The sequence below is a fragment of the Rhizobium sp. SJZ105 genome, from assembly GCF_007828365.1.
Taxonomy (GTDB): Bacteria; Pseudomonadota; Alphaproteobacteria; order Rhizobiales; family Rhizobiaceae; genus Agrobacterium; species Agrobacterium tumefaciens.
On sequence record NZ_VIUP01000002.1, the window covers coordinates 459,957 to 515,268 of the forward strand.

Here is a 55,312-nt window from a genome sequence, read left to right on the forward strand (position 1 = left end):
GCCCGCCACCTTTTGTTCGGCCATGCCGAAATCCACCGCCCGGTGGGTAACGTACATGTCGTACTCTTCGAAGGAACCTTCATCCAGCAACACATCGATGCGCTCGCGCGCCGTCAGCTTGCCCTTGGCATGCTGCGCCTCAATGCGCTTGACGCCGCCGCCGAGCCGCGCTTCGTCGCGGCGCGTCTGCAATTGCTCCAGAATGCTGGGCATGTTTCCTCCATGCGTTTCCTCAAAATCAATAGCTTAGAAAACATTCGCCTAGAAGCCTTGATCGTGCGCGTATGCGTGGCATAAATATTTGCAATATTTACTTTTGCAAAGTTGCAACATGGCTATGGAAAAGCTCTTCATCGGCCGCAAGGTCCGCGGCCTTCGCGAAAACGCCCGCGCCACGCAGGCGCAGTTTGCCGAACGGCTCGGCATTTCGGCCAGTTATCTGAACCAAATCGAAAACAATCAGCGACCCGTTTCCGCCAGCGTTCTGGTGACGCTGGTGGAAAAATTCCAGCTCGACGTAACGGAGCTGGCAACCGGCGAAAACGACCGGCTGGTTTCCGCTGTGCGCGAGGCCCTGAAAGACCCGCTGTTCCTGAATTACGAGCCCGGGCTGCAGGAGCTGAAGCTGATTGCGCAGAACGCACCGGGTTTTGCCCATGCGCTTTTGCGCGCCCACCAGGCCTACCGGCAAAACAGCGAGCAGCTGGTGCAGCTGGATGACAGGCTGGGGCGGGGAACCGCGCAGGTGGAGAGAACACCTTACGAAGAGGTCCGCGATTTCTTTCACTTCGTCGACAATTACGTTGCCGAGATCGATCTTCTGGCGGAAGAACTTGCATACGAACTGGAGATAGAGGGCGGCGAGACCTACGGCATTCTCGCGGCCCATCTACGCAGCCGCTTCGGTGTCCATATCACCAGAACGGAGGCGGCGGGCGGATTGATCCGGCATTTCGATCCGGCCGGCAAAACGCTGGCGCTCAGTTCCTACATGGCAGCACCGACCCGCTGTTTTCAGCTTGCGCTTCAGATCGCCCAGCTTCATGCGGGAGCAACCGTGGACAGAGTGCTAGCCGGCGCCGGTTTCCGTAGCGCCGAAGCCGCGGAAATCTGTCGCATCGGACTTCACAACTATTTCGCCGCCGCGCTGATCCTGCCATATAGGCAATTTCACCGGGCCGCGCAGGAATTGCGCCACGATCTGGAACTTCTGGCCGTGCGCTTCGGCGCGAGCCTTGAACAGGTGGCCCACAGGCTCAGCACTTTGCAACGCCCTGGTCAGAAAGGCGTACCGATCTTTTTCGCCAAGATCGACCGGGCTGGCAACATCACCAAACGCCACAGCGCCACAAGGCTGCAATTTGCCCGTTTCGGCGCGGCCTGTCCGCTCTGGAACATTCATCAGGCCTTCGAAAGCTCCGACAGGATAGTACGCCAGCTGGCGGAAACACCTGACGGCGTGCGCTATCTTTCCATCGCCACACAGATCGAAAAAGCCGGCGCCGGTTTCAACACGGACAGGCCACGCTATGCCATCGCGCTCGGCTGCGAAATTTCCCATGCGCAGAATTTCGTCTATGCCGATACACTCGATCTCGCCAATACCGCCTCCTTCAAGCCCATCGGCGTTTCCTGCCGGGTCTGCGAAAGGGTCGATTGCGTGCAGCGCGCCGTACCGCCGCTAAAACGCAAACTACATGTCGATCATCTCTCACGCGGGGCCTTGCCCTACCGGATCGCAGACTTCTAGCGCCGCGCGGCCATGTCAGGGCAGCGGCACCATCGCGCGCCGCATGATATTTGCATAGTAGCCCCAGAACAGCCGGGCGGCGACGGAGCGCCAGGGCGTCCAGAGTTCCGCCCGCGCCGCCAGCCATTTCGCATCCGGCCGTGCCTCGAGCGAAAGCGCGTGGCCCACCGCAGCCCGCAGCGCCACATCGCCAACCGGAAAAATATCGGGGTGGCCGCCGCAGAACATCAGATATACTTCCGCCGTCCACGGACCAATGCCGCGAAGCGCCACCAGCTCCGAAAGGGCCACATCTGCTTCCTTGCGACTGACGGCATCAAGATCGATGCGGCCATCCGCAACCGCGTGCGCCAACCCTTCCAGCGTTGTTGCCTTGGCCCGGGAAAGGCCGAAAGTGGCGCGCAATTCTTCCGGCACCGCCAGATAGTTTTCCGCCGTCACCGCCCCGCCCGTGCCGGCAAGGATACGCACCCATATGGCGTTGGCGCTGGCGCGCGACACCATCTGCGACACGACGATATGGGCAAGGCCCGCAAAGCCGGGCTCGTGAATACGCAACTCCAGCGGACCGGCTTTTTCGATAATAAGGCTAAGAGCCGGATCGAGGCGGGCAAGATCCGCCAGACCTTCGCTGATATCGTCGAGGCCCCTGATGATTTTCATGTCTGCACAGCCCATATTCACGTTGGCCCGGCACCGGGTGGCGAGGCGCTTCAAAACATGTCAGAAGAAACCATGCCTTCGCCCGTCCGTCAAAAACCGGTTTATCGTTTTGCGCCCAGCCCCAATGGCGCCCTGCATCTGGGCCATGCGCTTTCCGCTTTTCTGAACCACGACATGGTGCGGGAAAACAGTGGCCATTTTCTGCTGCGCATCGAAGATATCGACCAGACGCGCTGCACTCCGGAGCTGGAGCAGGCGATCTATGATGATCTTGGCTGGCTGGGACTGGAATGGGAAAAGCCGGTGCGGCGGCAATCGGAGCACTTCGATGAGTATCGCACAGCACTCGACAGGCTGGTCGAGGCCGACCTCGCCTATCCCGCCTTCTTAAGCCGGGGTGAGACGAAAGCCATTGTCAGGGCCTTTGAGGCAGAGGGAAGGCTCTGGCCGCGCGATCCCGACGGCGCGCCGCTTTACCCCGCAATAGATCGGCAAAGGCCGCAGGCGGAACGGGCCGAACTTCTGGCATCAGGCAGGCAACACGCCTGGCGGCTCGACATGGAAAAGGCGGTCCGCACCTTGCACAGCAAGCTGTTCTGGCGCGAGAGCGGCGACGGGCAGACCGGGGAAATCGAAGCTTTGCCGGCGCTCTGGGGCGATGTGGTGCTGTCGCGCTCCGACGCCCCCTCCAGCTATCATCTGTCCGTTGTGGTGGATGACGCGCTGCAAGGCATCACCCATGTGGTGCGCGGCATGGATCTGTTTAACGCAACCGCCATTCACCGGCTGCTGCAACAATTGCTGGACCTGCCGCCACCCGCCTATCACCACCACCGACTGATTTTGGGTGCTGATGGACGCAAGCTCTCGAAAAGCGAAGGCAGCACCGGCCTTGCAGCGCTTCGGGCGGAAGGAAAAACGCCGTCAGATATCCGCCGGCTTGTCGGGCTCCTCTAGCACCTGCTCGCGGCGCGCACTGTTGCCGGCGATATTGCGGCGGATGATCTGCCGGACCTTGTATTTCATCAGAGCGGCATTCACTTCCGCGCCCAGCATGAAGATGACACCCACCATGTAAAGAAACACCAGAACCACCATCACCGAGGCCAGACCGGCGTAGGTGGCGGCATAATTGGCGAAGGTGGAGAGGTAATAGGCAAAGATCGCCGCGCCGATGACCCAGAAGATCATTGTCAGCAGAATGCCGGGCCAGACATCCCAGATGCGGCGTTTGCCGGCCGGAAGCCACAGATGCGCCGCCACCAGCCCGACCGTCAGCACGACGATGGTGCCGTAAAGTCCGAGGCTGGAAACCGTGTTCAGCGCATCCGTCAGCCAGGGAAACCGCTGCTCGGCAAAGGACGTTGCGACCGGCACCGCAACAAGCACGATGCTGATGCCGGTAAAGACCACCACTGCGATCAACACATACAGCAGACTGAGAAGACGGGTGATGTACCACCAGCGCGTTTCCGTGACGCGATAGGCGCGGTTGAGCGAGATTCGGAGCGCCTCGACGCCGTTGGAGGCAAAATATGCGGCCGCCAGCACCGAAATCGTCAGCAGTCCGCCGCGCGGAATGGTCAGGACCTGCTGCACCTGCGCGGCAAGCGGACCTGCGATCGCTTCCGGCCAGGTGTCAAAAATCAGATGCACCGCCGTCTCGGAAAACTGGTCAGCCCCCAGAAAACCGGCCAAAGCCGTGCCGAAAATCAGGAACGGGAACAGCGCCAGCAGGATGGAAAGCGCCATGTGGCTCGCCATCGCCCAGCCGTCATCCTCGGCAAAATGAGAATAGGCATCGAAGGCAACCTTGCCTGCCAGGCGCACTGCGGCAACCATGTCGCCTCCATTCATCGGCATTTCATTTGTAACTTCGCCCCGAATATGGGAAGTCAGCTCTACTTTGTACAGCGCACAAGCCCGCCTTTCGGTTCCCGCAGGCATACAGATTTTGCGCAATACAATTTTCACAGGCCGGACCATCGGGCCAGCGCAACATTCGGCTTTCCGGAGCGGCATAGATGCCTGAAAAACCCGTCATCATAATTACCGGATGTTCCTCGGGCATCGGAGCCCATTGTGCCGGCGCGCTTCACCGCGACGGCTGGAGGGTGTTTGCCACCGTGCGTCGCATCGTCGATATGGCCGCGCTCGAAAATCAGGGCATAGAAACCCTGATCATGGACTATACCAAGCCCGAAACCATCGCGGCTCTCGTGGATACGGTTGCGGCCAGAACCGGAGGCCGCATCGATGCGCTGTTCAACAACGGCGCCTATGGACAGCCGGGTGCTGTGGAGGATCTGCCGGTGGAAGCACTGCGGCAGCAATTCGAAACCAACGTCTTCGGCTGGCACGATCTGACGCGGCGGGTCATTCCCTTCATGCGCCAGCGCGGTTCAGGGCGCATCGTGCATTGCTCCTCCATTCTCGGCCTCGTTCCCTATCGTTATCGCGGCGCCTATACCGCATCGAAATTCGCCATCGAGGGCCTTGGCGTCACGCTGCGCATGGAACTTCAGGACAGCGGCATCCATGTGAGCATGATCGAACCGGGGCCGATCACGTCGAAATTCACCACGACGGCGCTTGCCCACGTCAGGGACAAGATCGATCTGGAAAACTCGGCCCATGCTGTGGAATACAAGCGTCAGCTGGCGAGGATGGATGGGTCCGGCCCGGTCAACCGCCACAAGCTTGGCCCCGATGCCGTTTACGCCGTGCTGAAACACGCCCTGACCGCCGCAAAGCCAAAACCGCATTATCCCGTCACCGTTCCCGCCAAACAGGGGCTGTTGCTGAAACGGCTCTTGCCTGCCGGACTGTTCTATCGTCTGCTGCGCAGATTCGATTGAGGAGGAGTACCCCCTAAATGTCCGGCTTCACCACTGTTCTGGCCCTTATCGTCATGGGCCTCGTTGTCATCGTGCTGATACGAGGCCTTTTCAACATGCTGAAGGGCCAAGACGCCAACCGTTCCAACAAGTTGATGCAGCTTCGCCTTCTGTTGCAGGCCATCGCCATCGTGCTCATCATGCTGACCCTTTGGCTCACCGGCGGCGGACGCTGACATGGTGAAACTGAACAAGATCTACACCCGCACCGGCGACAAGGGCACGACGGCGCTGGTGTCCGGTCCCCGCCGCCTGAAGCACGATCTTCGCGTCGAGGCCTATGGCACGGTGGACGAAACGAATTCGGCGATCGGCGTGGCGCGGCTGCATACCGCCAATACTGATATTGCCAGCATGGAAAAGCTGGATGCCATGCTGTTCCGCATCCAGAACGACATGTTCGACCTCGGCGCGGATCTCGCGACCCCGGAAACCGGCGAGCCGCCGGCCTACGAACCGCTGCGCATTGTCGAGAGCCAGGTCACGCGGCTGGAAAACGAAATCGACGACCTCAACTCCGCAATTGACCCCCTGACCTCCTTCGTGCTGCCGGGCGGCAATGCGGCGGCGGCCAATCTGCATCTGGCGCGCACGATCTGCCGACGCGCGGAACGGCTCATGGTGGAGCTCTCGGTTGCTGAAAACGAGATCGTCAGCCCGGAAGCGCTGAAATATGTCAATCGCCTGTCCGACTTCCTGTTCGTTGCCGCCCGTTTTGCCAATGACATGGGCAAGGCTGACATATTGTGGATTCCCGGCAAGAACCGCTAAAGCCTATCTCTCGCACAAACGAAGGGCGTTCGATGTTCATACCGCTGCACGATGCGAATTCCCTCAAACATATCCGGCTGCAATATGTCACGATCGGCCTGATCGTGGTCAACGTGCTGGTATGGCTATTTACCGGCGTGCTTGCCAGTGACGTCCAGGCCAATGCCGCAGCGCTCGGCCTCGGTTTCATCCCGGCTGTGGTGTTCGACTACGCTTACCTGGAGCCGGCCTTACAGGTGGTGCCGGATAACCTGACCGTCGTCACCTATGCGTTCCTGCATCTGGATTTCTTGCACATGGCAGGCAACATGCTGTTTCTGTGGGTCTTCGGCGACAACGTTGAGGACGCGCTCGGCCACTTCCGTTTCCTTATCTTTTACATCGCCTGCGCCATAGCCGGCGCGCTGTTGCACGGCTTTGTCGCACCCATGTCGGAAGGGCCGCTTATCGGTGCATCAGGCGCTGTTTCCGGCGTCGTCGCGGCCTATTTTCTCCTGCATCCCAAGGTGCGCGTCTGGGTTCTGGTGTTCATGCGCATTCCGTTGCCCTTGCCTGCCTTCATTCCGCTGGCGTTATGGATCGGACAGCAATTTCTGATGCTGGCACTTGGCCTTGAGGAAAATGTTTCCTGGGGGGCACATGTGGGCGGCATATTGGCCGGGGCTGTGATGGTAATTTTCATGCGCCGGCCGGACGTTCCCCTGTTCGACCGCACGATTGTTCCGCCAAGGGCGGCGCAGTTCAAGAATCCGTCGCAAACGGCGGGGTTGTCGCAAATCGAACGGGGCTATGACGGGAGCAGATGAGCCGTTGACGAAGAGATAAATTATTTACGTTAACGTCAACGTAAGGTATGCCTTGCGTGCATGTGATAATGAACATTGCTCCGTTGTATTTGCGGGAAAAATGCTTATCCATGTCGCCAACCTGTTTTTGGAGGTCCGCGCGGTCTTGTCGCCTCGCGGACAGGAGTTTGAGGAAAACCGCCGATGAAGATCCTTGTCCCTGTCAAACGAGTTGTTGATTACAACGTCAAGATCCGCGTGAAGTCGGATGGTTCGGGCGTTGAACTCGCGAATGTGAAGATGTCGATGAACCCGTTCGACGAAATCTCGGTGGAAGAGGCTCTGCGGCTGAAAGAAGCCGGCAAGGCTGAAGAAGTCGTGGTCGTGTCGATCGGGCCTGCCAAGGCGGAAGAGACGCTGCGCACGGCGCTCGCCATGGGTGCCGACCGCGCCATCCTGATCGAGACCGACGAGACGGTCGAACCGCTAGCCGTCGCCAAGCTTTTGAAGGGCGTGGCGGAAGCCGAGCAGCCCGGCCTCGTCATCGTCGGCAAGCAGGCGATCGACGACGACAGTAACCAGACCGGTCAGATGCTGGCCGCCCTTCTCGGCTGGGGCCAGGGCACCTTCGCCTCCAAGGTCGTACCGTCTGATGGCAAGGTCGCTGTGACGCGTGAAGTCGATGGCGGCCTGCAGACGGTCGAACTGAAACTTCCCGCTGTCGTGACCACCGATCTTCGTCTGAACGAGCCGCGTTATGCCTCGCTGCCGAACATCATGAAGGCAAAGAAGAAGCCGCTCGACAAGAAGACCCCGGCCGATTTCGGCGTCGATGTCACGCCGCGTCTGAAGGTGTTGAAGACCGAGGAGCCCGCAGGCCGCAAGGCCGGCATCAGGGTCGGCTCGGTGGCTGAGCTGGTCGAAAAGCTCAAAGCCGACGGCGTCCTCTAAGGTTTCGGAAAAGGGAGATTACAACATGGCCATTCTTCTTCTGGCAGAACACGACAACGCAACCCTTTCCGACCTGACGGCGAAGACGCTGACGGCGGCAACGCAGATTGGCGGCGACGTCCACGTGCTCGTTGCCGGCTCCGGTGCGAAGGGTGCCGCCGACGCGGCGGCGAAACTGTCCGGCGTTGCCAAGGTACTGCTTGCCGACGACGCATCCTATGCCAACGCGCTCGCCGAGCCGCTGGCGGCGCTGATCGTCTCGCTGAGCCCTTCCTATGACGTCATCATCGCACCGGCGACCGCTTCGGCCAAGAATGTCGCCCCGCGCGTCGCAGCCCTTCTCGATGTGGCCCAGGTCTCTGAAATCATCGAGGTCGTCAGCCCGGATACTTTCAAACGTCCGATCTATGCCGGCAACGCCATCCAGACGGTGCAGGCAAGCGACGCCAAGAAGGTCATTACCGTGCGCCCCACCGCGTTTGCGGCAGCCGCTGAAGGCGGTTCGGCACCGGTGGAAACCATCGGCGCTGCCGAGAACCCCGGCGTTTCTGTCTTTGTGTCCGACGCGCTCGCCTCTTCCGATCGTCCGGAACTGACCTCTGCGAAGATCATCATCTCGGGCGGTCGCGCACTCGGCTCCTCGGAAAAGTTCCGCGAAGTGATCCTGCCGGTTGCCGACAAGCTCGGTGCAGCCGTCGGCGCATCGCGCGCAGCCGTCGATGCGGGTTATGCACCGAACGACTGGCAGGTCGGTCAGACCGGCAAGGTCGTGGCACCGCAGCTTTACATCGCTGCCGGCATTTCGGGCGCCATCCAGCATCTGGCCGGCATGAAGGACTCGAAGGTCATCGTAGCCATCAACAAGGACGAGGAAGCGCCGATCTTCCAGGTTGCCGATTACGGCCTCGTCGCAGACCTGTTCGAGGCTCTGCCGGAACTCCAGAAGGCTCTGTGATTTTAAGCCTTTAGCCAAAGGCGGCGCGTTTTTTGAACGCGCCGCCTTCTCTTTTTCGGCGATATGCGTAACATCGCCGCAAATGACGCAGATGAAATCCCATGAGGAGACCAGCATATGACCGCCCCCTTTAAAAACATCGGTATCATCGGAGCCGGTCAAATGGGTTGCGGCATCGCGCATGTTTCCGCCTTGGCCGGTTACAAGGTGCACATTTACGATCTTTCCAAGGACGGCATCGAAGCCGGCCTTGCAACGATCAACGGCAATCTTGCCCGTCAGGTCACCAACGGCAAGCTCTCCGACGACGCCCGCAAAGATGCGCTCGCGCTCATCAGCGGTTCGACTGACGTCAACGATCTGGCGCCCATGGATCTGGTCATTGAGGCTGCTACCGAAAACGAGGAAATCAAACGCAAGATCTATGCGCAGATCTGCCCGGTACTGAAGCCCGAAGCGCTTTTGGCCACCAACACGTCTTCGCTCTCCATCACTCGCCTTGCGTCCGCGACCGATCGCCCCGAACAGTTCATGGGCATCCACTTCATGAACCCGGTGCCTGTGATGAAGCTGGTGGAGCTGGTGCGCGGTATCGCCACCAACGAAAAGACCTTCGATGCGGCGAAGGACTATGTGCGGACGCTGGAAAAGGCGATCACCGTCGCCGAGGATTTCCCCGCCTTCATCGTCAACCGCATCCTGCTGCCGATGATCAACGAGGCGATCTACACGCTCTATGAGGGCGTCGGTTCGGTGGAAGCAATCGACACCGCCATGCGGCTCGGCGCCAACCATCCGATGGGACCGTTGCAGCTTGCCGACTTCATCGGTCTCGACACCTGTTTGTCGATCATGCAGGTGCTGCATGACGGGCTGGCCGACAGCAAATACCGCCCCTGCCCGCTGCTGGTGAAATATGTCGAGGCCGGCTGGCTCGGCCGCAAATCTGGTCGCGGTTTTTACGATTACCGTGGCGAGACACCTGTTCCGACGCGCTAAGGCGCAAGAGATATTCCTCGGATATCATTCGAGGTGACGGGAGGAAAATCCCTCCCGCACTGGACAATTATTTAGCCTTCACTGCCGATACCAACGCCTTGGCATCTTCGCTGTCCCAGGCTGCCGGACCGTTCATGGCGGCAATCAGGCAGCCTTTTTCGTCCAGAAGAAGCGTGGCGGGAAGGCCGAAAGCCAGCCCTTCCTTTTTCAGAACATTGAAGACGCCCATGGAGCTGTCGCGGTAAAGTTTCAGCGCGTCGATCTTGTATTCGTCAATGAAGGCTTTCGGTTTTTCGTCCGCGCCGGTGTCGATATTGACCGCAACAACCTCAAAGCCATCGCTGCCCTTTTCCTTCTCCAGTGCGTTTAGCGCAGGCATTTCCTCCCGGCATGGCACGCACCAGGTGGCCCACAGATTGAGGAGAACCGCCTTGCCCTTGAGATCGGCAAGCGACATGTCCGACCCTTGCGGACCCTTGAAAGACAGCGGGATGACGCGCGGCGTATCCGTGGCCGACATGGCCGCCACCTGGCCCTTCAGAAGGGGTTTCAGCGAGGCGATGCGGTTTGCCGCACCTTCACATAAACCGGCCTCGGCAACCGCTGCCCCTTGAACCGGGCTCTCAGACCCAATATGCCTGAACCAGACCGCACCCGCGCCGAACACGACACCGGCAACGGCAGCAATTGCAACCAATCTGGCGGAAGGAAGCCTGAACGGCCTTTTTTCTGTCATCGAATACTCCAGGGCACGCAGAACATGGCTGACGGCACAGATCAGAAATCCTCCAACCAGATGTGGGGCGGACGTTTCGCTTCCGGGCCATCAGCCATCATGGAAGAGATAAATGCCTCCATCGGCTTCGACAAGAAGCTTTATGCCCAGGACATCCGCGGCTCTATAGCGCATGCCACCATGCTGGCGGAAAAAGGCATTATTTCGCAGGAAGATAAAGACAAGATCGTTCACGGCCTGAACACGATCCTGTCAGAAATCGAGGCCGGCAGCTTCGAATTCTCGCGCAAGCTCGAAGACATTCACATGAACATCGAGGCGCGACTTGCCACCCTCATCGGCACGGCGGCAGGGCGGCTGCACACCGCCCGCTCGCGCAACGACCAGGTGGCGCTTGATTTCCGCCTCTGGGTCAAGGAAGAGCTGCAGAAGACGGAAGGCATGCTGACCGCGCTCATCTCCGCCTTCCTCGACCGCGCCGAGGAAAATGCCGATACGGTCATGCCCGGCTTCACCCATCTGCAGACGGCCCAGCCCGTCACCTTCGGCCATCATTGCATGGCCTATGTGGAAATGTTCGGCCGTGACCGCGCCCGCGTGCGTCACGCGATCGAACATCTGGATGAAAGCCCGATCGGTGCAGCAGCGCTGGCCGGCACCGGTTATCCTATCGACCGCCACATGACGGCAAAGGCGCTCGGCTTCCGCGAGCCGACCCGCAACTCCATCGACACCGTTTCCGACCGCGATTTCGCACTGGAGTTCCTGTCGATCGCCTCAATCTGCGCCACGCACCTGTCGCGCCTCGCCGAAGAAATCGTCATCTGGTCGACGCCGCAATTCGGCTTTATCCGCCTGTCCGATGCCTTTTCCACCGGCTCGTCGATCATGCCGCAGAAGAAGAACCCCGACGCCGCCGAACTGGTGCGCGCCAAGACCGGCCGCATCAACGGCTCGCTGGTGGCGCTTCTGACTGTGATGAAGGGCCTGCCACTCGCCTATTCCAAGGACATGCAGGAAGACAAGGAACAGGTTTTCGATGCCGCCGAAAGCCTGGAACTGGCCATCGCCGCCATGACCGGCATGATCCGCGACCTTGAGGTGCGCAAGGACCGCATGCGTGCGGCCGCCGGTTCGGGCTATTCCACCGCCACCGATCTTGCTGACTGGCTGGTGCGCGAGGCAGGCCTGCCCTTCCGCGACGCCCACCATGTGACCGGAAATGCGGTGGCACTGGCGGAAAAGAAAGGCTGCGATCTGGCCGATCTTTCGCTGGAAGACCTGCAGGCGATCCATCCGGCCATTACAAGCGGCGTTTTCGACGTCCTTTCAGTCGAGGCATCGGTTGCCAGCCGCACCAGCTTCGGCGGCACGGCTCCTTCCGAGGTCAAGAAGCAGATCGCCTGGTGGCGTGGACGCAACTAACGCATCGGACCGAAAAGTGTGAAGCGGTTTTCGGAAAATCCGATGCGCAGACAAATTAAAATGGGCGGCGGAAACGATTCCATTTTTCTCCGCCGCCCTCATAAATCTGCGTTACGCTGCGATCACAAGAAACAGGGTGCACAAGCGCCCTGTTTTTCGTTATCAGAGAAGCACATATTTCCTTTGGACAGGCTCATGCTTTCAAAAACCGCGCGCAATCTCATCGTTCCCATCAGCATGACGCTCGCCGTCAGTCTTGCTCTCAGTGCCTGCGGGCGAAAAGGCGATATCGATCCGCCGAGCACGCCGGTCGAAATGCGCAACAAGCGCAATGCCGACGGAACCGAGACGAAGCCGGCAACGGCGGAGCGGCCGTTCATCCTCGACAAGCTTCTCTGACGGGAAAAAGCCTGTGAACCATTTTGGCTATATCGACGGCGTGCTTCACGCCGAAAACGTGCCCGTGCCTCAGATCGCCAAGGCGGTCGGCACGCCGTTCTATGTCTATTCGACCGCGACGCTGGAGCGCCACTACAAGGTGTTCTCAGGCGCTTTCGCCGATGTGGACGCCATGGTCTGTTACGCCATGAAGGCCAATTCCAACCAGGCCGTTCTGAAGACGCTGGCAAAGCTTGGCGCGGGTATCGACGTGGTATCCGGCGGCGAATTGCGCCGCGCGCTTGGCGCCGGTGTACCGGCAAACCGCATCATGTTCTCCGGCGTCGGCAAGACGGTGGCGGAAATGGATTACGCGCTGGAAGCCGGCATCTACTGCTTCAACATCGAATCCGAGCCGGAGCTTGAGGTCCTCAACCTGCGCGCCGTCAAAGCCGGAAAAAGGGCGCATGTGTCCTTCCGCATCAATCCGGATGTGGATGCGCGCACTCATGCCAAGATTTCCACCGGCAAAAAAGAGAACAAGTTCGGCATTTCCTATGAGCGGGCGCGTGCGGTCTATGCCCATGCCGCCACGCTGCCCGGCATCGAAGTCACCGGCATCGACATGCATATCGGCAGCCAGATCACAGAATTGCAGCCCTTCGAGGATGCGTTCCGTTTGCTGCGCGAACTGGTGGAATCCCTGCGCACGGACGGGCACACGATCAGCCACGTCGATATCGGCGGCGGTCTCGGCATTCCCTACCGCGAGGACAATAATCCGCCGCCGCTGCCGGATGCCTATGCGCATATCGTCAAGAACGAGCTGAAGAGCCTCAACTGCAAGATCATCACCGAACCGGGACGCCTGATCGTCGGCAATGCCGGCATTCTGGTGACGGAAGTGATCTATGTAAAGGATGGCGGCGAAAAGAACTTCGTGATTGTCGATGGCGCGATGAACGACCTCATCCGCCCGACGCTTTACGAGGCCTATCACGGCATCCGCCCGGTCGTGCAGCCCGCGGTAGACGCCCCTCGCATCAAGGCCGATATCGTTGGCCCCGTCTGCGAAACGGGTGACTATCTGGCGCTGGACCGCGAGATGGCCGCACCGCAGCCGGGTGATCTGATTGCCGTCAGCTCCGCCGGTGCTTACGGCGCCGTGCAGGCAGGCACCTATAATTCGCGCCTGCTGGTGCCGGAAGTGCTGGTAAAGGGTGACAAGTTCCACGTCATCCGCCCGCGCGGAACCTATGAGGAGCTGATCGCTCTCGATTCAGTACCCGCCTGGCTCGATTGATCCGCCATATATCCGGCTTGGTCGATCACAATTGAGCGAAGCTGCCTAAAAAATGGGGGTGAGCATCCGCTTGCCCTCGTCTTCGCCACAAAGAATGTTATCCTTGCTTCTCATAATACAAGCAGCTCGCCGTTCCGGGAATGGCGTTTGACGTGGCCAGAACCGGGAGGACGGATTGATGACCACAGCCGGAGAGGACAGGACAGGCAGGAAGCGCCCAACCGGCGCATTCGCGCAGCGGCCGGATCTTGCCCGCCGGGTTGCGGCTAAACGCTTCTTCGCAAAAATCGTGTTGTTTTCGGAAAGAGTAGCACCGAAGACGCTGTGGCCGCTTTCCATCGCCGCCGCGTTTCTGGCGCTCGCATGGTTCGGACTTTACCGTCAGATGCCTGATTTCGTGCGGCTGGGCATCGTTTTCCTGCTGGTTTTCGGTTTCATCAGCACCATCCTGCCAATCGTCCGGCTGAAATGGCCGACAGACAACGACGCGTCCCGCCTTCTGGAAGAACGCAATGGTCTCGCTCACCAGCCAGTCGGCGTGCAGGAAGACGAACCGGCGTTGGACACCCCCATTTCCCGCGCCTTGTGGAAAGAACACCAGATCCGTATGGCGGAACGCATCGCCGCGCTGAATGCCGGCCTGCCGAAACCCGATATCGCCCGTTACGACCGCTCGGCACTACGCGCCATTCCCGCCCTTTTTCTGGTTGTCGCCTTCGGTTTTTCCTATTCCAATGGTGCAGGCACGATTGCAGATGCCTTCCGTAGCCGACCGGCAGCCGGTCCGCTCAATCCCGATATCCGTCTCGACGCCTGGGTCACGCCGCCCGCCTATACCGGCCGCGCCCCGATTTTTCTGACAGGGCGCGATGCGACAGGCCACGACGCGGTGTCCGTGCCACAATCCTCCAAACTGACGATCCGTATGACCGGTGGCGATGGCGGCGAGGAAGTGACCTTCGAGCCTGAGACCGCCGGCGCCCTGCAGAAGCTTGCCCCCGAAGCGGCACGCGCCGACAGCGCAAGTGGCGATGTGGCGGCACAGACAGAAAAACGCGCGCCGGATCAACCTGTTACGCCGCGCACCTTTGCGATGGATGTGACCGAAAGCGGCATGATCACCGCCAATGGCGAACAATGGGTGTTCAACGTCATTCCTGACCAGCCACCGACCATCGGCTTCGACAACATGCCGCGCCGCGCCGTCAATGGTGCGCTGGAGGTGGGTTTCACCGCCAAGGACGACTATGGCATCAAGGAAGCCCACGCCATCATCGAGCCGCTTGGCGTTGCGGAGGGTGCAACAGCACTTTACCCGCCGCCGGAATTCAAGCTCGACCTGCCGCGGCAGAACAACCGCGAGATCAAGGGGCTGACCAGCCGCAACCTGACCGAACATCCCATGGCAGGTAAGCGCGTGCGCATCACGCTGGTGGCAACAGACGGTGCCGGCCAGACCGGCCGCAGCCCCGCGCATGAAATGGTGCTGCCGGGCCGCAATTTCTCTGAACCGCTGGCGGCTTCGGTTGCGGAACAGCGGCAGATATTCTCGCTCGACACGCGCCAGATGCCAAAGGCGATCGCCTATAACGAGGCGGTTGGTCTGCGTCCGGAAGAAACCATTCCCAACACCACGCACTATCTCCTGCTGCAATCGGCGCAGACCCGGATGCGGCTCGCCTATAATGAGGAGATGCTGAAGAACACCGCCGATTATCTCTGGGAGATCGCGCTCGGCATCGAGGATGGTGATCTTTCGCAGGCGGAAAAACGCCTGCGTGATGCGCAGACAGCGCTTTCCGAGGCGCTTCAGCGCAATGCCTCCGATGAGGAAATCGCCAAGCTGATGCAGGAACTGCGTGAGGCGATGCAGCAGTTCATGAGCGAGCTTGCACAGCGCATGCAGAATGCGCCGCAAGCCAACATGAACCAGCAGGCACAAAACGTGTTGCGGCAGCGCGATCTGGAAAACATGATGAACCAGATCGAAAACCTCGCGCGCTCCGGCAACCGTGACGCAGCACAGGAAATGCTCTCGCAGCTGCAACGCATGATGAACAACCTGCAGGCGGGACGGCCGCAACGTCAGGGCCAGCAGGGGCAGCAGCAAAGCAGCAAGATGCGCCAGCAGATCGACAAGCTGGGTGAAATTCTGCAACAGCAGCAGAAGCTGATGGACGAGACCTTCAAGCTCGATCAGGCGCTGCGTGACCGCATGCAGCGCGGCGACCCGCAGGATGGCGGCGAAGGTCAGGACCCGCAGACGGGTGAAAACGGTGAATCACCGCAACAGGGCCAGCAGGGCCAGCAGGGCGAGAACGGCCAGCAAGGCGGACAGCCGAGCGAGCAGATGACGGCCGAACAATTGCGCGAGGCGCTGAAAAATCTGAGGGCGCAGCAGGACGCGCTCGGCAAGCAGCTGGGCGAATTGCAGCAGGGCCTTCGTGATCTCGGCATGGAGCCGGGCGAAAACTTCGGCAAGGCGCAGCAGGAAATGGAAGGCGCCGGCGAAGCACTCGGCAAAAGCCAGGGCGAACAGGCGGTCGAGGGTCAGGGCAATGCGCTGAACGCGCTGCGACAGGGCGCGCAGGATATGATGGGCCAGATCATGCAGGCCATGCGCCAGCAGGGACAGCAGCCCGGACAAGGGCAGGAAGGCATGGCGGGCCAAGGCGGACAGAACGGCCGCGATCCACTCGGCCGTCCGCGCAGCACAACCGGCCCCGATTTCGGCGACCAGGTGAAGGTGCCTGATGAGATCGACGTGCAGCGCGCCCGCGAAATTCTCGAGGCTATCCGCGAAAAGCTAGGCAACAACCCGCCGGGTGAAATCGAGCGGCGTTATCTGGAGCGGTTGCTGGATATACGGTGAGGATGGAGGCCGCCATTCCTAGCGATCGGGCCTGTTTAACCTCGCGCATTTTTGAGGAAAGGCCAGCTTATCAAACACTCAACGTCATCCTCGGCCTTGTCCCGAGCATGACGGCGGAGAGAGTTGACAACTCCGCAACAAAAAAGGCGGCCCAAAGGGCCGCCCTTTCTCAAATCTCTGTAGCCTTATCGCTCAGGCCGCAAGCGCCCGCGCAACGGCCTTGCGGATATCCGGAAGCGCAAAAGGTTTTGAAACCACGTCCACGATCTTTTCTGCCAGATCATCAGCACGTTCGCGCTGTTCGGCATAACCCGTCATCAACAGGATGCGCATGGCCGGGAAGCGTTCGGCGGCGCGGTGCGCCAGCTCGATGCCATCCATGACCGGCATGCGGATATCCGAAAGAAGGAGATCGAAATTGGTTTCCTGAAGCTTCTCCAGCCCCTGCTCGCCGTCTGCCGCCTCGTGGGTCTCGTGACCGTCGAGACGCAGCGCACGGGCAACGAAAGCCCGCAATGCATCCTCATCTTCGGTAATCAGAATCTTCGCCATTAATCATTGCTCCTGGGCATCATTTCCAGCCGTGAGCAACATCGCAGGCTCCTCTTTTCAAGAGGTAAACACCCAGGGTTTCGCTGGGTGAATGGTTAATGAGGCGTCTCCGGCATGTCCCATCCCGGCACGGCAGAAATCGTCAGGCGTCGCCCGTGACGACGCCTACGAAGGGTAGTTCGCGGAAGGCGTAAGCCACATCCATGCCGTAACCGACAACGAAATAATCGGGACATTCGAAACCGACATAGTCGGCCTCCAGATCTTCCTTGCGCTTGACCTTCTTGTCGAGCAGCACGGCGATGGTGACGTGACGGGCGCCGCGTTCGTAAAGCAGTTCCTTGGCGAAACGCAGCGTGCGGCCGGATTCGAGAATATCGTCGATCAGAAGAACATCGCGGTCCTTCACGTCGCTGTCGATATCCTTGACGATCTTCACCCCTTGCGAAACGGTGCCGGCACCGTAGCTCGAAAGCGTGATGAATTCGACTTCGGGGGCAAGGCCGCTGTCATGCAGCGCGCGGATGAGATCGGCCGCGAAAATGAACGATCCCTTGAGCACGGCGATGACCAGCAAATCCTTGGTCGGGCCGCTCGCTATATGCTTGGCCATGTCGCGATTGCGCTCGGCAATCTGCTCGGCGATGTAAAGCGGCTCAATGTTTTTTCCACGGACAACGGGCATTCTTTCTCCTGTGCTGCGCCTTGCCGATTTTACCTTTCAGTAAAAATACGAAGACCACGCGTTAGCACAGTCAACGTTCGGAAGCACCCGCTTCGACGAAGGAAAGCTTGATCTCAGGCGTTTTTCCACCGGGATGGCGCAACTTTGCCGAAAATCCGTGGCTGAAACCGGGCTGCATCTGCCTGACCGGCGGTTCGATGACCATGCTGGCGACCAGTTGCCCCTTGGCAACAAAGAGGTCGGCGCGAAGTGCCGGCACCTCTTCCAGAGCGGTACCGTTGTTCTCCACAATACCGTTGATGAGCAGGACATCCATGCCGCCAGCCTCCTGCGGCGTGATGGTGACATGGGAAATGGCAAGCGGGTTTGCGGCCGCAACGACCGGCTTTTCCGGCACGACCACCGACAGGCCGCCTGAGCAGATGAAAACAAAAATGACGAGCGCCGCAACCAGCGCCGAATAGGCATCCACAGACAGGCGCGACAATTTGCGGTCCACCCAGCCGATGAACGCGTAACCAAGAGCACTGGCGGTGACGGGCGGTTTTTCCATCTGCCGGCGCATCGCGCCGCGATTATCGTTTCCGGGCTGACGGACACGGTTTTCCTTGATGGTGACAAATTCCGCGTCTACCACATCGGGGCCGGTGTGGGTTGCCCGCGCCGTCCGGCGCACTGGCGCTTCCGGCATCAGGAGGTCGAAATCGAATGCCGCTTGCCGGCGAGATGAACGGAACATAGCCATAGAATTCCTTGGGTGAGGTTTTCCGGCCCGCAAAACTGGGCATTGCAACGAATCCTGCCAAGTTTTAAATTTAATTGGTTAATGCTTCGCAAAAACGGCTCGCATAGGCCATCGGAACCGGGTTAAACGGCGCATCCGGGCCTCACGCGCCAGCGGTTTGCGAACCACCACGAAACGAAGAGACTGGAAGTCCGTTGATCCATTTCGAAAATGTCGGGTTGCGTTACGGCATGGGCCCCGAAATCCTGAGGGACATGACCTTCGACATTCCCAAGGGTTCGTTCCAGTTTCTGACCGGCCCTTCCGGTGCCGGCAAAACCACGTTCCTGCGCCTGCTGCTGATGTCGCTGCAGCCCACACGCGGCAATATCCGCATGTTCAACCGCGATGTGTCGCGCATTCCGCGCAGCGAGTTACCCATGCTGCGCCGCCGCGTCGGGATCGTCTTTCAGGATTTCCGGCTGCTCGATCATCTGACGACCTATGAGAATGTCGCCCTGCCGCTGCGTGTGCGCGGCAAGGAAGAAAGCGCCTACCGCAACGACGTCATCGAGCTTCTGAAATGGGTCGGGCTTGGCGAGCGCATCAATGTGCTTCCGGCCATCCTCTCCGGTGGAGAAAAGCAACGCGCCGCCATTGCCCGTGCATTGATGGACCAGCCGGAAATCTTGCTGGCCGACGAGCCGACCGGCAACGTCGACCCGCCGATGGCCAAGCGCCTTCTCAACCTCTTTCTGGAGCTCAACCGGCTGGGTACCGCTGTGGTCATCGCCACCCATGATTTCGGCCTGATGGACCAGATCGACGCACGCCGGATGATCCTCACCGAAGGGCGGCTCGACATCTATGAATGAGATCAACCGCAAACAGTTAAGACCAGAGGCGACCGCACCGAAGCGGCCGCCGATGCGTATCCGCCCGATGGCACCCATTCTGCCGCCCTCTAACATTCAGGGCAATGCGCTGATGGTGGTGATCGCCATCATGGCCTTTCTCGCCTGCCTGACGCTTGGTGCCGTTTCCATGGTGCGTGCCACCGCCGCCACCTGGCAGAGCCAGATTTCCCGCGAAATCACCATTCAGATCAAACCCGAGGACGGGCTGGACATGAATGCAGCGCTCACCAAGGCACGTTCTCTGGCGCTCACCTTCGTCGGCACGCGGGATGGCACGATCCTCGATGATGCCGCCACCGCGCGTCTTCTGGAGCCGTGGCTCGGCAGTGGCCTCGATCTTTCCGAACTGCCGGTGCCGCGCCTCGTCGTGATTACCATCGATGAAAACCACCCGCCCGATTTTCAGGCCATGCGCGATATGCTGAAAGCTGAAATTCCACAGGCGTTTCTGGATGACCACCGTACATGGGTCGACAGGCTCGTCTCCATGGCCAGGACCACTGTCATGATCGGCGTCGGGGTCCTGATCCTCGTCTTCACCGCCATGGTGCTGACGGTGGTGTTTGCAACGCGCGGCGCGCTTTCCGGCAACCGGCACATCGTCGAGGTGCTGCATTTCGTCGGCGCCGAAAGCAGCTTCGTCGCGCGGGAATTCCAGAAGCACTTCCTGAAGATCAGCCTGAAAGGTGCGGCAGCGGGCAGCGCCCTCGCCGCGGCAGTTTTCCTTGCCGCCGGTTTCTGGCAATCGAGCACGGTTGCAACGCCGCAAAGCGATCAGGCAAGTGCGCTTTTCGGCTCCTTTTCCGTTGGCCTCAGTGGTTATATCGGCATCGCCACGACGATGATCATCATCGCGCTGCTCACCACGATCACCGCGCGTGTGACCGTCATCCGCACGATCGACGATATCGACCGCGTCCGTTCCGATCCGTCTAAAAGCGACGGTGTCGCATCGTGACGACGTCTCCCGGATCTCGCGAGGAAACTGCACCCTTCACACGCCGGATGTAACTTGCGGACGGTGGACAAAAATGCCTGTTCCTTGCCTTAATCGGCGAGTATTCAGGAGGAATGTTTGTGAGTCGGACGGACCATGATCAGGAGCAGACGACCACGCGACAGGCAAAAAAGGGCCTGTTGTCGCGGCGAAGTCGCCTGCGCCGTTTTATTCGCGGTCTCATCCTTCTTTGCGTCATTACTCTCGGGGCTTTTTCCGGCGGTTTTTTGTGGTTCGCAGATTCGGTCGCCTCCATGCGCCCGCCCGAAGGCGCCAAGGGCGACGCGATCATCGTTCTGACCGGTGGTTATCAGCGCATCGAACAGGCGGTCGGCCTGCTGCGGGACGGCGTTGGCAAGCGCCTTCTGATTTCCGGCGTCAATCCGGCCACCACCCGCACGCAAATCCGCAAGATGACGCAAGGCTCTTCGGACATGTTTTCCTGCTGCGTGGACATGGGCTACAAGGCCATAGACACCATCGGCAATGCCAACGAGGCGGCGAGCTGGATACGCGACCACGGTTATTCCTCCATCGTCGTCGTTACGAACAATTACCATATGCATCGCAGCCTGCATGAACTGCACAATGCCAGCCCGCAGACCCAATTCATCGCCTATCCCGTTATCAGCGCCGACCTTGCCCGCACCAACTGGTTCGCGGAGCCAGATGTGGTCCGGACCATGCTCTACGAATACATGAAATTCGTGATTGCAGCAGGACGCGACCTGACCGGGCTCGGCAAGGGCGACGGGTTGCGCAAGGCGGGCGCCGATCACCCCACGATCAAGGCGGCAACCTCCTCCCCGTGAATGGAAAGAACGGAGAGAACACGCTTGCTGCGGAGCCTTGTTTTCGTGTAGGCGTCTGGCATCGGCATCCGGCATCGAGGCGCGCCTGAGCTTCGGAACGGCTGCAACCCGGGAAGTCTGTCGATGCTCAAGCTGCGCTCTTTTCTTTTCAATACGCTGTTTTATCTCAATCTGATTGTCCGCATGATCGTGCTCACGCCGATCTATTTCATCCTGCCGCGCAGAATAGCCTATGAAATCCCCAAGAACTGGGCGCGATCCAACCATTGGCTGATGAAGACCATTGTCGGCACCACCTTCGAGATCGAGGGGCTGGAAAACATTCCCGAAACCGGCTGTATCTTCGCCCCCAAACACCAGTCCTTCTGGGACACCTATGCGCTGCTGCCCAACCTTCCCGATCCGGTCTATATTCTGAAGCGCGAGCTTTTGTGGATCCCGCTGTTCGGCTGGTATGCGATGAAGCAGCGCATGATCCCGGTCAACCGCGCCGCGCGCGGCAAGGTGATGCTGAAGGTCATGGAGCGGGCGAGAGAGGAGATGGCGGCTGGCCGCGAACTCATAATCTATCCCGAAGGCACGCGCCGGCCACCGGGCGCTGAGCCCGAATATCGTTATGGCATCGCACGTCTTTACCGCGAGCTCAAAGTCCCCGTCATTCCGGTCGCCATGCATCCCGGCCTCTTCTGGCCACGCCGCTCGACAATGCGTTATCCCGGCCATTTCAAGGTGCGGATCTTGCCGGCCATCGAGCCGGGACTGGACCCGGACGTGTTTTTCAAGACATTGATCGAGGTGACGGAAAAGGCGAGCGACGAGTTGCTGTTGGAGACCGCGCGCAACAATCCGCACCTGCCGCTGCCACCGACCGCCGTGAAGCGTATCGCAGAACTTCAGGGGCAAGACACTCCCGCCGGCTAAACCGCGATCGTGCCGACACTGGCGGCAATGCTTTCCAGCAGCGTGTCGCGAATACCCATATCCTGCAGATGCTGCACGGTATTGAAGACGTAATCGGTATTCGGGCCGGACCGGCCCGATGCGGCAGCCACGATCGTGGCCGCTTCCGCGACACCCAGACCACCAATATACTGCTCGTGGGCGGGATCGGCCACATAGGTCACGGCACTGCCGCGCGTGCCATCGGCGAGCGCAATGGCAACGACGCGTTCCTTGTAGACATTCGTTACCAGCTCGCGCTCGCGCAGATAGGCCATGACCGGACCATGGTCCGCTCCGCGCACGCGAAAGGCAACGCCGAGGCAGGAGCCGCCGCGCTCCAGACCGAGAACAAGGCCGGGCTTTTCCTCAGTGCCGCGGTACACATTTGAACTGATGCAGAGGGAGCGTCGATAACCGTGCAGCCGCGCCTGCTGCCTTTCCTCAAAGGCAAAGCCCGGGTTCCACATCAACGAACCGTAGCCAAAGACCCAAAAATCGTCCATATCCCAAGCCAAATCGAATTTATCTGAAGTCTGTTCATCGGAGATCAATATGGCATCGTCAAGCCAATCCGGCACGGTCAAAAAATTCCTCTGGCTTGGTATCGCCGTCGTGCTGGTTATCGGACTTTACACGGCCGGGTGGTTTTATGCCGCCGACAAGCTGAAGCAGACGGTTCTGAACGTCATCTCGCCTTCGCAGGCCAGAAACGTCAGCGGCGAATGCGGCGACATTGCCTTCAAGGGTTATCCGTTCCGCATCGGCCTTTTCTGCTCCAAGGTAACGGTGGACGACAAGCAGAATGGCGTTTCAGCCTCGTTCGGAGAATTGCGTTCCGCAGCGCAGGTCTACAATCCCGGCCACATTGTCTGGGAACTGGATGCACCGGCTGAAATCCGCACCGCGCATGGTCTGACGGTTTCTGCCGTCTGGCAGAACATGCAGTCGAGCATCGTCACCAAGCTTAGGGGTATCGACCGTACCTCGCTTGTCATTGACGGCCTGAAGGCTCAGGCGGTTTCCACCGTTACCGGCCAGACGATCGATTTCGATGCCGCCAAGACGGAAATGCATCTGCGCCAGAACGGCGCCGATCTAGACGGCGCGATAACGTTGACCGACTCGTCAACCGTCATCAAGGATTGGCCGCAACTTCTGCCGCGCCTCAACGCCATCGCCGATGTCACCCTTGCCGGCAAGGCGGGTATGGTAGACGGCAGCGATACGGCCGGGCTTTACGGTGCGAGCGGCGAGCTTCGCCGGCTGGTCGCTGATATCGGCGAAGGCCGCACCATGCGTATCAGCGGCCCTTTCTCCTTCGATAATGAGGGCTATCTCTCCGGCCAGTTCAAGCTGGAGATCGAAAAGCTTGACGCCTGGTCGGACAATGCCAAGCAGGCGTTTCCGCAGCTGCAATCCACCATCGATACCGCCCGCAAAATGCTCCGCGCACTCGCCGGCGGCGGCGACAGGGCGTCCGTCGACCTCGTGGTGGATCGCGGCCGCGCCACCGTCAGCGGTTTCATTCCGTTGGGGAAGATCCCGCCGATTTAACAGAGAGCTTTTGTAAAAAACACCTCAGCGGCATCCTGAATTTTTGAAAGATGCAGGATGCCGGCTTCTTTGTATCCATTGCGACGATGCCACATCTGCGGTTCCCGCTCGTCCTGCTGGCTGGACGTCATCACCAGTGAGGCACCCTGCTCACGCATCAGAGTTTCCCAAAAAACTGTAAGCGTTGCGCCGACGCCATGTCCCCGAAACTCGGGAACGACGCGGATCATGTCCATGTAGGGAATCTTGCCCCAGAACATCGAGAACCGCAGAAAACCGACTAGAATCGTATCTTCTTTCGCGACGAGACATTCGCGGCGTCCGACGCAACGCCGCAACCAATCCTCATCGATCCATTTGTCTTCCCGCAGCAGCCATTCGATATCGTCATCCGTCGCCGCCGATATCAATACCACTTCAGCGCCCTACTTCTTCTGATCCAGCGCGTGACGCCCAAAGTCAGGCGTATCGACGTCCTGACCGGCCTCGATGATGGAGCGGCGGATGGAGCGTGTGCGGGAAAACAGTTCGAACAGCTTGTCGCCCTCCCCCCAGCGGATCGCCCTTTGCAGCGAAGCAAGGTCTTCCGAGAACCGTGCCAGCATTTCGAGGATGGCATCCTTGTTGTGCAGGCAGACATCGCGCCACATGGTGGGGTCCGAGGCGGCGAGACGCGTGAAATCTCGGAAGCCGGAAGCGGAATATTTGATGACTTCCGACTCGGTTACCGTCTCCAGATCATCCGCCGTGCCGACGATGTTGTAGGCGATGATGTGCGGCAGATGCGAGACGATCGCCAGAACCTTGTCGTGGTGTTCGGCATCCATTTCATCGACGCGCGAACCGAGCGCCCGCCAGAAATCCTTGAGCCTTTCCAGCGCCTCCGCATCCGTGCCCGGCAGCGGCGTGAAGATGCACCAGCGCTCGCGGAAAAGACCGGAAAAACCGGCATCCGGGCCGGATTTTTCCGTACCCGCCAGCGGATGGCCGGGAATGAAATGCACATTGTCAGGCATATGCGGCGCCATCTGCGCGATGACAGAGGCCTTGGTAGAGCCGACATCGGTGACGATGGCGCCGGGCTTCAGATGCGGCGCCATCTGCTCGGCAACCGCCCCGGATGAACCGACCGGCACTGAAACGATGACAAGATCAGCATCCCTGACGGCCTGCGCGGCGGATGTCGTATACTCGCTTCCAAGCGCCAGTTCCTCTGCCCGCTTCAGCGTTTCCGCGCTGCGGGTGGAAATCGTGACATGCCGGGCAAGACCCAGTTCCTTGATGTCGCGCGCAATAGACGAGCCGATCAGGCCGATGCCAACAAGCGCGATGCGCTCAAACATGATCTCGCCCATTACGCCTGCCCCATGAACTCGGTGAGCGCGGCGATGACGCCAAGATTGGCTTCTTCCGAACCAACCGTCATACGCAAGGCATTGGGGAAACCGTAACCGCGCACGGCACGCAGGATATAACCGCGGCGGCTCAGGAAGTCGTCCGCATCTGGTGCACGCTTGCCATCCTGGTCCGGGAAATGGATGAGGACAAAGTTGGTGACTGATGGCGTGACCGTGAGGCCGAGACTAGTGAAGACCGTCGTGAGTTTTTCCAGCCAGAGCGTGTTGTGAGAGATCGCCTTTTCCAGGAATGCCTGATCGCGGATGGCCGCGGCACCCGCTGCGATCGCCGGCGCGCTCATGTTGAACGGACCACGCACCCGGTTCAGCGCATCGATGATGGCGGCCGGACCATACATCCAGCCGACGCGCAGTGCGGCCAGACCGTAAACCTTGGAGAAGGTGCGCGTCATCACCACGTTGCGGTTGCCAGACACCAGCTCGAGACCGGCCTCGTAGTCGTTCTTGCGTACATATTCGGCATAAGCCGCATCAAGCACGAGCACGACATGTTTCGGCAGACCAGCCTGAAGGCGGCGGATTTCCGCGACCGGAACATAGGTGCCGGTGGGATTGCCGGGATTGGCGATGAAAACCATCTTCGTCCTTGGCGTGACGGCGGCGAGAATGGCGTCCACATCGACGGCGCAATCCTTTTCCTTCACCGTCACCGGCGTTGCGCCCGCACCCATGATCTGGATCTTGTAGACGAGGAAACCGTGTTCGGTGATGATCGCCTCATCGCCCGTACCCAGATAGACGTGGCAGAGCAGCCCAAGAAGCTCATCCGAGCCGTTACCGCACATGATATTCGCTATGTTGAGGCCATGCACGTCTGCAATCGCCTGACGCAGCGCAATCGCCTGTCCGTCGGGATAGATTTCCAGATGGCTGGCGGTGGCGGCGAATGCCTCGATCGCCTTCGGGCTTGGCCCGAGCGGCGTTTCGTTGGAGGAGAGCTTATAAACCTTCGCGACGCCATCCACATGTTCCTTGCCGGGAACATAAGCGGCGATGTCCAGAATACCGGGACGCGGACGAGGTTGGCTAAGCTCTGCACTCATTTGATCGACCTTCGGAAATGCGCCGGGGACCCCGGCAAAAGCAATGCCGGAGGCATTAGACCGGAATGGCCCCTTTGTCGAGGGTCAGCGCGGCTTTCCGTGCTTTGCGGCGGTGCGGGTGGTGGGCACACCCTGAGGCGCCAGGACCGGCACGAAAACCCGGCGTGAGGCGCGCTGGGTAACGGGCAATCCCTGATAGAGACGTTTCTGTGCCTCAACCACGATAACGCCGGAAAACAGCGGCCAGAGCCTGCGGCCGGTAAGCTCAAGGTATCGGCGGAATTTCAGTACCGGGCGGCTGGTGGTGGGCGGAAAGAACAGCGCTTCGGCGCTTGCCCCCGGCGTAAAATTGGTCTCGCGCAGAAGCGCCGTCAACTGCCCGCGCGAATAGGGCCGGCCCGAGCCGAAAGGTGTGTGTTCCATGCGTGCCCAGACCCCACGCCTGTTCGGCACCACGATCACCAGACGCCCGCCGGGCGCCAGCACCCGCCAGAGTTCTTTCAGGGTTTCGCGCGGATTTTCGGCAAATTCCAGAGCATGCACCATCAACACCCGGTCTATCGACGAATCGGGTAGCGGCAGCTCCTCGTCAAACACCAGCGCCGTGGAGGAAAGCTCGCCTGCCGGCCAGTTCACCGCTCCCTGCCCCGCCGGCATGAAGGCAAAGGTGCGCTCCGTGTCATGACGGAACCGCTCCAGAAACGGCACGGCGTAACCGAGGCCGACCAGCCTTTCCTCCGGCAAAGGCGGCCAGAGCGATGAAAGCGCCATGGTGATCGCCTGCTCGGCCGAGCGGCCAAGCGGGGAATGATAGAATTCGCGCAGATCGACGATATCGGTGTTCATGGACGAGAATGTAGCATCAGGCGGTTGGACTTCAAGGCGTCTGCGCCTACATTGAAATTCAGGCGGACAAATGCGCCGGCTAAGGCCGGCAAATGGAGAGGACCACGATGAAACCTTTGGAAATAGACGTCTTTCTTTGCCGCAGTGATAATTTTGGCGTTCTGCTGCACGATCCAGAAAGCGGGGCGACCGCCGCGATCGATGCGCCGGAGGAAGGCCCCATCCTGCAGGCTCTTCATGGGCATGGCTGGAAGCTCACACATATCTTCACCACCCATCACCATCAGGACCATGTGGAAGCCAATCTGGCGCTGAAGGACAAATTCCAGTGCGAAATACATGGCCCACATGATGAGGCGATTGCGATCCCCGGTCTCGACCGTTCCCAGGCCGATGGCGACGAGTTCGAATTTGCAGGACGGCGCGTTCAGGTCATTGCCACACCCGGTCATACGGCGGGGCATATCTGCTACTACCTTCCCGATGACGGCCTGCTGTTTGCAGCCGATACGCTGTTCGCCATGGGTTGCGGTCGCCTGTTCGAACGTACGGCAACAGATATGTGGCACTCTTTCCAGAAGTTAATGGCGCTGCCGGATGACACGAAAGTCTATTTCGGCCACGAATATACACTTTCGAATGCCCGTTTCGCGCTCACCGTCGATCCTGATAACGCGGCTCTAATCGAGCGCGCCGAAAGCGTCGAAAAGGCGCGGCAGGCGAATGAATTCACCATTCCCACCACCATCGGGCTGGAAAAACAGACCAACCCTTATATGCGGGTGGCCGATGCCGGCATCCGCAGTCATCTTGGCCTTGAAGGCGCAACCGATGCCGAAGTCTTTGCCGAAATCCGCACACGCAAGGACAATTTCTGATGGGCGCCGATCTGTCTTCGGCAGCGATCATTCGCGAACTGGAACTGGAGCCGCACCCCGAGGGCGGCTTTTACCACCAGACATTTCGCGACAAGGCAGGTGGTGAGCGCGGCCATTCGACGGCGATCTATTATCTTCTGGAAAAGGGGACGCGCTCGCACTGGCATCGCGTCACCGATGCGGTGGAGGTCTGGCACTATTATGCCGGCGCTCCGATCACCCTGCATCTTTCCGAAGATGGCAGGGAGGTACAGACCTTTACCCTCGGCCCCGACATTCTGGAAGGCGAGCGCCCGCAGGTGATCGTGCCTGCCAATTGCTGGCAATCGGCCGAAAGCCTCGGCGACTTCACCCTCGTCGGCTGCACCGTCTCGCCGGGTTTCGCCTTTTCAAGCTTCGTGATGGCCGAACCCGGATGGTCGCCGGGCGATACCCCATAACTACATCAACCGCCATATTTGGTGGCGGTGATGTAGACTTGGCCTACCCGCGTCGGAATGACGGCGTAGACCGGGGCATAGACATCCATATTGTCGGATTTGGCGAACCATATCTCCATGGAAATGGATTTCAGGTATTCGATATCCTTGCGGCCCTGGCGATAACCCGACTTTGGCACGTAACGCGCCTTGCAGACCACGGCATCGCCGCTGAAGCCATTCGTCTTGAAGGGCTTGGTGCCGCTGGGGCTCAACACCAGATCCAGCCGCGATTCGCCGTCATAGATCGGCAGGCGCGACGGGCAGATGCGGCCGCCGGCGGGAATGATGAGGCCAGAGATTGGATCGAGGACGGAGCGCAGGTCGCCGTCCTTCACATTCACCCAATTGTCCGGCCGCGCCTTCGGCTCCGGTTTCACCGTCGTCGATGTGACGTTGCCGTTACGATAGACCACATCATAGGTCCGCACCCGCTTGCCATCCTTGTAAACAAGCGAATATGTATTCGCCTGCAGCCGATGGCCGCGTTTGGCACCCGAAATCGTCGTCTTGCCGGAAATATCCGCCAGAACGCTTGCAAGCCCTGCTGAGCTGAAGGAACCGGAAATCGAATAGTTCGGGCCGTTCATGCGAGTCGAAAAACTCGCCTTGGCAATTGGTAGAATACCGAGATTGATGCTGTATTCGCTTGTATGGCGGGCTTCGGCGGCGAGCGAGGGAGATACGCCTGCAAACGCCATTGTCACAGCCATGAAAATGCTTTTTCCTCTGGCAATCATTTGGATATCACCTTAAAAGAGGCGCGGAAGCGGCCTTATGGGGCGATCATATACGCCGACTTGTGGCAATAAAAAAGCGGATGCCGGTTGAAAACGCCGGAATTTCCTTTCATTTGCTCGCGAGCGGCTTGACTGTTAAGTCCCGTCTGACTATAGAACCGCAACTTTCCAATCATGGCCAGTTGGATTGCCACCACGGTTTTGCCGGTGGCGAGCCAGTGGTGAAACAGACAAACGAAATAGGTGTACCCATGTCCCGTGTATGCGAATTGACCGGCAAGGGCGTCCAGACGGGCAACAACGTCAGCCACGCCAACAACAAGACCAAGCGCCGGTTCCTTCCGAACCTCTGCCAGGTTACGTTGATCTCCGATGCTCTCGGCCAGCGTTTCCGCCTGCGTGTTTCCGCAGCAGCTCTGCGCTCCGTTGAACATCGTGGCGGCCTCGATGCCTTCCTTCTGAAGTCCGGCGAAAACGAACTGAGCATGCGCGCTCGTCTCCTGCGCCGCCAGATCGCCAAGAAGACGGCCGAAGCTGCTTAATTAGCGGTTTCGACATCACTGATATTCAGAAGGCTTGAATGGCTTTTGCCGCTCAAGCCTTTTGCTTGTTCTAATTCGGCTCCAACTGGTGGCATCACCCAGGATAAAAAAATGCCCTACCTGCGCTACACGCTCATTTACGTTGTGCTGATGACACTGGTGGTCGTCGCGTCCAATATTCTGGTGCAATACCCGCTTTCCGGATCGCTGTTCGGCGTCAATCTCGGCGATCTTTTGACCTGGGGTGCCTTTACCTATCCGGTCGCCTTCCTCGTCACAGACCTTACAAACCGCCAGTTCGGCCCGTCAGTCGCGCGCCGCGTCGTACTTGCCGGTTTTATTGTTGGTGTCACACTGTCCTTCTGGACCTCGATCCCGCGTATCGCCGTTGCCTCCGGCACCGCCTATCTGATTGGCCAGCTGCTCGATATTTCCGTATTCAACCGCCTGCGCCGCCAGCGCTGGTGGCACGCACCGCTTGCCGGCTCCATGCTGGGTTCGGTGCTGGATACCGCGCTGTTCTTCTCCATCGCCTTTGCTGCGAGTTTCTCCTTCGTCGGTCCCAACGATGCCTTCGCCATTGAAAATGCCCCCGTGCTCGGCATCTTCGCTCTGGAGGCACCGCGCTGGATTTCCTGGGCGCTCGGCGACCTGTCAGTGAAGATCCTCGTTGGCCTCGTGATGCTCCTGCCCTACGGCGCACTGATGAACACGCTGAAGCCGATGCCAAAGGTCGCCAAATCGGGCTGACACCATTGTCATCCAGGTTTAAGGCTGGGGTGGGAGCGTGGATCGAATCGCGCTTGCAAACCAGCCTACTGCGTTGCAGTCTGCGGTCCGTGGCACAGCTCAGAGGCAGGCAGATATGCAGATCAATGACGTTATCGATATTGTGGAGGCCGCCAGCGCCACGCTTTCAGGCTCCAGCTTCAACGACGTCAATCTGTCGGGTACGGTGTTCAACGACGTCAACCTCGCCGGAACCAGCTTCAACCAGATCAACTTTTCCGGCGCGTCATTTACCGACAGCAACATGTCCGGCTGGTCGATCGACGACGTTAATCTTTCCGGTCTGAAACTGAGCAACGCCAACCTGTCCGGCGCGCAGATAACAGGATGCCGAATGACAGGGATGAAGATCGACGGCATTCCCGTCGAGGATCTGATGGCTGCCTACAAGGCGGCGCAGCAGGTGTGAACCTTCACTCCACCAGCTTGAATTCCAACATCAGATTGCGCTGGAGAAATGAGTGATTGTCATCGGAAACGATGATGAGGCGCGTGGAACCATCAGGCCCCTTCACCACATCCATGCCTTCCATATTATCGATCTGGTAGACCATGCCTGCTTCCAGCAGGATTTCGCCATCCACCACCGCGCCCGGCCTGATATTGGCAGCCTTGATGCGGCGGATGCGCATCCCCACCCCTTCAGCGAAATTGAAGCGGCGCTCTAGAAGCAGCAGGTCGCCATCGGGCAGGAAAGCGCCGTCCGTCACGTCGAATGAGGGGTGATGGGTGACCGCGAATGTGCCCTTCAACGGGCCTTCCAGTATGGCGGCAAGAAGATTGCCGTCGGCATCGATGCTTTTCTCAGCCACCACGACAAGGGCACCGCCAAGCGGCGAATCGGCCGGCGAGACCGCAAGGGCCTCCATGCCGCCATTGTGGCGTAGTTCGCTGTTGGGAATGAGATGAGGCAGGCGGCTGAGCGGCTTTGAGGTCTCGAACCCCGGATCGGGATAGGCATCGATCCTGTGCCGCTGCTCGTAGCTGACGAATACCTTGCCATCCCGCAGCGCCAGACCTTCCGCATCCATTTCCATCTTGCGGGAAGGTTCACGGCCGCTGGCATCCAGCATGGCAGTGATACGCACGTCAGCCAACCCGGACAGCGCGCCCGACGGGCCGCGTGCGATCTTGCCCGTGAGCCAGTGGCCGGTATCCAGCACAGCAACGAATTCCTGCCCGTTTGGGCGAAAGCGGATGGAGGATATGGCACCGAATAGTTTTTCCGGCGTGCTCATCACCATGCCGCCGATAAATTCCAGCTTGCCGAAACGCTTGGCGCTGGTGCCAACCTCGAAGCCTGACAACAGACGAACGCTGACCGGAACATCGATGGTCGACGCGCCGATGGGAACCGGAACAAGCGCTGCGACCGCAAGAACTGCAGCCATCGCCAGCGATTTACAGGAAAGAAAAGCCCGGCCCCGCTTATCCCGCACGGCGAACCTTGCGGGACGAGCTGACGGTATTGGTATCCTCGAAGAGAGCAGCAAGCTGTTCGGTCATCGCGCCAGCCAGTTCGTCCGCATCCACGATCGTCACGGCACGACGGTAATAACGCGTCACATCATGGCCGATACCGATCGCCAGAAGCTCCACCGGCGAACGTGTCTCGATCTGTTCGATAACGGCGCGCAGGTGCCGCTCCAGATAATTGCCCGCATTGACCGACAGCGTCGAATCGTCCACCGGCGCACCGTCCGAAATCATCATCATGATCTTGCGCTGCTCGGGGCGGCCGATCAGGCGGTTATGCGCCCACATCAGCGCTTCGCCGTCAATGTTTTCCTTCAGCAGGCCTTCACGCATCATCAGGCCAAGATTGCGCCGTGCACGCCGCCAGGGTGCATCCGCCGACTTGTAGATGATATGGCGCAAATCATTGAGCCGACCCGGCGAGCCGGGTTTGCCGCTGGCCAGCCATTGCTCGCGCGACTGACCGCCCTTCCACGCCTTGGTGGTGAAGCCGAGAATCTCCACCTTCACACCCGACCGTTCCAGCGTACGCGCAAGAATATCGGCGCAGGTGGCCGCAACCGTGATCGGGCGGCCACGCATCGAACCCGAATTGTCGATGACGAGCGAAACCACCGTGTCGCGGAACTTGGTGTCGCGCTCCTTCTTGAAGGAGAGCGGCTGCATGGGATCGATGATAAGCCGCACGAGGCGAGCCGGATCGAGATAACCCTCTTCCAGATCGAAATCCCACGAACGGTTCTGCTGCGCCATCAGGCGGCGCTGCAGCCGGTTCGCCAGACGTCCGACGGCGCCCTGAAGATGGGCGAGCTGTTTGTCGAGAAACGCGCGCAGGCGGTCAAGCTCCGCCTCGTCGCACAGTTCCTCGGCGTGGATTTCCTCGTCGAATTCCTGGGTGAAGATGCGGTAGTCGACCTTCTCGTTGAAATCGTCGAAGGGGCTGTTGGGGCGGCGGGTCTCGCCGGGCGTCTCGGAATCCTCATCGAGATCGTCGGACATTTCCTCGTCCGACATCTCGGCGCCGTCCATCTCGCCTTCTTCCATCTCCTCCTGCGAGGCCTCGCTTTCATCAGCGGGCGTCGCATCGGAACCGGCTTCTTCCTCGACCTGTTCTTCTTCGGTCTCGTTGGTGCGCGGCTGCTCTTCGTCGGATTCTGCCTCCTGGCTTTCCGGCTCGTTATCGTCGTCGCCGAATTCCTCCGCCATCTGCATGGAGGTCAGCATCTTGCGCACCAGCCGCGAAAAAGCCTTCTGGTCGCCAATCACCTTGGAGAGGTCGCTCAAGTCGCCGGCGGCCTTGTCCTCGATGAAGTCGCGCCACAGGTCGAGAACCTTGCCGGCACTGGCCGGTGGCTTTTCGCCGGTCAGCTTCTCGCGCACCAAAAGGGCGACGGCTTCGGCAAGCGGTGCATCGTCCTTCGTGTTGATGCCCGAAAAATTCGCCTTGGCATATTTTTCCGTGTTCATCGCCTGAATGTTGGAGGCCATGCCCGGCATGCGCAGTGCACCGATGGATTCCACCCGCGCCTGCTCAACAGCGTCAAAGATCAACCGCGCCTCGGCACCCTGCGGCGACATCACCGCATGGGTGTCAGCGTCATGGCAGGCAAGGCGAAGCGCCATGGAATCGCCAAGGCCACGGGTGACGGCAATTTCCTGCGCGGTGGGTTTCTTGGAAATTTCCGGCAGGCGCATGCGCTCTCCGGCAAGGCCAGGCCGCTCATTGGCGAAAACGACCTCAACCTCTGCATCGCCGGCAACCGATCGCACACATCCGGCAATCGCCTGACGCAACGGTTCGGTATCGACCGCCGTACCCGGTTTTGCTCTGGAATTGTCGCCGCGCGCTGCCATTGTCTTTCCTGTCAGTTGTCGACGCTTCGGAGCCGCCCATCCAAGGATGCGCGGCCCGCCGGCGTCTTCAAGTCATCGGTGATGTTCTCCGGACAAGCCGGGGAAGATCAGGCGCTGAGAACGATGTTCGCAGCACTTTCCTTCAGCTCGACGCCGAAAGCCCGCTGATATTGTTCGGCAACCAGCGTGCGCTCCAGTTCGTCGCACTTGTTGAGGAAGGTCACGCGGAACGCAAAGGCGAGATCGCCAAAGATTTCCGCATTTTCCGCCCAGGTAATGACGGTACGCGGGCTCATGACCGTGGAAAGGTCGCCGTTGACGAAGGCCGAACGGGTAAGATCGGCCACACGCACCATCTTGGAGACGGTTTCGCGACCCTTCGGGTTGTTGAGGCTCTTTACCTTGGCGGCAATGATGTTCACTTCCTGCTCATGCGGCAGGTAGTTCAGCGTGGTGACGATGGACCAGCGGTCCATCTGCGCCTGGTTGATCTGCTGCGTGCCGTGGTAAAGGCCCGTCGTGTCGCCGAGGCCGACCGTGTTGGCGGTCGCAAAAATGCGGAAGGCGGGGTGAGGACGGATAACGCGGCTCTGGTCGAGCAGCGTCAGGCGGCCCGAGGATTCCAGCACGCGCTGGATGACGAACATCACGTCCGGGCGACCGGCATCGTATTCGTCGAAGACCAGCGCGACATTGTGCTGGTAGGCCCAGGGCAAAATGCCGTCCTTGAATTCGGTGACCTGCTTGCCGTCTTTAAGAACGATGGCGTCCTTGCCGACGAGGTCGATACGGCTGACGTGGCTGTCAAGATTGACGCGCACGCAGGGCCAGTTCAGGCGGGCAGCTACCTGCTCAATGTGGGTGGACTTGCCCGTGCCGTGAAAGCCGGAAACCATGACGCGTCGGTTGTGAGCAAAACCGGCAAGAATAGCGAGCGTCGTATCGCGGTCGAAAAGATAGTCGGGATCAAGGTCGGGCACATAGGCGTCGCCCTGCGAATAGGCGGGAACCCGCAGATCCGTATCAATGCCGAAAACCTCCCGCACGGACACCGTCGTGTCGGGCAGGTTGGAAATATCAAGGTCGATTTTGCTCATCACGTCTCCAAGGCGGGCGGCGGCCACCCGGCCACATCATCAATCAGGCGGTAAACACGAACGTTGGCTTAGCAGAAACCTGACTGCTTTAACAATTGATATGCTTGAACAACAGCCCGAAAACGTTCTTCCGAGCCGCGATCGCCACCATTAGCATCAGGATGGTGCTTTTTGACAAGCTCCTTATAGCGCCTTTTTATCTCTTCCTGCTTTGCACCCGCAGAAAGGCCGAGCGTATCGAAGGCTTTCGCCTCCAGCGTCTTCAACTTGCGGTCCTGCTGCAGGCGCTGGCCGCCGGCCTTTGCCCCGTTTGCAAAACCATTCGTGAAGCCAAAAGGATCGCGGATGCGGGCATTGGCCGCGCCCGCCGCGCCGGAACGCAGCGTGGAGTGCAGCGGGCTGTCGCGCGCAGTCTTGTTCACGCCAACCGTCCAGGTGGGACGATGGCCGGTGATCGCTTCCTTCTGGTAACGGGCGATCTCGGTGTCAGACAGGCCGGAGAAATAATTATAGCCCTTATTGTATTCCTTCACATGCTCGAAACAGAACAGGAAGAATTGCCCCTCGGCATTGCGGCCGACAGGTGCACGGTGAGCGCCCGGCTTGTCGCATCCGTCCCACTGGCAGGTCGGGGCCTGAACCTCAGGTTCCCTGTCCCTTTTTCTGCGTGTACGGATGCGGTCGAAATATTTCGAATCCAGTTTCATGATGCCCTGATTATGGGGTGCGAAAAGGCGCACAACAAGAATTGACAAAGCGGAATGTTGCAGGCTTTTAGGTAGCCCCTTTTAAAGACCAGCCAACAGGATTGGAGCCCATCGCATGTCCCTGCGAGAACGCATAGAAACAAAGCTTCGGCAGAGCTTTTCGCCGGAACGCCTGGTGGTGATCGATGAAAGCCAGATGCATGCCGGCCATCAGCCGGACATAACCGGCACCGGCGAGACGCATATGCGTGTTCAGATAGTGTCTGAAAGCTTCGCAGGCAAGTCACGCATTGAGCGCCACCGGGCGATCAATGCACTTTTGAAACCGGAACTCGACGCCGGGCTGCATGCCCTCGCCATCGAGGCGGCGGCGCCGGGGGAGCCGACGCGGTTCTAGGCAACGCGCGCCTTAAGCCTCAGCCGGGATGCTTTTCCGACAGGAAAGACTGCACCTCGGACGTCGCGACATCGTCGGCCACGAAGGACTGGCCGATGCCGTGAGTTAGGATGAAGGTGAGCTTGCCGCCCTTGACCTTCTTGTCCTGCGCAATTGCCGCCATCAGCATCTCGACCGGCGGCAGTTCACCTGGAATATCCTTCATTGACACTGGCAGACCAACCGCCTTGAGGTGCGCTTCGACGCGCGCGGCATCATCAGGGCTTGCAAGGTTGAGGCGGGCGGAAAACTGGTGCGCCAGCACCATGCCGATGGCGACACCTTCGCCGTGCACCAGCCGCTTGCTGTCATAATTCGTTGCTGCCTCCAGCGCGTGGCCGAATGTGTGGCCGAGGTTCAGAAGGGCGCGTACGCCGTTTTCCTTCTCGTCGGCCACCACCACATCGGCCTTCGCCTGGCAGCTTGTGGCAATCGCCTGGATGCGGGCGGGACCGCCGGTGCGGATTTCATCCCAGTTCTTTTCCAGCCAGAAGAAGAAGTCCGGCTTGTCGATCAAGCCGTATTTCACCACCTCGGCGTAACCGGCGCGGAATTCGCGCTCGCTCAGCGTATCGAGCACCGCCGTATCGGCCAGCACCAGATCGGGCTGATGGAAAACGCCGACAAGGTTCTTGCCTTGGCGGGTATTGATGCCCGTCTTGCCGCCGACGGAGGAATCCACCTGCGACAGAAGCGAGGTCGGTATCTGCACGAAACGCACGCCGCGACGCACGATGCCCGCCGCAAAACCGGCGAGATCGCCGATAACACCGCCGCCAAGTGCAATCACCGCATCGTTGCGCTCCACCCGTGCGGAGAGAACGGCATCGCAAACAGTGACCAGATGTTCGAAGCTCTTGGTCTTCTCGCCTGCGGGCAAGGTCAGCGAAACGGCTTCGATGCCATCCGTCTGCAGGCCGTCCATCAGGCCTTCGAGGTAAAGCGGTGCAACATGCTCGTCAGTGATGATAGCGGCACGCCTGCCCTTCAGCCGCGACGAAATCTCGCCGCCCGCCCTGCCGATCAGGCCCGGTCCGATCAGAATGTCGTAAGCGCGCTCACCGAGCGGCACATGGACAAGACGTTCGTCGGTGTGGATTTCGGAAGGCGTCATGATGCTCAGTCTTTCTGTTCAAGGCCGGCGATGGCGGCCAGCACTTCGGTCACGATGATCTCCTTGCGGACATCGCGGGATTCGATGGTCAGATCCGCTTCCGCATAGATCGGATACCGTTTCTCCATCAGGGCCGCCAGCGTGGCCTTGGGGTTTTCGGTCTTGAGAAGCGGGCGATGATCACGCTTGTTGACCCTTTCCCACAAAACCTCGATATCGGCCTTCAGCCACAGCGACACACTGCCGCGCGTGATGTGCCGGCGGGTATTGTCGTTGATGAAAGCGCCGCCGCCGGTAGAAATGACCTTGGGGCCACCGCGCAGCAGCCGCTTGACGACCCGCGTTTCCAGCGCCCGGAACTCCTCCTCGCCATAGGTGGCGAAAAGTTCGGCTATCGTCATGCGGGAAACACGCTCAATTTCGACATCCGTGTCGATGAAGGAGACCTTGAGCTGCTGGGCGACCATGCGACCGATCGCGGACTTTCCAGCCCCCATCAGTCCGACAAAGACGACGTTGCGCCCGGCGAGCTTGGCCCGCGCTTGCTCCCCGAGTGTGACCGGGACAGATAAATTCTTTTCATTCATAAAATTGAAAGCCCGTTTGGCATGGATATCTGCAAATGTTTACGAAGCGTCAAGCCAAATTGCTGACTGAATTGCGTTGAATCACATTCATCGCCGCATGCAGCAGCGGCGGACTACCGCTTTTTGATCTTGTCGCCGCTTTCGCTGCACCGCATATACATTCAGACTGCCACCCTCACGGAGCCGCCATGCCAACCCTCTTCCGCTTCACGATGATACTGGCAACCATCGCGGGGCTGATCTATGGCGGCATGGTGCTGCTGGTCATGTTCGTCAAGCCCAATGATCGCGAGGTGACGGTGCGCATTCCTTCCGAGCGGCTGAACCCGCCGTCGGCGGAGCCGGCAAGGCGCACCCCATGAGTAGCAAAGAGATGAGCGGGCGGGACGGCGCGCGGCTCGAAAGTTTTCTGGAAATGATGAGCGCCGAACGGGGTGCCGCCGCCAATACGCTCTCTTCTTACGAACGCGACCTTTCCGATCTGCGTGAATTTCTCGGTGGCCGAGGCCAGTCCTTGATGGAAGCCGCCACGGCAGACCTGTCGGCCTATCTGACCCATCTTTCCACTCAGGGCTTTGCAGCCACGTCGCAGGCAAGACGCCTGTCTTCCATGCGGCAATTCTACCGGTTCCTATATTCTGAAGGACTTCGCGGCGACGACCCGACCGGTACCATTGATGCGCCCAAGAAGGGCCTCACCCTGCCCAAGACGATGAGCGTCGCGGACGTGACAAAACTTCTTGGCATCGCTGCTGAAGAGGCCGCCTTAACCGGCCCCGGCCAGCTTGCCCGCATCCGCATGCATCTCCTGCTCGAACTTCTCTACGCGACCGGTATGCGCGTCAGCGAACTCGTTTCGCTGCCGGTCAAGGTTTTGCGCCAGGAGGGACGCTTCCTGATGATCCGCGGCAAGGGCAACAAGGACCGCATGGTGCTGCTGTCTCGCGCGGCCATCGACGCGATGGACAAATACGACGCGGCCAGGAAGTCGCTCGTACCTGAGAAAAGCAGGACGCCCGCGTCCCCCAAAAAGGCTGACAGTCCGGAAAGTCCGTGGCTGTTTCCTTCAAACAGCAAGGAAGGGCATCTGCCGCGACAGGTTTTCGCCCGCGACCTGAAGGACATTGCCATTCGAGCTGGCCTCAATCCCTCGGCGGTGTCACCGCATGTCCTGCGCCACGCCTTTGCCAGCCACCTTCTGCAGAACGGCGCCGACCTGCGCGCCGTGCAGGAACTGCTCGGCCATTCCGACATTTCCACGACACAAATCTATACACATGTGCTGGAAGAACGCCTGCAAGAGCTGGTACAAACACATCACCCCCTTGCCAAACAGGGCAAAAACCTTGATTAGAGCGACCGGAACCGCCGGATAATCCGGCTCAAACCTTGCGCAAAACGATCGGAAACGGATCTCATGCACAATTATCTCGACTTCGAAAAACCTATCTCGGACCTTGAAGGCAAGATCATCGAGCTGAAGAAGCTTGCCGATGAAGACGAGAGCATAGACACCTCGGAGGAGATCAATCGCCTGGAATCACGCGTCAATGACGCGATGCAGGACATCTATTCCAAGCTGAACGCCTGGCAGAAAACGCAGGTCGCGCGCCATCCGCAGCGCCCGCATTTCGTCGATTACGCCAAGGCGCTGTTCACGGATTTCACGCCGCTTGCAGGCGATCGCAAATTTTCCGAAGACGCTGCCATTCAGGCAGGCCTTGCCCGCTTTAATGGCCAGCCCGTCGCCATTATCGGCCAGGAAAAGGGCAATGACACCAAAAGCCGCCTGAAGCACAATTTCGGCAGCCCGCGTCCGGAAGGTTACCGCAAGGCGATCCGCGTGCTGGAACTGGCTGACCGCTTCTCGCTGCCGGTCGTGACCCTCATCGATACCGCTGGTGCCTATCCCGGTGTCGGCGCAGAAGAGCGCGGTCAGGCAGAAGCCATCGCCCGCTCGACGGAAATGTGCCTCAACGTCAAGGTGCCGATCGTCTCCGTCGTCATCGGCGAAGGCGGATCGGGCGGCGCAATCGCGATCGCCACGGGCAACCGCGTCTACATGCTCGAACATGCGATCTATTCGGTGATTTCGCCGGAAGGTGCCGCTTCCATTCTCTGGCGCGATTCGACCCGTGCCAAGGAGGCCGCGACCAACATGAAAATCACCTCGGAAGATCTGAAGTCGCTTGGCGTCATCGACGGCATCATTCCCGAGCCGATGGGCGGCGCGCATCGTGATCCGGCGGCCGTGATTGGTGCCACCGGCGACGTTATCGCCAAGGCGCTCGCCGATCTTTCGCAGCGCTCGGGCACGCAGCTGCGCGCCGAACGCCGCCAGAAATTCCTGGATATCGGCAGAAACCTTTAGAGCGTTTCCAGTAAAAGTGCGCAGCGGTTTACGTCCGGAAATGCGCAAAAAGAGGGAGTTAGATTTTTTGGTGGATCGAAAAGAAGCCAAAACAATCTAGCTCCAGCCTTATTTTCCTTGAATCTCGCCCCAACTCGGCCATAGTCCGGTCACATCAACAGATGTATCGGCGGCCGCAGGGGCGGGTCCGATTTGAGTTAAGAAGATGTAAACGGTTAATACCGTATTTAAAATACACGCGGGACGGTGTAGAACTCCGTCGCCCGTGCCATCGTCTTTCGGATCAGATCATGCGTTTGACACATTTTGCACTTCTTGCCTGCACCGCGCTCATTCTCAGCGGCTGCAACGATACGCTCGAAACCGTCGAACGCGACGTCTCCCACGTTAAAAACAAGGTTGATTACCCGCTTTCTCCGTCCATTCTTGCCGAGATCGACAAGAAGAACATGGATCGCACCTCGCCAATCATGATCCGCATCTTCAAGGAAGAAGGCGCGTTGGAAATCTGGAAGGCCAAGCGCGACAACCGCTTCGACAAGATTGCCGAATACCAGATTTGCGCCTGGTCCGGCAAACTCGGCCCCAAGGTGAAAGAGGGCGACCGGCAGGCGCCGGAAGGTTTCTACAACCTGACGCCCGCGCACCTCAATCCCAACTCTAAATATTACCTCGCCATCAACACCGGCTTTCCGAACCGCTACGATGCCGCCAACGGCCGCAACGGCACCAACCTGATGATCCATGGCGCCTGCTCGTCCTCCGGCTGCTATTCGATGACGGACGCGCAGATCCTTGAAATCTACGGTTTCGCCCGCGACGCCTTCAAGGGTGGCCAGAAGACCGTTCAGCTGCAGGCCTTTCCCTTCCGCATGACCGCGGAAAACATGGCCCGCCACCGCCAGAGCGAACATCTCGATTTCTGGAAGATGCTGAAGGTCGGTTACGACAATTTCGAAGTCACGAAACGCCCGCCGGAAGTGAATGTCTGCGAGAAGAAATATGTCTTCAACCAGCAGACCGAAGGCGGCACGTTCAACGCATCTGCGCAATGCCCGGCCATGAGCACGCCGCCGGCACTGGTGAGCGCGCTTTCGAGCTACGAAAAGACCTATGATCTCGCCTATGAAAAGGCGATGAAGAAATATGACGGCATGGCCTGGTACGACCCGAGCGAGGCGGAGCGCAAGGCGCTGGTTGCCGAAAAGCGCAAGGGCCGCGAACCCGCTTATGCTCCGACCGGCTCGGCGCTGAAGGCCGGCAAGCTGATGAAGGAAACGGAATATGCCGCACTGATGGAGAAGAAGGCGCAGCAGGTGACCTCGTCTTCGCCGGCGACCACCGCAACCGCGTCTTCTCTGCGGACGCCGCATCCTTCGGCGACCCAGCCCTCAGCTCCGCAATCGAACCCTGCCCCGGCGGCCCCGACAATGGTTGCCACTGCTACGCCTGCGGCTTCGGGGCCCGGTCAGAACGGAACTGCCGCCCAGGTCCCTGTGCCGACCATGAACCCGCTCGCTTTTTCCGCAGCACCGCCAGCGGAAGCGCCGGAAAAGAAGCCGTTCTGGAAGTTCTGGGCCAAGGAATGACCGACACGGCTGACATAGTTTTCGACTTGAGGGGGCTTAAATGCCCCCTTCCGGTTTTAAGAAGCCGTAAAAAACTCTCTGGCCTGCAGGCGGGCGATGTTCTTGTTGTAGAGACGACCGACCCGCTGGCGGTTATCGATATTGCCCATATGTGCAACCAGGATGGGCATAGCCTGGTTGAAACTACGACGTTGACCAAAGGACACCGATTCAGGATCGTGAAGGGAGCGTAATTACCCTCGCTGCCGAGAATACTCCACTCGATCTCCCCCTTGAGTGTGAGATACTCGACAAGGTAAAGGGTGCCCTGCCCACAGGTTTCAACCACAGTTTTGCGACCTAAAACCTTAACCCCGAAACCGCCAGCGGATTGTCCGTCATCGCCTGCCTGTCCGGACGGTCGATGCCCGGCGTGCCGGTGAACGCAGCAAACAGGTCCTGCACGAACGCCTCCGGCAAATCCTTGGTAATCAGCACCATGCGCGTGCGCTGGTCAGATGGGTCCGGCCATGCCGCGAGGCGCTCGGGTGTGTGGAAAATGTTCTGTACCCCGTGCAGCACAAGGGGTCGGTCCGGATTGTCCGACAGCTTGACGACGGCCTTCATCCGCAACAACTTTTCCCCATGCGCCGAACGCAGCAAGTCCACGAACATGTCGATTGCCATCGGGGCTATCGGCTGGTCGTGAATGATCGAGAAGGAACGGATCGACGCGTCGTGCCGGTTCACATCGTGGTGGTGATGGTGGCCATCGTGGTCGCCATGATGGTGGTGGTCATGATCGTGGTCGTGGTCGTGGTCGTGGTGATCGTGTTCCGCCTCTTCCCCCAGCCAGCGGCCGACATCGGCATTTTTGCTGCCGGGATCGTAAAGACCGTTATCCAGCAGTGCGGTAGCACTCCAATCCGCCCGATCACCATCCTCGATCGTCGCGCGCGGGTTTAGCGCCTGAAGGCGGGCCGTCAGCGTGGAAATTGTGGAAGCATCAGCAAGCGCGCGCTTCGTCATCACCAGCCGGTCGGCCACCGCCGCCTGCTTCACCGCTTCCTCGTGATTATCGAGTGTGGACAGGCCGTTCACGGCATCCACAACCGTAATGATGCCGTTCAGAACGAAATTCTGCGCAATCACTGGGTTGCCCATGACAGACTGCATGACGGGAGCGGGATCAGCAAGACCGGTGGTTTCGATCACGACCCGCTTCACCGGCTTCAGCTTGCCGGTCTGGATGCCGTCCATCAGTTCCGCCAGAGTATCCACCAGCTCGCCGCGAACGGTGCAGCAAAGGCAGCCTTCCGCCAGTTCGATGATGCCCTCGCCTGCACTTTCAACCAGCATATGGTCGATGCTGACATCGCCGAATTCATTGATGATGATCGCGGCGTCGCTCATATCGGGGTCTTTGAGAAGCCGGTTGAGCAGCGTCGATTTTCCGGCGCCGAGAAATCCGGTGATGATGGAAACCGGTATGCGATCGCGAGACATGTCTTGCCTGTATGTTGATGGCCGCTCCGGCAGATCGTTGGACGAGATTAGATCCGGAACCGCGCAATAATCACAAAAAATCGCCCGGGGCCTGAAGGCCACGAGCGACACTGTAATATCATAACAAACCGAAGCTGCGAATACAGATTCCGCGCAGCGTTCAGGCTTCGCGCGCGCCCTCATCCATAAAGAGTGCGGTTAGGCGAAATCAGAATGTCGGACGCGGGATCGGAATCGGCACGTTGGCCACTTGTCCCTTGGCGCTCGCACCCTTGGCGGTGTTGACCGCCACCGTCTCACTGCCGGGAATGAGACCCGCGAAAGAATATTCCGGCGGACGGGTCATTTCCGTAACGTAGGGCGAATGGATGACCATGCGGCCGGTCTCGTCGCGGCTTTCGCTGCGCACCTTGGCTGCCTTCGGATTGCAGATTTCGGCACTGACGTCGTTTACCTCGGCGGTATCGCCATAGGGTGCCAGCGAGGCGAGTGAAACGCCTTGGCCCGAGGGCGCCGTCAGTCCCATCTGCAGCAGATCAGCGGACTGGTCGGTTCGCCCGGCAAGGCTATCTGCCCCCAGCACCACAGTTATGACCGAACGGCCGTTGCGCACGGCGGAGGACACCTGGTTGAAACCGGATGCACAGATAAAGCCGGTCTTCATGCCATCTGCGCCATCAAAGCGGCCAACAAGCATATTGAAGTTGGCGTAGTCCTTCTTGCCGGTGGTGACACCTTCCAGCGAGAAATAATGGGCATATTCCGGGAATTCCCGCTTGATGATCAACGCCAGAAGCGCAAGGTCACGCGCCGTCGTATATTGGCCCTTGCCGGGCAGGCCGTTGGCGTTGATGTAACGGGTGGAGCTCATGCCCAGCCGCTGCGCCTGCGCATTCATCTGCGCCACGAAATTATCGCTGGTGCCGCCGATGGTTTCGGCAATCGCCACGGCGATATCATTGGCGGATTTGATGAGCAGCAGCTTCAGTGCGCTGTCCATCGTCAGCTTCTGGCCGGGCTTGAAATACATTTTCGAGGCCGGCTGGTCGGCGGCCTTCTTGCTCATCACCACTTCCGTCTGCGGGCTGAGCTTGCCGGCCTTCATCTGCGAAAAGGCGATATAGGCGGTCATCAGCTTGGTCAGCGAGGCCGGATACCACTTGCGGAACGCTTCCTGGTGGGAAATCACCTTGCCGGTTTTGACATCGACCACCATTTTCGGATTGGCATTCGCCACGGGTGCAGCGGCAACAAGGCCGGCGGTCATGATGGCAATGGCTGCGGAGAGCCGTCGGGCAGCGTTTGGCGATTTAAGATTCTGTGGCAAGGCTTATCCTCGAATTCCCGTCTTCAGTCAGGGAATGGCAATATTCACCATATATGTCCTAGCAATGGCAAAGTACATTGATTACGTCAATTATGCGGCGCACTATCCACCGCGGAGGATAGGCTTTTACGCCATGCCGCACCGATGAACCCAGGAATGAACGAATGCCGATTTTGAACAGAGCCGCCGAACTTCAGCAGGAAGTCAGCGAATGGCGGCGTCACCTGCATGAAAATCCCGAGATTTTATATGATGTCGACAACACCGCAGCTTTCGTTGCGGACAAGCTGAAATCTTTCGGCGTTGACGAAATCGTGACCGGTCTTGGCCGCACGGGCGTGGTCGGCATCATCAGAGGCAATATTCCGGGCAATCGCACCATCGGCTTTAGGGCGGATATGGATGCTCTTCCCATCCTTGAGGAAACCGGCAAACCCTGGGCTTCCAAAACCGCAGGCGCCATGCATGCCTGCGGCCACGACGGCCACACCGCCATGCTACTTGGCGCCGCCAAATATCTCGCGGAAACCCGCAATTTCGCCGGGTCCATCGCGGTCATCTTCCAGCCCGCCGAAGAAGGCGGTGCGGGTGCTCTCGCCATGGTCGAGGACGGCCTGATGGAGCGGTTCGGCATCGATGAGGTCTACGGCATGCACAATATGCCGGGTATTCCGCTCGGCTCGTTCGCCATCCGCAAGGGCGGCATCATGGCGGCACCGGACAAGTTCTCGATCACGGTCAAAGGTCGTGGCGGCCATGCAGCCCAGCCGCACCGCACGATCGACCCGATCACGATCGGCGCACAGATCGTCGGCAATCTGCAGATGATCGCCTCGCGCAATGCCGATCCGATCCGATCCGTGGTCGTGTCCGTCACCCGCTTTCATGCCGGCTCCAGCCACAACATCATTCCCAACGACGCGTTGATTGCCGGCACGGTTCGTAGTCTGGACGAGACGGTGCGTGATCTCGCGCAGGATCGCATAAAGCAGATGGCGGAAGGCATAGCGCTAGCAAATGGAGCGGAAGCCGAGGTCGTCTATGAGCGTTATTGCCCGGTGACCTTCAACCATGCGGACGAGACCGACCACGCCATCCGCGTCGCCCGCGATGTGGCTGGTGAAAAGAACGTCGACCCCGATGTCGACCCTTCCATGGCGGGCGAGGATTTTTCCTTCATGTTGAAGGAAAGGCCGGGTGCCTTCATCTTCATCGGCAACGGCGATTCGGCCGGCCTTCACAACCCTGGATACGATTTCAACGACGACGCCATCGCCTACGGCATTTCCTATTGGGTGAAACTTGCCGAGCAACGCCTGACGAACTGACTGCCGGGACGCAAAGAAAGCAGAGGAACAGGTCGACCGCGATAAAGAACGCGGTTGATCCGCCGGCTACGGCAGGTTAAAGAGCAATTCAGTGTCCACGTAGCTCAGCAGGATAGAGCACAGGATTCCTAAGACAAATTGGGGGTTGCGCCCAGAAACGACGCAATCGATCTGCTCAAAGTCGGGGAAAGCTTCGCTGGTCTTCCAGCATGCCAATCCCGAGCCAAGCTCCGGAGAAATCCGGTGAAGGTGTAGAGACTGGATGGGCAGCACCTAAAAGCCGAAAGGCTCACGGTGAAGGGACAGTCCAGACCACGAACGTCCTATCCAATGGAGATGGGCGGCGGCTAAAGCCGAAGTGGTATGAATCCTGGGGTCGGAGGTTCGAATCCTCTCGTGGACACCATTTTCCTGTAAATTCAGTTTAAAACAATAATATAAAAAAGAGCGGAATGTCGTGACCCGCTTCACTGCTCGCCATGCGGCTCTAGTCCTAGACAAACATAATAGCTGTCCCGTTTCGCTCAGCGTGCACACCGGCATATTCGAACGGCGAAGCATCGATTGGTCACGTTCGTTTTACCAATTAGCTCCGGTCTTTTGCGCGTTTGATCGCAAACACATCTCGTGCATCCACAAACAGCACCTATCTAAGATGCTCACACCCGATGAAGGAGACAGAATGATCAACGAATATGGCCCATACGTACAGATGGGAACGCTTGCAGAGCAGATGGCCACCCGATACCGGATGGACCCAAATCTCGCACTGGAACCGCACCTGTTGCACTATATGGAAGAAGTCGAGGTAAATATCGCTGCCGATAGCTTCGATCATGTTGGGTTCATGCACAAGATCCGCAGCCGGCTGGAAATGACACTGGCGAAGACCGTCGACCCTCGATGCCGAGAATTCCTGCATGCAGTTGTGGCCGCACTTCAGGAGCGTATCGATCGTCATTCACTCGACGTTGCGTGATCGCCGTTCCTCCTTCCACTTTGCATCAGGTCTCTGCAAATGAACTTCTATGACGCGGGCAAGAAGCTGCCTGCGACGCGGCGTTCAGCAGCGTGGTGCGCAAGCCGTCAAAAATTCACTCGATGAAAACGCGCACGCTCGAAGCGCGGCCATCGGCGTCGATCACGGTCAGCGTTGAAAACCCCTGCCCTTCCGGTCGCCATTCGCTGTTGCGGCGGAGCGAAGCATCCGGGAGAGGCCTGCCGTTGGCGAGCCAGCGGAAGGGCGCGCGGCCGCCTTGCAGCTTCAGCACTAGCGGCGAAATGCCTGACTGGCTGGAGAGCTCCACCCTAGCCCCTTCCGGTGGATAGACGATGCGCGGCGCGCTTTCGCGCCTTGAGGCCGAAAGCAGGCCGCTTGCGGTCAATGTGAAACGCCGCTGGTTGGCGGGAAGGTCGCTCACGGCCACCCGCGCGACGCCAGAAGGTGCAGCAGGCATTGGCGTGATCGCCACGCCGGATTTCTCGAAAGCCTCGAAGAGGATCGGGGCTGCCGTCGCATAACCGGCAATGCCCGGGACGGCGCCGTTATCGGCACGACCGACCCAGACGCCGATGACATGCCGCCCGTCATAACCTACCGACCAGGCATCACGGTAACCGTAGCTGGTGCCGGTCTTGTAGGCGATGCCGCGCTGCTTCATGCCGAGTGGCGGCAGCACACCGGACAGGATGTCGGAGACGTTCCAGATCGCAGCGTCGGCAAACAGCCGATCTCCGGCAAGCCGTTGCGGCGCGGAGCGCACACCGTCCCCCAGCCGCACAGGGTCGCCGCCGCCGGCAAGGCCCGCATAAAGCTGCACCAGATCAACCAGCGAAATACCAGCACCTCCTAGCGCAATGGCGAGCCCCGGCGCCTCGGTGGTGGGAAGCACGAGCTTCACGCCCGCGCGGCGGAAACGCACCATCAGCGCAGACGGGCTGACAGCATCCAGAAGCTTTACGGCGGGCACATTGAGCGACAGTTGCAGTGCCTGCCTGATGCTGACATCACCCTGATAGTGCATGTCGAAATTACGCGGGCGGTAACCGGAAAAATCCGCCGGGCGATCCTCGATGATAGTTTCCTGCCCGATGAGACCATTTTCAAAGGCAAGGCCATAGATGAACGGCTTGAGGGTGGAGCCCGGCGAGCGCACGGCGCGGCTCATCTCCACGAAACCGCGCCTTGCAGTATCGAGATAATCAGCCGAACCAACTTCAGCCAGAATATCACCGGTCTGCGCGTCGGCCATGACGATGGCGACTGAGACCTTTTCTGTCAGCTTTTCCGCTGCATGGCGGGCAACGGCTTCTAGTTCCCGCTGGATCGGCAATCTGAGCGTCGAGTGCGCCTCGGTGGCATTGGCAAACTTCACGCGTGCGGCAGCCGCCATGTGCGGTGCATAGGCCGGCAGATCGCGCCGGTTGGCGGGAACGGCTGCAAGGGTCGCCCGCTCTGCTTCGCCTTCACCTACCACGCGTTCCACGGCAAGGCGCTGCAAAACCCTCTCCCGCGCCTGCCTTGCCGCATCCGGAAAGCGGTCCGGTCGGCGTTTCTCCGGCAATTGCGGCAGCGCAACCAGAAGAGCCGCCTCCGCCGTGTCGAGCCGGGCGGGCTCCTTGCCAAACCAGGCGAGGCTTGCGGCACGAACACCCTCAAGATTGCCGCCATAAGGCGCGATATTCAGATAAAGATCGAGGATTTCCGCCTTGTCGAGCCGTCTTTCGATCTGGAGCGCGCGCAATCCCTGCAGAAACTTCGCCGAAAACGACCGGTCGGTGCGCGGTTCGATCAGCCGCGCCACCTGCATGGAAAGCGTCGAGGCGCCGGAGACGATCCGGCCGTTGCTTGCCAATTGCCAGGCGGAGCGCAGCAGCGCCCACGGGTCAATGCCGTGATGGTTGTAAAAACGCTGGTCCTCATAAGCGATCAGCATGCGCAGGAACTGCGGATCGACTTCTGCAGCGCTGGTTTTCAGCCGCCAGCGGCCATCAGGTGTCGCAAATGCGCGCAGCAACCGCCCGTCTTTATCCAGCACCTCGAAGGACCGCTGCTGCGCAGCCTCCAGCGGTGGTGGATAGGCCTTGTCCAGCGCATCGAGACCGAAGGCCGCACCGCCTACAAGCAGAGCGGCCGACACGATGCCGACGATGATCGCCTTTTTTCGCCTCATGGGGTTGCCGAACGCACCTCCATGCGGCCCGTTGCCGTGCGGGCGGAAAATTGCGGCCGGTACATATCCTCGACCGAGGCCGCCGGATGATCATAAGTGCCTGGGGTGACGGCCCGGACCACATAGGCCAGCGTGATTTCCGAACTGTCGCCAGCCGTGCGGTCGAAGGCCGCAACGAACCGGTCGTAGCGGAATTCGGTATGCGCAGCTTCGGTTTCCGGCAACCAGTCGAAATTCGAAAGGGCGGCAGAATTGACGAGGCTCGGATTGTCGATCTCAAAACCGGAAGGCAGAAGGTCAGTCACGAGAATGCGTGCTTGCCAGTCATTTTTAGGCGTGACATTCAGCACCGCCACATAACGCTCGTTCTGCACCACCTCGCTCGCGTTCACCTCCTCGCCATCCATGGAATAATAGGTACGGGTAATGGTGAAGCCCTCGCCACCGGCGGCAAGCGGTTGTGCCGGGGGCGCGACCGTGGTGACCACCGCCGTGACCGGATCAGCCGACGCGTTGGCGATCTTCAAGGGTGCCGCCAGCAATTCGTCGCCGCTCATCCGCTTGCCGAAACCACCGGTCTGCAAATCGCCGTTCACATCAAGACGGATATCCTTGTCCTCACCTTTGACGGCGCGGGCGGCAAGCAGCATCCATGCCTGTTCCTGGGTGCTGGTATAGGGTTTCTTTTCCCATTCCTTCGCCACGGCACCTGCAAGTTGCGGCACGACGGCAGGAACCGGACGGCTTTCCGCCGCAAGCGCCAGCGTCGCTGCGCCATCACGCAGGGCGGAACCGTAATCCGCCCTTGCGAAGCTAACCTTGGTGGCACGGCTCGCCATATCGAGCGAGGCACCGAACACAGTCTTCGCGCGTGCCTGATCTCCATAAAGCGAAAGGGCTGCGGCAACCTGCGCCTTGGCAAGCGGTGTGGGGAAATCGGCAAGCGCCGTATCCGCATAATATCTGAGATCGTTGATCGCCGCCTTGCGGTTGCGCGCCAGAACGTAAAGCGAATAGGCGATCTCGTTGCCGCGATCCTTGACGTTGCTATCGTAGGAAAGACCGTTTTGCAGGTTGCTCAAAGCCTGCACCATCGCCTGTTCGGGAACATCGTAACCCTGCTCGCGCGCACGGGTCAGGAAGTCGCTGATATAGGCATCCAGCCACAGATCTCCGTAACCGGGAGACCAGAGGCCGAAACTGCCGGAACTCGACTGGAAGGACAGCACCCGGTAGATCGCCTCCTGCACGCGGCGGCGGGTATCCGGGTCCTCGGCAATGCCGCTATCCTTGGTCATTTCCGAGAGATAAAGCAGCGGCAACGCGCGGCTCGTCGTCTGCTCGGCGCAGCCGTAAGGATATTTGTCGAGCATCATCACCAGCGCCGGAATATCGAAGGCTGGCGAGCGTGTGACGTTGACGGCGACGGACGAACCGAGAAGCATGCTATCGGCCAGAAGGTCGCCATTTATCGTCAGGCTGCTATTGGGCGCGATCTTGATTTCACGCCGCGTCGTGACCGGCAGAACGGCTGGACGCACGGGAACATTCAATACCTGCTCCAGCGAAAGACCGGCAGCATTGGAGACCTTGATGATGATTGCGCCATTGCCCGGCTGTTCGCCTGTCAACGGCACGGTCAGCGACGACTTGCCGCCCTTTTGCAGTGCCAGGGTCTGCGACATCTCACCCTGATCGACCGTAAGTGCCGTGTTGCTGGTCACATCCAGCCGGTAGTCGCCGGCCTCACCATCGGTATTGGCGATATCGAGCCGCAATTGCGAGACATCGCCGGGCGCGAGGAACTTCGGTGCACTGGCCGTCACCACCACGGGATCTCGAATGACGGCATCGGAGACCGCATGTCCCACGCCAGTCTTCGTCCAGGCGACAGCCATGATGCGGGCCGTGCCGTTGAACTGAGGAATATCGAAGCTCACCGTCGCCTTGCCGTCTGCGTCAAGTTCGACAGGTCCCGAGAAGAAGGCCACGAGCTTTTCGGTGGGCGGGCTGCCCTGCAGTGCTGCGCCCCCGCCATCACCGCCCGTTCTCAGGCGACCGGTGGCGCCAAGCGAGCCGTCGATCAGGCGGCCATAGAGGTCGCGGATTTCCAGCCCCAGCCGTCGCTGACCGAAATACCATTCATCCGGCTTCGGCGGTTCATAGCGGGTGAGGTTCAATATGCCGACATCCACAGCCGCGACGATGACATAGGCCTTTTCGCCCACGCCCGCGCCGGCGACACTGATCGGAATTTCAAGCGGCTGACGCGGCAGCGTCTTCTGCGGCGCGCCTAGCGTTACCGCAAGCTTGCGCTCGGCGGGATCGACGGCAAGCCACTTGATGCCTATGGCGCGCATCGGCATGCGGCTTTCCTGCGCATCGCCCGGACGGAACAGCGTGGCCGTCACATACGCCCCCGCGCCCCATTCCTCGGTAACGGGAATGTCGATCTCGCCGCCATCCTCACCGATCTCAGCATTCTGCACGGAAATCAGCTTTTCCGAACCTGACGTGACCATCAGCTGACCGGCAAAACGCGACGATACCTTGAGTTTTGCGGTATCGCCGATCTTGTAGTTTTGTTTGTCCAGCGCGATTTCCAGCGCATCCGGCGTCTCTGTCGAGCTTGCCTCGACGTAGAAACCAGCATCGAATTCGACGCTCGAAACCGGTGCGCCATTGCCGGCACCTTCCACTTCCAGCCTGTAGCGGCCCCAGGTGACAGGCACGGAAATCTCACCGCCATTGGCGTCGACGGAAACCGTGCCGGTTTCGGTCTGTTTGGTATATTCCACCGGTTCGTACCGCCAGGAGTTACCCTGACGATACCATTGATAGTTTCGCTCTACCTTGATGAGCTTCCAGCTGAGGCCACTCATCGCCTGTTTCGCGCCATCAGCTGTCACGCCGATAATGTGGAAACGGCCAACGGAATTCTGGGCGAGATCACCCGAAAACTGCGGTTTGATGCCGATGACAGGTGCTTGCGCCTTCACCGGCAGCGTCAGAGATCGTTCGACGGCGCGGCCACCGGCCTCGCGCATCCGAACGGTGATGTTGGCGGAAAGCAGCTGCGTGGTGGAAGGCAAATCCGTCAGATCGACATTGAAGCTTGCCTTGCCTTCTTCGTCCAGAGCCGGAAGATCGGCAAGCGCGGTGCGATTTTCCTCTTCGCTTTCCTCATCCGCTAGACCGAAGAAATAACCCTCGAAGTCGGTACTCGTCCGGGTCGGCTTGACGGCGACCTCACCTTCCAGCGTCAGGCCAGCTGCGGGCGCGCCGTAGAGATAACGGCCATCGACGTCGATTGCCGTTTCCGCGCCCGGCTCGATCTGTTTCACCTTGCTGGAGAGATCAAATTCGGTGCGATCAGGCACGAAATCATCGACCAGAAAGCTCTTTTCGCTGATCGCAGCCGTTTTCGGATCGGTATGAATGCGCAGCGTCCAGGTGCCGCGCATGGCATTCGCCTGCAAGGGCAGATCGACCGCATGGCCACCGAGCGCCTTGCCGTCGCTCACGAAACGCCGGTCCTCGACGCCATCAGGGCGCGAGAAGATGAAGGTTAGCGGCAGATCCTCGATCGCCTTGCCGTCAACATCACGGGCCAGCGCTGCCGCGTGCACGGTCTCGCCGGCGCGGTAGATGCCGCGCTCTGTCCAGCTGAACACGTCGATGGCGCCGGGGGCCGCGCGCCCAGTCACGCCACGGTCGGAAAGATCGAAACCGGCGCGCGTCATGTCCAGAAAGACGTAGTCCTTGTCGCCGTTGCGCGCTGTGAGGATGGCTGGCGCCTGCGCCGCTGTGCCACGCATCAGGCCTGCCGAAAATACTGCCCTGCCGTCTGCATCCGTCTTTGCCGTGCCGAGCACTTCGTTGTTCTTGGCGAGCAATTGCAAATCCACCCCGCCAAGCGGTGCGGCGCTGCCGAGTGAGCGCACGAATACGTTCAGGCCATCGGTGCCGGCATAGGTGGTGATGCCCGTATCGGAAACGAGGAACCACTGTGTGGCGCGCGAATCCCATGTCTCCGGTGCGGTGCCGGGCGGTACGGCGGTCAGCACATAGATGCCGGGCTTCCGCTCTGGCAAGGCTTCGTCCACCGGAAAGCTCGTCACTACATCCTTGTTGAGGTCCGGCTGAATGTCTATCGAACCTTGCCAGACCAGCTCGCCGATCTCGTTTTCAATACGGTCGGCGTTGTAACCGTCCATCTGCGTCAAAAACTGCGAGTTTGCCAAGACCGACGTGATGTTACGGTCGCCAATACGGTAAAGCTTCAGATCGGCCTTCTCGGCATTGACCGAAACGATGGGAATGCCGCGCCGCGCCGTGCCCGGCAGCACGAAGTTCTCGCCGGTGAAGCGGACGCTCGCTGCACGGTCACGCACGTAGATATCGAGATCGACCTGCTTTTCCAGCGGTTCTTCCACCAAGGACGGCAGGCCGGCGCGGAACGCAATCTTGTAACGCTGACCATGGGTCAGCCCCTCGACGCAAATCTCACTGCCCTTCGCCTCGATCGCCTTGGGTGCAGCACCATCCAATGTGACGAAAGAGGAATAATCGACACCGTTCTTCACCAGCGGTTCGGAAAACTGCACGCATGCGCGCGGGCTGACACTATCCGTATCAATCGTATTGTTGACGACGCGGAATCCCTGGCGCGTGCGCAGATCGGCATAGGCCGCCTTCGTCTGCGCATTATCGGAAAGTGTGAGGCTCTCCTTATAGGCATTAAGCGCCGCGCGATAATTCTGGGTCTTTTCGAAAGCCTGGGCCAGCCGGTTCAACGCCTCGGTGCGGGCACTGACCGTGCGGCTCAACTGATAGGCATTGATGGCAGCGGAAGCGGCCTGGCCGGCAATCGCGTAATTGTCGGTAACCTGCGCCGCCCTTTGCGAAAATTCGGCCCAGAGAGCACCGTCATCGGGCGAAATCGCAAGAGCCGCCTTGTAGGTTTCGATCGCGTCGGCTGCCGCCTGCTGCCTTGCCGTTTGCAGCAGGTTCTCCAGTCCCTGGCTCTCCTGCTCCGCGCTTGCCGCAAGGCCCGATTTCAGCCGGCGCGCTTCCTGCTGCAGGCTATCAGTCACGAAAGAAAGACGCTGCGGTGCACCGATATCGGCTTCAGCGACAACCTGCACGATCTTGCCGGCGACGGCACCTGGGAAGGCATTGAGCTGATTGAAATCCGATTTAAGGAAACACCATTGCACCTTGGGATTGTAGGTGAACGCCTTGCAGGCGGTATCGCCGACGCAAATCTCGCCGCACTGCTCAAGCGAGACATTCTGCTCGGTTCTGAGATCGAACCCGAAATAATCGCCATTTTTGGTGGTAACCACCTTGCGGGAAGGTTCCGCCGCCACAGCTGGAATAAAAGTAATGGCGGTTGAGACCGCAATCAACGAGATCCGGACGAGCGCGCGCAACGACATCAGTTTTCTCCCCGCAACAGACATGTCGGGCGGGACTCTGGTCAAATCCACGCACGGTTGTCAACGCATCATCGTCAATTTGCGACGTGACACTGTGGAGAGAGCGGCAGGCAGGGCTAACGCTAGTCTTCTAATTTGCGCGCTTCGGAAATCAGCATGATCGGCACCCCGTCGCGGATCGGGTAGGCGAGCCCTGCGCTTTCTGACACAAGCTCGTTGCGGGCGCGATCGTAGGAAAGACGTCCCTTCGTCAAGGGGCAGACCAGCAGCTCAAGCAGCTTGGGATCGGCATTGCTCATCCTGTCGTCCATGGCGGCGATCCTACTGCAGCACAGTACCGGCCTCGCCCGAGCCCTGGGCAAGAACGATCTCGGTGATGGCGATCAATGTTTCGGCCCGCGTCCTCAGGTCAGGCGCTTCCAGCAGCGCCTGCTTTTCGGCGGGACCAAAGGGAGACATCATGGAAAGCGAATTGACGAGGACACGATTGCCTGCGCGCTCCACGCTTTCCCAATCAGCTTCCAGCTGGTTCGCATCCAGAAACGCACGGAATACCCGCAGCAGATTTTCGCGGTCCACAGCGTCCTCATCATACTCGCCGGAAAGATCGGCGATGAAGGGCGCGTGCCGGAAACTGCGATAGGGTTTGCCCACATCGACCTCTTCCAGCAGGCGGAAGCGGCAGATGCCGGTGAGCGAAATGACATAACGCCCATCCCCGGTTTCCGAAAAGGAAGTGATGCGACCAAGACATCCGACAGCGCTCAAAGGACCACCATCATGCCCCCCCTCAATGACGTGAAGGGCCGGCTGCACCATGCCGATGACCCGGTGGCCGGCCAGTGCCATATCGATCATGGCGAGGTATCTAGGCTCGAAGACATTGAGCGGCAGGTGGCCTTCCGGCAAAAGCAACGCGCCCGA

56 protein-coding genes (2 of these 56 only partly in view) are annotated in these 55,312 nt (G+C 59.7%); 31 read left to right on the plus strand and 25 right to left on the minus strand.

Annotated elements, in window-relative coordinates; genetic code table 11:
* Positions 1-213 carry the beginning of an acyl-CoA carboxylase subunit beta gene (locus FB593_RS11260; protein WP_065687910.1) on the minus strand. The gene continues 1,320 nt to the left of window position 1, outside the view, so the window shows 213 of its 1,533 coding nt (coding positions 1-213); the start codon lies at positions 211-213; its stop codon lies off the left edge, out of view.
* A gap of 118 nt (positions 214-331) precedes the next feature.
* Here FB593_RS11260 and FB593_RS11265 point away from each other — a divergent pair, with 118 nt between their 5' ends.
* Positions 332-1,750, plus strand: a complete 1,419-nt coding sequence (locus FB593_RS11265; protein ID WP_065687911.1) for a helix-turn-helix domain-containing protein — start codon at positions 332-334, stop codon at positions 1,748-1,750.
* Positions 1,751-1,765: 15 nt separating this feature from the next.
* On the opposite strand, the gene FB593_RS11270 is transcribed toward FB593_RS11265, so the two are convergent.
* Positions 1,766-2,413 carry a DNA-3-methyladenine glycosylase family protein gene (locus FB593_RS11270; RefSeq protein ID WP_076845592.1) on the minus strand — a complete coding sequence of 216 codons (648 nt, stop codon included), beginning with the start codon at positions 2,411-2,413 and terminating at the stop codon, positions 1,766-1,768.
* A gap of 72 nt (positions 2,414-2,485) precedes the next feature.
* Here FB593_RS11270 and gluQRS point away from each other — a divergent pair, with 72 nt between their 5' ends.
* Positions 2,486-3,370, plus strand: coding sequence for a tRNA glutamyl-Q(34) synthetase GluQRS (gene gluQRS, locus FB593_RS11275; protein WP_186447907.1), 885 nt, complete (start codon positions 2,486-2,488; stop codon positions 3,368-3,370).
* Here the strand turns inward: gluQRS and FB593_RS11280 are convergent.
* A complete protein-coding gene (locus tag FB593_RS11280; RefSeq protein WP_003511315.1) occupies positions 3,338-4,255 on the minus strand; it encodes a YihY/virulence factor BrkB family protein in 918 nt (305 codons plus the stop codon). The two genes, gluQRS and FB593_RS11280, sit on opposite strands and share 33 nt — an antisense overlap.
* Before the next feature lie 182 nt (positions 4,256-4,437).
* Between FB593_RS11280 and FB593_RS11285 the strand changes: the two genes are divergently transcribed.
* The 7 genes from FB593_RS11285 (at position 4,438) to FB593_RS11315 (ending at position 9,771) form a co-directional block, all read left to right on the plus strand.
* Positions 4,438-5,271, plus strand: a complete 834-nt coding sequence (locus FB593_RS11285) for an SDR family oxidoreductase (RefSeq protein ID WP_003511316.1) — start codon at positions 4,438-4,440, stop codon at positions 5,269-5,271.
* A gap of 17 nt (positions 5,272-5,288) precedes the next feature.
* The gene (locus FB593_RS11290; RefSeq protein WP_003497428.1) at positions 5,289-5,486 is read left to right on the plus strand and encodes a twin transmembrane helix small protein; all 198 of its coding nucleotides are present in this window, start codon (positions 5,289-5,291) and stop codon (positions 5,484-5,486) included.
* Position 5,487: 1 nt separating this feature from the next.
* Positions 5,488-6,081, plus strand: a complete 594-nt coding sequence (locus tag FB593_RS11295; RefSeq protein WP_065659670.1) for a cob(I)yrinic acid a,c-diamide adenosyltransferase — start codon at positions 5,488-5,490, stop codon at positions 6,079-6,081.
* 32 nt (positions 6,082-6,113) lie between these two features.
* Entirely contained in the window at positions 6,114-6,887 is a 774-nt protein-coding gene (locus FB593_RS11300) for a rhomboid family intramembrane serine protease (protein ID WP_145166571.1), read from the plus strand.
* A gap of 183 nt (positions 6,888-7,070) precedes the next feature.
* Complete coding sequence (locus FB593_RS11305; protein ID WP_013761780.1) at positions 7,071-7,817, plus strand: electron transfer flavoprotein subunit beta/FixA family protein; 747 nt, start codon at positions 7,071-7,073, stop codon at positions 7,815-7,817.
* A 25-nt stretch (positions 7,818-7,842) separates the two neighbouring features.
* Positions 7,843-8,772 (plus strand): electron transfer flavoprotein subunit alpha/FixB family protein, encoded by a 930-nt coding sequence (locus tag FB593_RS11310; protein ID WP_003511321.1) that lies wholly within the window; start codon positions 7,843-7,845, stop codon positions 8,770-8,772.
* A 117-nt stretch (positions 8,773-8,889) separates the two neighbouring features.
* Positions 8,890-9,771 carry a 3-hydroxybutyryl-CoA dehydrogenase gene (locus tag FB593_RS11315; protein WP_013761782.1) on the plus strand — a complete coding sequence of 294 codons (882 nt, stop codon included), beginning with the start codon at positions 8,890-8,892 and terminating at the stop codon, positions 9,769-9,771.
* A 67-nt stretch (positions 9,772-9,838) separates the two neighbouring features.
* Here the strand turns inward: FB593_RS11315 and tlpA are convergent, their stop codons facing one another.
* Positions 9,839-10,507, minus strand: a complete 669-nt coding sequence (gene tlpA / locus FB593_RS11320; RefSeq protein WP_003511324.1) for a thiol:disulfide interchange protein TlpA — start codon at positions 10,505-10,507, stop codon at positions 9,839-9,841.
* 24 nt (positions 10,508-10,531) lie between these two features.
* Between tlpA and argH the strand changes: the two genes are divergently transcribed.
* The 4 genes from argH (at position 10,532) to FB593_RS11340 (ending at position 16,485) form a co-directional block, all read left to right on the plus strand.
* The gene (gene argH, locus FB593_RS11325) at positions 10,532-11,932 is read left to right on the plus strand and encodes an argininosuccinate lyase (protein ID WP_003511325.1); all 1,401 of its coding nucleotides are present in this window, start codon (positions 10,532-10,534) and stop codon (positions 11,930-11,932) included.
* A gap of 195 nt (positions 11,933-12,127) precedes the next feature.
* A complete protein-coding gene (lptM, locus tag FB593_RS27515; protein WP_019564864.1) occupies positions 12,128-12,331 on the plus strand; it encodes an LPS translocon maturation chaperone LptM in 204 nt (67 codons plus the stop codon).
* Between the two features lie 13 nt (positions 12,332-12,344).
* Positions 12,345-13,613: a diaminopimelate decarboxylase gene (gene lysA / locus FB593_RS11335; protein WP_145166572.1), complete on the plus strand. Its 1,269-nt coding sequence runs from the start codon at positions 12,345-12,347 to the stop codon at positions 13,611-13,613.
* Positions 13,614-13,791: 178 nt separating this feature from the next.
* Positions 13,792-16,485, plus strand: a complete 2,694-nt coding sequence (locus tag FB593_RS11340; protein WP_019564866.1) for a TIGR02302 family protein — start codon at positions 13,792-13,794, stop codon at positions 16,483-16,485.
* A gap of 192 nt (positions 16,486-16,677) precedes the next feature.
* Here FB593_RS11340 and FB593_RS11345 read toward each other — a convergent pair whose 3' ends face one another.
* The 3 genes from FB593_RS11345 to FB593_RS11355 form a co-directional block, all read right to left on the minus strand.
* Positions 16,678-17,037: a response regulator gene (locus FB593_RS11345; RefSeq protein ID WP_003511329.1), complete on the minus strand. Its 360-nt coding sequence runs from the start codon at positions 17,035-17,037 to the stop codon at positions 16,678-16,680.
* Between the two features lie 142 nt (positions 17,038-17,179).
* On the minus strand, positions 17,180-17,722 hold the full coding sequence (hpt, locus tag FB593_RS11350) for a hypoxanthine phosphoribosyltransferase (protein ID WP_145166573.1): 543 nt from the start codon (positions 17,720-17,722) through the stop codon (positions 17,180-17,182).
* A 70-nt stretch (positions 17,723-17,792) separates the two neighbouring features.
* Complete coding sequence (locus FB593_RS11355) at positions 17,793-18,461, minus strand: hypothetical protein (protein ID WP_035199624.1); 669 nt, start codon at positions 18,459-18,461, stop codon at positions 17,793-17,795.
* Between the two features lie 200 nt (positions 18,462-18,661).
* Here FB593_RS11355 and ftsE point away from each other — a divergent pair, with 200 nt between their 5' ends.
* From ftsE to FB593_RS11375, 4 genes are all read left to right on the plus strand, one after another.
* Positions 18,662-19,321, plus strand: a complete 660-nt coding sequence (gene ftsE / locus FB593_RS11360; RefSeq protein ID WP_003511334.1) for a cell division ATP-binding protein FtsE — start codon at positions 18,662-18,664, stop codon at positions 19,319-19,321.
* Positions 19,314-20,321: a cell division protein FtsX gene (locus FB593_RS11365; RefSeq protein WP_065687913.1), complete on the plus strand. Its 1,008-nt coding sequence runs from the start codon at positions 19,314-19,316 to the stop codon at positions 20,319-20,321. The genes ftsE and FB593_RS11365 overlap by 8 nt, the downstream gene beginning before the upstream one ends.
* Positions 20,322-20,434: 113 nt before the next feature.
* Positions 20,435-21,172 carry a YdcF family protein gene (locus FB593_RS11370; RefSeq protein WP_003511336.1) on the plus strand — a complete coding sequence of 246 codons (738 nt, stop codon included), beginning with the start codon at positions 20,435-20,437 and terminating at the stop codon, positions 21,170-21,172.
* A 123-nt stretch (positions 21,173-21,295) separates the two neighbouring features.
* Entirely contained in the window at positions 21,296-22,093 is a 798-nt protein-coding gene (locus FB593_RS11375; protein ID WP_145166574.1) for a lysophospholipid acyltransferase family protein, read from the plus strand.
* On the opposite strand, the gene FB593_RS11380 is transcribed toward FB593_RS11375, so the two are convergent.
* Complete coding sequence (locus FB593_RS11380; protein WP_013761788.1) at positions 22,090-22,617, minus strand: gamma-glutamylcyclotransferase; 528 nt, start codon at positions 22,615-22,617, stop codon at positions 22,090-22,092. The two genes, FB593_RS11375 and FB593_RS11380, sit on opposite strands and share 4 nt — an antisense overlap.
* A 49-nt stretch (positions 22,618-22,666) precedes the next feature.
* Here FB593_RS11380 and FB593_RS11385 point away from each other — a divergent pair, with 49 nt between their 5' ends.
* Complete coding sequence (locus FB593_RS11385) at positions 22,667-23,668, plus strand: DUF2125 domain-containing protein (RefSeq protein ID WP_035199628.1); 1,002 nt, start codon at positions 22,667-22,669, stop codon at positions 23,666-23,668.
* On the opposite strand, the gene FB593_RS11390 is transcribed toward FB593_RS11385, so the two are convergent.
* From FB593_RS11390 to FB593_RS11405, 4 genes are all read right to left on the minus strand, one after another.
* Positions 23,665-24,084, minus strand: coding sequence for a GNAT family N-acetyltransferase (locus FB593_RS11390; protein ID WP_035199629.1), 420 nt, complete (start codon positions 24,082-24,084; stop codon positions 23,665-23,667). The two genes, FB593_RS11385 and FB593_RS11390, sit on opposite strands and share 4 nt — an antisense overlap.
* A 9-nt stretch (positions 24,085-24,093) precedes the next feature.
* A complete protein-coding gene (locus FB593_RS11395) occupies positions 24,094-25,023 on the minus strand; it encodes a prephenate/arogenate dehydrogenase family protein (protein WP_019564873.1) in 930 nt (309 codons plus the stop codon).
* Positions 25,023-26,129, minus strand: coding sequence for a histidinol-phosphate transaminase (hisC, locus tag FB593_RS11400; RefSeq protein ID WP_065687914.1), 1,107 nt, complete (start codon positions 26,127-26,129; stop codon positions 25,023-25,025). The genes FB593_RS11395 and hisC overlap by 1 nt, the downstream gene beginning before the upstream one ends.
* A gap of 84 nt (positions 26,130-26,213) precedes the next feature.
* Positions 26,214-26,975, minus strand: a complete 762-nt coding sequence (locus FB593_RS11405) for a class I SAM-dependent methyltransferase (protein WP_003511344.1) — start codon at positions 26,973-26,975, stop codon at positions 26,214-26,216.
* A 107-nt stretch (positions 26,976-27,082) separates the two neighbouring features.
* Between FB593_RS11405 and gloB the strand changes: the two genes are divergently transcribed.
* Positions 27,083-27,853, plus strand: a complete 771-nt coding sequence (gloB, locus tag FB593_RS11410) for a hydroxyacylglutathione hydrolase (RefSeq protein ID WP_003511345.1) — start codon at positions 27,083-27,085, stop codon at positions 27,851-27,853.
* A complete protein-coding gene (locus tag FB593_RS11415) occupies positions 27,853-28,293 on the plus strand; it encodes a cupin domain-containing protein (RefSeq protein ID WP_013761794.1) in 441 nt (146 codons plus the stop codon). The genes gloB and FB593_RS11415 overlap by 1 nt, the downstream gene beginning before the upstream one ends.
* 5 nt (positions 28,294-28,298) lie before the next feature.
* Here the strand turns inward: FB593_RS11415 and FB593_RS11420 are convergent, their stop codons facing one another.
* Positions 28,299-29,072: a DUF3108 domain-containing protein gene (locus FB593_RS11420; protein ID WP_013761795.1), complete on the minus strand. Its 774-nt coding sequence runs from the start codon at positions 29,070-29,072 to the stop codon at positions 28,299-28,301.
* Between the two features lie 251 nt (positions 29,073-29,323).
* Here FB593_RS11420 and rpmB point away from each other — a divergent pair, with 251 nt between their 5' ends.
* From rpmB to FB593_RS11435, 3 genes are all read left to right on the plus strand, one after another.
* Positions 29,324-29,614, plus strand: a complete 291-nt coding sequence (gene rpmB, locus FB593_RS11425; protein ID WP_003509888.1) for a 50S ribosomal protein L28 — start codon at positions 29,324-29,326, stop codon at positions 29,612-29,614.
* 111 nt (positions 29,615-29,725) lie between these two features.
* Complete coding sequence (locus tag FB593_RS11430) at positions 29,726-30,364, plus strand: queuosine precursor transporter (protein WP_065687915.1); 639 nt, start codon at positions 29,726-29,728, stop codon at positions 30,362-30,364.
* Positions 30,365-30,479: 115 nt separating this feature from the next.
* Positions 30,480-30,812, plus strand: coding sequence for a pentapeptide repeat-containing protein (locus FB593_RS11435; RefSeq protein WP_013761796.1), 333 nt, complete (start codon positions 30,480-30,482; stop codon positions 30,810-30,812).
* A gap of 4 nt (positions 30,813-30,816) precedes the next feature.
* On the opposite strand, the gene FB593_RS11440 is transcribed toward FB593_RS11435, so the two are convergent.
* The 4 genes from FB593_RS11440 to FB593_RS11455 all read right to left on the minus strand — a co-directional run bounded on the left by FB593_RS11440 (position 30,817) and on the right by FB593_RS11455 (position 35,537).
* On the minus strand, positions 30,817-31,794 hold the full coding sequence (locus tag FB593_RS11440; protein ID WP_065688021.1) for an esterase-like activity of phytase family protein: 978 nt from the start codon (positions 31,792-31,794) through the stop codon (positions 30,817-30,819).
* Positions 31,795-31,831: 37 nt separating this feature from the next.
* Entirely contained in the window at positions 31,832-33,733 is a 1,902-nt protein-coding gene (gene cobT / locus FB593_RS11445; RefSeq protein ID WP_038494204.1) for a cobaltochelatase subunit CobT, read from the minus strand.
* A 107-nt stretch (positions 33,734-33,840) separates the two neighbouring features.
* A complete protein-coding gene (cobS, locus tag FB593_RS11450; RefSeq protein WP_003511352.1) occupies positions 33,841-34,830 on the minus strand; it encodes a cobaltochelatase subunit CobS in 990 nt (329 codons plus the stop codon).
* 68 nt (positions 34,831-34,898) lie between these two features.
* Positions 34,899-35,537, minus strand: a complete 639-nt coding sequence (locus tag FB593_RS11455; protein WP_013761799.1) for a J domain-containing protein — start codon at positions 35,535-35,537, stop codon at positions 34,899-34,901.
* A 115-nt stretch (positions 35,538-35,652) separates the two neighbouring features.
* Between FB593_RS11455 and FB593_RS11460 the strand changes: the two genes are divergently transcribed.
* Positions 35,653-35,934 (plus strand): BolA family protein, encoded by a 282-nt coding sequence (locus tag FB593_RS11460; RefSeq protein ID WP_019564879.1) that lies wholly within the window; start codon positions 35,653-35,655, stop codon positions 35,932-35,934.
* A gap of 19 nt (positions 35,935-35,953) precedes the next feature.
* Here the strand turns inward: FB593_RS11460 and aroB are convergent, their stop codons facing one another.
* Entirely contained in the window at positions 35,954-37,087 is a 1,134-nt protein-coding gene (aroB, locus tag FB593_RS11465; protein ID WP_003511355.1) for a 3-dehydroquinate synthase, read from the minus strand.
* Between the two features lie 5 nt (positions 37,088-37,092).
* Positions 37,093-37,674 carry a shikimate kinase gene (locus FB593_RS11470; RefSeq protein ID WP_003511357.1) on the minus strand — a complete coding sequence of 194 codons (582 nt, stop codon included), beginning with the start codon at positions 37,672-37,674 and terminating at the stop codon, positions 37,093-37,095.
* Between the two features lie 188 nt (positions 37,675-37,862).
* Here FB593_RS11470 and FB593_RS11480 point away from each other — a divergent pair, with 188 nt between their 5' ends.
* From FB593_RS11480 to FB593_RS11500, 5 genes are all read left to right on the plus strand, one after another.
* Positions 37,863-38,036: a hypothetical protein gene (locus tag FB593_RS11480; protein WP_003511358.1), complete on the plus strand. Its 174-nt coding sequence runs from the start codon at positions 37,863-37,865 to the stop codon at positions 38,034-38,036.
* A gap of 11 nt (positions 38,037-38,047) precedes the next feature.
* A complete protein-coding gene (locus FB593_RS11485) occupies positions 38,048-39,028 on the plus strand; it encodes a site-specific tyrosine recombinase XerD (RefSeq protein WP_410171195.1) in 981 nt (326 codons plus the stop codon).
* Between the two features lie 63 nt (positions 39,029-39,091).
* On the plus strand, positions 39,092-40,045 hold the full coding sequence (locus FB593_RS11490; RefSeq protein ID WP_003511360.1) for an acetyl-CoA carboxylase carboxyltransferase subunit alpha: 954 nt from the start codon (positions 39,092-39,094) through the stop codon (positions 40,043-40,045).
* Between the two features lie 290 nt (positions 40,046-40,335).
* A complete protein-coding gene (locus FB593_RS11495) occupies positions 40,336-41,634 on the plus strand; it encodes a L,D-transpeptidase family protein (RefSeq protein ID WP_065687918.1) in 1,299 nt (432 codons plus the stop codon).
* Positions 41,631-41,867 (plus strand): sulfurtransferase TusA family protein, encoded by a 237-nt coding sequence (locus FB593_RS11500; protein ID WP_025595404.1) that lies wholly within the window; start codon positions 41,631-41,633, stop codon positions 41,865-41,867. Before FB593_RS11495 ends, FB593_RS11500 begins: the two co-directional genes overlap by 4 nt.
* Positions 41,868-41,973: 106 nt before the next feature.
* Here FB593_RS11500 and FB593_RS11505 read toward each other — a convergent pair whose 3' ends face one another.
* Together FB593_RS11505 and FB593_RS11510 are read right to left on the minus strand one after the other, a co-directional pair.
* Complete coding sequence (locus FB593_RS11505) at positions 41,974-43,119, minus strand: CobW family GTP-binding protein (RefSeq protein WP_145166575.1); 1,146 nt, start codon at positions 43,117-43,119, stop codon at positions 41,974-41,976.
* Positions 43,120-43,327: 208 nt separating this feature from the next.
* Complete coding sequence (locus FB593_RS11510) at positions 43,328-44,386, minus strand: D-alanyl-D-alanine carboxypeptidase family protein (protein ID WP_046205618.1); 1,059 nt, start codon at positions 44,384-44,386, stop codon at positions 43,328-43,330.
* A gap of 224 nt (positions 44,387-44,610) precedes the next feature.
* Here FB593_RS11510 and FB593_RS11515 point away from each other — a divergent pair, with 224 nt between their 5' ends.
* Both FB593_RS11515 and FB593_RS11520 read left to right on the plus strand, forming a co-directional pair.
* Complete coding sequence (locus tag FB593_RS11515; protein ID WP_025595401.1) at positions 44,611-45,774, plus strand: M20 aminoacylase family protein; 1,164 nt, start codon at positions 44,611-44,613, stop codon at positions 45,772-45,774.
* Between the two features lie 682 nt (positions 45,775-46,456).
* Positions 46,457-46,753, plus strand: coding sequence for a hypothetical protein (locus FB593_RS11520; RefSeq protein WP_065687920.1), 297 nt, complete (start codon positions 46,457-46,459; stop codon positions 46,751-46,753).
* 115 nt (positions 46,754-46,868) lie between these two features.
* Here the strand turns inward: FB593_RS11520 and pbpC are convergent, their stop codons facing one another.
* The 4 genes from pbpC to FB593_RS11540 all read right to left on the minus strand — a co-directional run.
* Positions 46,869-48,947: a penicillin-binding protein 1C gene (pbpC, locus tag FB593_RS11525; RefSeq protein WP_065687921.1), complete on the minus strand. Its 2,079-nt coding sequence runs from the start codon at positions 48,945-48,947 to the stop codon at positions 46,869-46,871.
* Positions 48,944-54,388, minus strand: coding sequence for an alpha-2-macroglobulin family protein (locus FB593_RS11530; RefSeq protein WP_145166576.1), 5,445 nt, complete (start codon positions 54,386-54,388; stop codon positions 48,944-48,946). Before FB593_RS11530 ends, pbpC begins: the two co-directional genes overlap by 4 nt.
* A 122-nt stretch (positions 54,389-54,510) precedes the next feature.
* On the minus strand, positions 54,511-54,699 hold the full coding sequence (locus FB593_RS11535) for a Trm112 family protein (RefSeq protein WP_003511371.1): 189 nt from the start codon (positions 54,697-54,699) through the stop codon (positions 54,511-54,513).
* Between the two features lie 10 nt (positions 54,700-54,709).
* Positions 54,710-55,312: the 3' portion of an LON peptidase substrate-binding domain-containing protein gene (locus FB593_RS11540; RefSeq protein WP_003511372.1), read on the minus strand. 69 nt of this gene lie beyond the right edge of the window; only the last 603 of its 672 coding nucleotides appear in the window; the start codon falls outside the window, past its right edge; the stop codon is at positions 54,710-54,712.

Bases quoted from the DNA above. Each gene is read 5' to 3' on its own strand.
- FB593_RS11265 (WP_065687911.1), top strand. From the start codon at position 332: ATGGCTATGGAAAAGCTCTTCATCGGCCGCAAGGTCCGCGGCCTTCGC.
- FB593_RS11270 (WP_076845592.1), bottom strand. From the start codon at position 2,413: ATGAAAATCATCAGGGGCCTCGACGATATCAGCGAAGGTCTGGCGGAT.
- gluQRS (WP_186447907.1), top strand. From the start codon at position 2,486: ATGCCTTCGCCCGTCCGTCAAAAACCGGTTTATCGTTTTGCGCCCAGC.
- FB593_RS11280 (WP_003511315.1), bottom strand. From the start codon at position 4,255: ATGGTTGCCGCAGTGCGCCTGGCAGGCAAGGTTGCCTTCGATGCCTAT.
- FB593_RS11285 (WP_003511316.1), top strand. From the start codon at position 4,438: ATGCCTGAAAAACCCGTCATCATAATTACCGGATGTTCCTCGGGCATC.
- FB593_RS11290 (WP_003497428.1), top strand. From the start codon at position 5,289: ATGTCCGGCTTCACCACTGTTCTGGCCCTTATCGTCATGGGCCTCGTT.
- FB593_RS11295 (WP_065659670.1), top strand. From the start codon at position 5,488: ATGGTGAAACTGAACAAGATCTACACCCGCACCGGCGACAAGGGCACG.
- FB593_RS11300 (WP_145166571.1), top strand. From the start codon at position 6,114: ATGTTCATACCGCTGCACGATGCGAATTCCCTCAAACATATCCGGCTG.
- FB593_RS11305 (WP_013761780.1), top strand. From the start codon at position 7,071: ATGAAGATCCTTGTCCCTGTCAAACGAGTTGTTGATTACAACGTCAAG.
- FB593_RS11310 (WP_003511321.1), top strand. From the start codon at position 7,843: ATGGCCATTCTTCTTCTGGCAGAACACGACAACGCAACCCTTTCCGAC.
- FB593_RS11315 (WP_013761782.1), top strand. From the start codon at position 8,890: ATGACCGCCCCCTTTAAAAACATCGGTATCATCGGAGCCGGTCAAATG.
- tlpA (WP_003511324.1), bottom strand. From the start codon at position 10,507: ATGACAGAAAAAAGGCCGTTCAGGCTTCCTTCCGCCAGATTGGTTGCA.
- argH (WP_003511325.1), top strand. From the start codon at position 10,532: ATGGCTGACGGCACAGATCAGAAATCCTCCAACCAGATGTGGGGCGGA.
- lptM (WP_019564864.1), top strand. From the start codon at position 12,128: ATGCTTTCAAAAACCGCGCGCAATCTCATCGTTCCCATCAGCATGACG.
- FB593_RS11340 (WP_019564866.1), top strand. From the start codon at position 13,792: ATGACCACAGCCGGAGAGGACAGGACAGGCAGGAAGCGCCCAACCGGC.
- FB593_RS11345 (WP_003511329.1), bottom strand. From the start codon at position 17,037: ATGGCGAAGATTCTGATTACCGAAGATGAGGATGCATTGCGGGCTTTC.
- hpt (WP_145166573.1), bottom strand. From the start codon at position 17,722: ATGCCCGTTGTCCGTGGAAAAAACATTGAGCCGCTTTACATCGCCGAG.
- FB593_RS11355 (WP_035199624.1), bottom strand. From the start codon at position 18,461: ATGTTCCGTTCATCTCGCCGGCAAGCGGCATTCGATTTCGACCTCCTG.
- FB593_RS11365 (WP_065687913.1), top strand. From the start codon at position 19,314: ATGAATGAGATCAACCGCAAACAGTTAAGACCAGAGGCGACCGCACCG.
- FB593_RS11370 (WP_003511336.1), top strand. From the start codon at position 20,435: ATGTTTGTGAGTCGGACGGACCATGATCAGGAGCAGACGACCACGCGA.
- FB593_RS11375 (WP_145166574.1), top strand. From the start codon at position 21,296: ATGCTCAAGCTGCGCTCTTTTCTTTTCAATACGCTGTTTTATCTCAAT.
- FB593_RS11380 (WP_013761788.1), bottom strand. From the start codon at position 22,617: ATGGACGATTTTTGGGTCTTTGGCTACGGTTCGTTGATGTGGAACCCG.
- FB593_RS11385 (WP_035199628.1), top strand. From the start codon at position 22,667: ATGGCATCGTCAAGCCAATCCGGCACGGTCAAAAAATTCCTCTGGCTT.
- FB593_RS11395 (WP_019564873.1), bottom strand. From the start codon at position 25,023: ATGGGCGAGATCATGTTTGAGCGCATCGCGCTTGTTGGCATCGGCCTG.
- hisC (WP_065687914.1), bottom strand. From the start codon at position 26,129: ATGAGTGCAGAGCTTAGCCAACCTCGTCCGCGTCCCGGTATTCTGGAC.
- FB593_RS11405 (WP_003511344.1), bottom strand. From the start codon at position 26,975: ATGAACACCGATATCGTCGATCTGCGCGAATTCTATCATTCCCCGCTT.
- gloB (WP_003511345.1), top strand. From the start codon at position 27,083: ATGAAACCTTTGGAAATAGACGTCTTTCTTTGCCGCAGTGATAATTTT.
- FB593_RS11415 (WP_013761794.1), top strand. From the start codon at position 27,853: ATGGGCGCCGATCTGTCTTCGGCAGCGATCATTCGCGAACTGGAACTG.
- FB593_RS11420 (WP_013761795.1), bottom strand. From the start codon at position 29,072: ATGATTGCCAGAGGAAAAAGCATTTTCATGGCTGTGACAATGGCGTTT.
- rpmB (WP_003509888.1), top strand. From the start codon at position 29,324: ATGTCCCGTGTATGCGAATTGACCGGCAAGGGCGTCCAGACGGGCAAC.
- FB593_RS11430 (WP_065687915.1), top strand. From the start codon at position 29,726: ATGCCCTACCTGCGCTACACGCTCATTTACGTTGTGCTGATGACACTG.
- FB593_RS11435 (WP_013761796.1), top strand. From the start codon at position 30,480: ATGCAGATCAATGACGTTATCGATATTGTGGAGGCCGCCAGCGCCACG.
- FB593_RS11440 (WP_065688021.1), bottom strand. From the start codon at position 31,794: ATGGCTGCAGTTCTTGCGGTCGCAGCGCTTGTTCCGGTTCCCATCGGC.
- cobT (WP_038494204.1), bottom strand. From the start codon at position 33,733: ATGGCAGCGCGCGGCGACAATTCCAGAGCAAAACCGGGTACGGCGGTC.
- cobS (WP_003511352.1), bottom strand. From the start codon at position 34,830: ATGAGCAAAATCGACCTTGATATTTCCAACCTGCCCGACACGACGGTG.
- FB593_RS11455 (WP_013761799.1), bottom strand. From the start codon at position 35,537: ATGAAACTGGATTCGAAATATTTCGACCGCATCCGTACACGCAGAAAA.
- FB593_RS11460 (WP_019564879.1), top strand. From the start codon at position 35,653: ATGTCCCTGCGAGAACGCATAGAAACAAAGCTTCGGCAGAGCTTTTCG.
- aroB (WP_003511355.1), bottom strand. From the start codon at position 37,087: ATGACGCCTTCCGAAATCCACACCGACGAACGTCTTGTCCATGTGCCG.
- FB593_RS11470 (WP_003511357.1), bottom strand. From the start codon at position 37,674: ATGAATGAAAAGAATTTATCTGTCCCGGTCACACTCGGGGAGCAAGCG.
- FB593_RS11480 (WP_003511358.1), top strand. From the start codon at position 37,863: ATGCCAACCCTCTTCCGCTTCACGATGATACTGGCAACCATCGCGGGG.
- FB593_RS11485 (WP_410171195.1), top strand. From the start codon at position 38,048: ATGAGCGGGCGGGACGGCGCGCGGCTCGAAAGTTTTCTGGAAATGATG.
- FB593_RS11490 (WP_003511360.1), top strand. From the start codon at position 39,092: ATGCACAATTATCTCGACTTCGAAAAACCTATCTCGGACCTTGAAGGC.
- FB593_RS11495 (WP_065687918.1), top strand. From the start codon at position 40,336: ATGCGTTTGACACATTTTGCACTTCTTGCCTGCACCGCGCTCATTCTC.
- FB593_RS11500 (WP_025595404.1), top strand. From the start codon at position 41,631: ATGACCGACACGGCTGACATAGTTTTCGACTTGAGGGGGCTTAAATGC.
- FB593_RS11505 (WP_145166575.1), bottom strand. From the start codon at position 43,119: ATGTCTCGCGATCGCATACCGGTTTCCATCATCACCGGATTTCTCGGC.
- FB593_RS11510 (WP_046205618.1), bottom strand. From the start codon at position 44,386: ATGACCGCCGGCCTTGTTGCCGCTGCACCCGTGGCGAATGCCAATCCG.
- FB593_RS11515 (WP_025595401.1), top strand. From the start codon at position 44,611: ATGCCGATTTTGAACAGAGCCGCCGAACTTCAGCAGGAAGTCAGCGAA.
- FB593_RS11520 (WP_065687920.1), top strand. From the start codon at position 46,457: ATGATCAACGAATATGGCCCATACGTACAGATGGGAACGCTTGCAGAG.
- pbpC (WP_065687921.1), bottom strand. From the start codon at position 48,947: ATGAGGCGAAAAAAGGCGATCATCGTCGGCATCGTGTCGGCCGCTCTG.
- FB593_RS11530 (WP_145166576.1), bottom strand. From the start codon at position 54,388: ATGTCGTTGCGCGCGCTCGTCCGGATCTCGTTGATTGCGGTCTCAACC.
- FB593_RS11535 (WP_003511371.1), bottom strand. From the start codon at position 54,699: ATGGACGACAGGATGAGCAATGCCGATCCCAAGCTGCTTGAGCTGCTG.